Consider the following 48332-nt stretch of genomic DNA (forward strand, 5'->3'; position numbering starts at 1 on the left):
GGATCGTAGTAGCGGGTGATGACCGCGCCCGAATAGGCGGTGCCGCCATCGAGCCGGATGCCGAAGCCGGTTGCGCCGCGATAGGCAGTGATGCGGCCATAGTCCGGAATGAAGTTCTGCTCGGGATCTTCCGTGGTGATGCGGCACTGCAGCGCGTGGCCGTTGAGGCGGATATTTTCCTGCGACGGCACGCCGGATTCCGGCGTGCCGATGGCATAACCGTCGAGGATGTGGATCTGCGCCTTGACGATATCGATGCCGGTGACCACCTCGGTCACCGTGTGCTCGACCTGGATGCGCGGATTGACTTCGATGAAGTAGAATTTGCCGCTGTCGGCATCCATCAGATACTCGACAGTACCGGCGCCGATGTAGTTAGTCGCCTCGGCAATGCGCTTGGAATAGGCGGCAAGCTCTTCGCGCTGGCTGGCGTTGAGGTAAGGCGCCGGCGCGCGCTCGACGACCTTCTGGTTGCGCCGCTGGATGGAGCAGTCGCGCTCGAACAGATGCACGACGTTGCCGTGGGTATCGCCGAGAACCTGGCTTTCGACGTGGCGGGCACGCTCGACCAGCTTTTCGAGGTAGACCTCGTCCTTGCCGAAGGCGGCCTTGGCCTCGCGCTTGGCTTCCGTCACCTCGCGGGCGAGATCCTTCGGGTCGCGGATCGCGCGCATGCCGCGCCCGCCGCCGCCCCAGGAAGCCTTCAGCATCACCGGATAGCCGATCGCCTCGGCCATCTTCGCCACTTCAGCCATGTCTTCGGGAAGCGGTTCCGTCGCCGGCACGACCGGTACACCGATCGAGATCGCCAGGTTGCGGGCGGCAACCTTGTTGCCGAGCTGGCGCATGGTTTCCGGCTTCGGGCCGATGAAGGTGATGCCGGCCTCGGCGCAGGCCTCGGCGAATTCGGGGCTTTCCGACAACAGGCCGTAGCCCGGATGAATGGCATCGGCGCCGGAAAGCTTGGCGACGCGGATCACTTCCTCGATCGACAGGTAACTCTCGATCGGCCCGAGGTCCCGCGACAGATGCGGGCCGCGGCCGACCTGATAACTTTCGTCCGCCTTGAAGCGGTGCAGCGCCAGTTTGTCCTCTTCAGCCCATATCGCGACCGTTTTCAGACCTAGTTCATTGGCCGCGCGAAACACGCGGATTGCAATTTCGGAACGGTTGGCAACAAGGATCTTCGAAATGGGCAAGTCGGACTCCTCAAGACTTGAAACGCGGGAAATGCTGCACCCGCGAAGTAAAGTATTAGCGGGTCGCGGAATGAAGCGCAATTTCAGAGTCGAGCGGAAATCCGAGAGAAATGGATCAGGAAATGAGCCCCAGCCGGAAGGCGATCGCCACGACGTGGTGACGGTTCTTGCCCTTCAGTTTCTCCTGGATGCCGTTCATGTACCAATCGACTGTGTGACTGGAAATATCGAGCACCTTGCTGATATCGTTCGAGGTCATGCCGTCGGCGAGATAGTTGAGCGCTTCCATTTCGCGCCGCGTCATCTGCACTTCGACACGCGATGCGAGTTCGGCTGAAATCTCCGGATCGGTCAGTTCCAGCAGTTTCCAGAACAGACGCTTGGCAATCTGGTCGAACAGGCTGATTTCAATAGGGCTCAAATCGACGACGCGGCCGCCGACCGTGAGATTGCCCAACAGGCCGCGGCGGCCGTGCACCGGAAAGATGTAACCGTCATAGAGGCCGTGGTTGCGGGCCTCGATCATCATGCTTTCCATGCGCTTGCGATGCGGGTCGGAACGGAAGGCAAACAGTGTGTCGCGCCAGCGGAAGCCGCGCTGGGCGTGACCGAGGTAGCGGATGGTCGGATCGATCACGACAAACTTCTTGCGGATGTAGATCTGCGGCCAGCCTTCCGGCCAGCGACCGGCGAGCAGCAGCCTCAACGGGTTTTCGTGAGGCTTCGGCTGCCTGACGACCCCGTAGAAGTCGAAGCCGCAGCGGTCGAGCAACCGTTCGAACTCCGGTACGATTTCTTCGCGCGTCTTCATCTCTTCGATCAGCGCAAGAAATTGCACAAGCAGCGTGATATTCATGGATCACCTTCCAGGTAGAACACGTGTGCGAGGGCCGGAAACCGGACATGAATGAACCGTTCAGGGGCCATTCATGTTGCACCCGCGATAATTCGACATACCACGCCCGGTCTTGTGCGAAAATCGCGGGAAATCGGAATTGGACGGAAAAGATAGCAGACTATGAATACTCTCGCCAAGCCCAACGACGGGCGAACGGAGTTTCGCTATCAAAACCGCCTCAAGCTCCTGTTTTTCCTAAAATATCGCAAATGACCGTCCCAGAGCGGCCTTGGCGGCCGGCAAATCGCGGCCTCGTGCCCGACGGCCGGAGGTGTTGAGGCGTGACGCATTTGCCGCACGAATGTTTGGTGCGGCGCAAAATCCGGTACCCGGAAGGGGTGAGACAGTGTCATTGTTCCAAGTGTATGCAAGAGCGCTTCAGTATCTTGCGGTTCACAAGTTCCGTGTCTCGGCGATCGTGCTCGCCAACGTCGTGCTCGCCGTCATCACGATTGCGGAGCCGATCCTGTTTGGTCGCATCATCGACGCCATTTCCTCCAAAGGCGCAGTAACGCCGATGCTGCTGATGTGGGCAGGCCTGGGTGTGTTCAACACCGTCGCCTTCGTCCTCGTCGCCCGCGAAGCGGATCGGCTGGCCCATGGCCGTCGCGCCACGCTGCTGACGGAAGCCTTCGGCCGCATCGTCTCGATGCCGCTCTCCTGGCACAGCCAGCGCGGTACGTCGAACGCGCTGCATACGCTGCTTCGCGCCTGTGAAACGCTGTTCGGTCTCTGGCTCGAATTCATGCGCCAGCATCTGGCAACGGCGGTAGCGCTCGTCCTGCTCATCCCGACCGCGTTTGCGATGGATGTACGCCTGTCGCTGGTGCTCGTCGTCCTCGGTGTCTCCTATGTGCTGGTCAGCAAGGCTGTCATGAACCGCACCAAGGAAGGCCAGGCCTCGGTCGAGAACCACTATCACACGGTTTTCTCCCACGTTTCCGACGCCATCAGCAACGTTTCGGTCGTTCACAGCTACAACCGCATCGAAGCCGAAACGCGCGAACTCAAGAAGTTCACCGAACGCCTGATCTCCGCCCAGTTCCCCGTGCTTGACTGGTGGGCGCTGGCAAGCGCGCTCAACCGCGTCGCTTCGACCATCTCGATGATGACGATCCTCGTCATCGGCACCGTGCTCGTCCAGCGCGGCGAACTCGGCGTCGGCGAAGTCATCGCCTTCATCGGCTTTGCCAACCTGCTGATCGGCCGTCTCGACCAGATGAAGGCTTTCGTTACGCAGATCTTCGAAGCCCGCGCCAAGCTTGAAGACTTCTTCCAGCTCGAAGATTCGGTGCGCGAACGCGAAGAGCCGGCCGGTGCGATGGACCTGGGCGCGGTCAAGGGCGAAGTGGAATTCCGCGACGTGTCCTTCGACTTCGCCAACACCACGCAGGGCGTGCGCAACGTGTCCTTCACGGCCAAGGCCGGCCAGACGATCGCGATCGTCGGCCCGACCGGCGCCGGTAAGACCACGCTCGTCAACCTGCTGCAGCGCGTTCACGAACCGCGTGACGGCCAGATCCTGATCGACGGCGTCCATATCGCCAAGGTCACGCGCAAGTCGCTGCGCCGCTCGATCGCCACCGTCTTCCAGGACGCCGGCCTGATGAACCGCTCGATCTGCGAAAACATCCGGCTTGGCCGCGACGACGCGTCGCTCGACGAAGTGATGGCTGCCGCCGAAGCGGCTGCCGCCAGCGACTTCATCGAAAGCCGCAACAATGGCTACGACACCGTCGTCGGCGAACGCGGCAACCGCCTGTCTGGCGGCGAGCGCCAGCGCGTTGCGATTGCCCGCGCCATCCTCAAGAACGCACCGATCCTGGTGCTCGACGAGGCGACCAGCGCGCTCGACGTCGAGACCGAGGCTCGGGTGAAGGATGCGATCGATGCGCTTCGCAAGGACCGCACCACCTTCATCATCGCCCACCGCCTGTCGACGGTGCGCGAGGCCGATCTGGTGATCTTCATGGATCAAGGTCGGATCGTCGAGATGGGCGGCTTCAACGAGCTCAGCCAGAGCAACGGCCGCTTCGCCGCCCTGCTTCGCGCCAGCGGCATCCTGACGGACGAAGACGTCCGCATGAGCCACACGGCGGCCTGAGCCGACGCCTTATAGATCACGCAATGCAAAAGGCCCCGGACCCTCCGGGGCTTTTTTCGTTTATGCCGCTCGCATTGACTTGGCTCTTGCAATCCCGTTCAAGTACTGCGCCGTCGTTTGCTGGACGGCACTGCATGCAGCCGCCATTGGCGTCATGGGTTCTCGGTCAGAACGGCCAGCGAATTCGGCGTTAGCGAAGGCCAGCGAACATCCTTCGGAAGGTAGGTCACGATTGACCGTTTTATTCGATGGTCGGGTCATGGCTGATTATCATCAGTTCTAGCTCGCAGACGCTTCCAACAACCTACATCTCCCATCGAACTGGACAGACGAAGACTTCAAGATCCGAATGCTTGCAGGCAACGATGCGCTGGTCGTCGTGACTGCTCGGAACAGGGATGTTGCGGTTATCGTGGAACTGCACGAACAGATGCCGAAGATCGACATCGAAAATGCGGATCATGTCGTCATCGGACGGCTCCACACGTCAGGCCAAATCGTCATAGCCGGGCTAACTGACTATCTTCAAGAGGTTCATGTTCGCGTTCCTGCGGGGCATCTGGACGCCATGGTCGTGTCGACCGGACTTCGCACCCTGAGTGACGTCGGCCTACGCCGGGCGTCTTTATTAGACGCGCAAAGGTCGCTGTAGCCCTTTGAATGGCTGCAGTTTTTGTCCTTCAATCGAATAAGATTAAAGGAAACATGCAGTAGATGGCGATGATCGGTACCGCGTGTATCTCTGGGCCCTGCGAAGCAGGCGGAATTACTGTCCTGCGCGCCAATGGCAAGACGATCGAACTCGAGGGTAGGGGCCCCCAAGTTCCGCGGCCGGCTGCCTACACATTTGAACCGGCGGCCGAGCCTTGATGCAAACCCTTGGTCGTCCTTATCGTTTCATCATGTCGCTCGCATCGGTTTCGCGCTGACGACGCCCCGCAACCATTCCAGATAGTAGCCGTAAACGAAGTGCAGGCCGATGCCGACGATCACGAAGAGCGTGCCGGCGATCGGGTTCCGGCCGGTCACGAACAACAGCACCTGACCGACCATCGCCAGGATAGTGCCGAAAATGAAGATCGGCAGGGAATGGCGGCCGACCATCGCCAGCGGGTGGTCGGCATCGAGCCGGGCGAGGCGATTGACGGCGGGAATGACGGCGACGAGATAGGCGATCGCGAGAACATGGCTTAGCCGCGTCAGTGACAGGAAGGTCTTGTCGAAACCGGTCAGCACCGCCGGAAGACCGAAGGACAGGTCGATGTTCCACCAGGAGAAGAGAACCCACAGCGCCGAAACGACGAGATAGATCGCGGCGATCGCGATCAGCAGCGGCCTGCGCGGCAGGACTGCGCCCTGGCGGATCGCGGTCATCGAGACGATGCCGATGACGAAGAGGAACTGCCAGGACCACGGATTGAGAAACCAGTAGCCCTCGTCGAGGAAGTTGGAGGGCACCAGCTTGAACACCCCGGCCACAAGCCAGAGCAGCGCGGAAAACACGAGGAGCAGCCGGCTGCTGATGCCGTTCAGCCAGAGGATGCCGGGCAGCATCAGGAACAGCACCGCATACATCGACAGGATGTTGTTATAGCCGAGTTGGTGCCCGAGCAGGACCATCGCGACGATGCCTTGCTCGGTCTGCTCGACGAAGGGTCGGATGTTTATCTCGCTGATCAGGTCCTGCCGGCCGAAATAGAGGGCGCCGCCGGCAAAGATCGCCAGTGTGACGATACTGGTCATGATATGGGCGACGTAGAGCGCCAGCGCCCGCCGCCAGATCTTGAGCGTCAGCGCCAAGCATGCGCCGGACACGAACTTGCCGCCATAGGCAAGCCCGACGGAGAGGCCAGAGATGAGCACGAAGGCCTCGGCCGAATCCGAGAAGCCGAAGTTCTTGTGGGTCAGATATTCGAGATATTGCCCGGGCACGTGGTTGACGAAGATCGTCAGAAGGCAGAGCGCCCTCAACACGTCGAGGCGCGTGTCGCGCTCCTTGGGAACCATGCGGGCGGATATCGTCGGGTTCGAGCCGCCCCCAAATGTGTTTTGCAGCATGCGGTCTAGTATCCGGGATCTGGCGCCCCTGCCCCACCCCTGTTGAAACGGGCACCGGACATGCGCTTAGCCCCAGGGGCAAGCGCATGTTCGATGCCGTCGATCGATGCACGAGCCCGTCAGGGTTCGTGCCGCCGGCAAATCAGCAAGAAAAAACCGGCCTTGCCCGTTCGGGTGCAAAGCCGGTTCCAACGTTCATTCAATACCGGCAGTTACAGCAAAATGCCTTCATGCGCGTTTTTTGTGACACTATTATTGATGCTGACGATCGGCTCGCGACTTTTTGCATCGCGCTTGACCGAAATCTTGTGCTTCGTGCCGTTCAGCGTCACTTCCGCCGAGTAGCCGTCCCAGGCCTCCGGCAACACCGGTCGGATGACCAGCTTGTCGCCATGTCGGCGGATGCCGAGAATACCCTCGACGCCGGCGCGGTAGAGCCAGCCGGCCGACCCGGTATACCAGGTCCAGCCGCCGCGTCCGGCGAGCGCGCCTTCGCCATAGATATCGGCGGCGACCACATAGGGCTCGACCCGATAGTGGTCCGCGTCTTCGCGGCTGAGGGCATGCGAGACAGGGTTCAGCATCTGGAAGACACGCCAGGCTTCCTCGGCCCTTCCCTGCTCGGCAAAGGCCAGCGCCACCCAGGTCGCCGCATGGGTATATTGGCCGCCGTTCTCCCGTACGCCAGGCGGATAGGCCTTGATATAGCCCGGGTCCTGCCTGGTTCTTTCAAGCGGCGGCGTGAACAGCCGGACAATGCGGCGATCCGGATCGACGAGCTCGGCCATGACCGCATCCATCGCATTCTGCGATCGCTGCTCGTCACCCTCGCCTGAAAGCACGCTCCAAGACTGGCCGATCGAATCGATCCGGCATTCGTCGCTTTCGCTCGATCCGAGCGGCGCGCCATCGTCGTAGTAGCCGCGACGATAGTAGTCACCATCCCAGCCGGCTTCGTCGAGCACCTTTTTCAAGGTGGCGAGATGCGCTTCCCAATGGCTGACGCGCGCCTTGTCCTTGCGCTCGCGGGCAAAGGGCAGGAAGCCGCGCAGCGTGCCCGCCAGGAACCAGCCGAGCCAGACGCTGGTGCCGCGGCCGGCAATGCCGACGCGGTTCATGCCGTCGTTCCAGTCGCCGCCGAGAATGAGCGGCAGGCCATTTTCGCCGCTGCGCTTGATCGCGAGATCGAGTGCGCGGGCGCAATGCTCGTAGACGTCGGCGATCTCGTCCGAGATCTCCGGCTTGTAGAAGCTGTCGTGCTGCCCTTCCTCGAGCGCCGGTCCGGTGATGAAGGCGATCTTCTCACCGAGAATGTCGGCGTTCCCCGTCACTTCGCAGTAGTGCGTGACGGCATGGGCAAGCCAGACGACATCGTCCGAGATCATTGTTCGCACGCCGGCGCCGGTGCCCGGCAGCCACCAATGCTGCACGTCACCCTCGACGAACTGCCGCGCGGCCGCGTTGAGGATCTGTGCCCGTGCCAGTTCCGGCCGATGGATCAGGAACGCCAGCGTATCCTGCAGCTGGTCGCGGAAGCCGAAGGCGCCGCTCGCCTGGTAGAAGGCCGAGCGTGCCATGATCCGGCAACCAAGGCTCTGATAGGGCAGCCAGTTGTTGATCATGGTGTTGAAGGCCGCATCCGGCGTTTCCACCTTCACGATGTCGGTGAACTCGGTCCAGAAGGACTTGGCGGCGTCCATGACGGTGTCGAACGCAGTCTGGCGCAACTCGCCGAGAACCGAGCGCATCTGCTCGTCGTTGTCGGCGTCGCCGAGGATGAAGGTGAGCTGCTTTTCGGCACCGGGCTCGATCACCAGATCGGTCGCCAACGCCGCACAGGCGTCGCCATCCACATCGATCGAGCCGGAAAGCTCGGCGCCAGCGAAAACGGCCTGCGGCACCAGAATGCCGCCGACCCGCCCGAGGAACTCGCGACGGCTTGCCGTATGGCTCACACCTTCACCGCCATCGACAGCAAAGAAGGCCGAACGACCGGCATAGTCGATGCTGTAGGGGTTGGTTGCAACCAGCGCATCGGAGGCTTCGTCCCAGGTCGACAGAACGAAGGGCGCCATGCGGGCCCGGTTGTTGCCGAGCACCCATTCGGCAAAGCCGTAGACCTTCAGCTGGCGGGCAGCCGTGGAGCGGTTGCGGATCGAGATGCGGACCAGCTTGGCCGGCAAGGTCCGGTGCACCGTGTGGGCTGCCTCGATATCGAGATCGTCCTGTGTGCTGCGGAATGTCGAATAGCCAAGTCCGTGGCGCGTCTCGAAGACGACCGACCGGCTGCGCGACAGGGCAGCGTATGGCGTCAGCACTGCGCCGCTCGCCATGTCGCGGATGAAGACCGCTTCGCCCGGCCGGTTGACGACCACATCGTTGGCCCACGGCGTCAGCTGGTAGTCGCGCGAGTTGCGGCTCCAGGTGAAGGCGGCCCCTTCGGCCGAAACGTGGAAGCCGAACTGCTCGTTGGAGATGACGTTGATCCACGGCTGCGGTGTCGCCTCGCCGCCGCGCAGGCGCACGACATATTCGCGCCCACCTTCGGCAAAGCCGCCGTAGCCGTTCCAGAAATCGAGACCGTCACCGACAATCTCCGCATCGACGGCGTCGGCCGGCTGCTGCGGGGCGGCGAGCAGAGCGAAGTTGCTTTCGCTGCCCTTCACCGGTGGCGTCGAATAGAGCGAATTGGCGCGGGCGATCTGGTCGGAGATCGTGCCGTTGCGGGCATGGAAGACGGCGCGGGAAGCCGACAAGAGCGTCGACCAGGTCTCCGCCTCCATCAGGTCGCGGCGCACCGAGAAGATGTGCTGGCGCGGACCGTCGGAGAGGCCGCGAAGCCTCAGGTTCTCGCACATCGAATCGAGCGCGTGCTGCATGTCCTGGGCATAGGACGAGGCCCGCTCGTTGATGATCACCAGATCGGCGGTAATGCCGCGCGCGCGCAGATATTCCTGTGCCCTGAGGGCCTCACGAGCGATGCCGAGGTCACCGTCATCGTTGATGCGCAGGCAGAAGATCGGGAAGTCGCCCGAGATTGCCAGCGGCCAGAGCGTTGACTGCGACGCGAGCCCCGCCTGAACCGTTGCGGTATCGGCGCGCAGGTGCATGTCGGGGTAGACGAGGTAGCGTCCGAGCATCTGGAAGCTTGCGGCCTCCTGCGAGGTGACGCCGACATGGCGCATCTGCACCTGACTGCGCGTCCAGGCATGGATCAGCTCGTGATTGAAGGTTTCCGTGTGCCTGTAGCGATCGATGGCGCGGTCGACGGCCTCGCGGTTCGGGGCCGCGATCGTCCAGAAGACGACGCTGACCTTCTTGCCGGCCGGAACCCGAACGACACGTCGAAGCGACATGATCGGGTCGAGCGTAAAGCCATCGGTTCCCGAAAGCACCGCGTCGGTGTCGAAGGCGGCGGCCTCGGCAAGGGTGCGCCCCTGGCCGATGAAGCGGCGACGGTCGGTCTCCGCCTCGGTCGGACGGTCGCTGCCGGCATTATCGGTGACGAGATGCGCCACTTCCATATCCGGATCGCCTGAGCTGCGCTTGTTGCGGCTGACATGGATGACGTCGCCGCGCCGGCTGATCTCCGTGCGCAGGAACATCTTGGAGAAGGCGGGATGCGCGCTGTCGGCCTCGTCGGTCGACAGCACCGGTTCGGCATAGGACGTCACCTCGATGAAGCGGTCCTGCGTTCCGGTGTTGAGCAGGATGACGCGGCGGCCTTCGGCATCGTGCTCGGTGGCAACGATGCACTCGACTTCGCTGGTGAGGTCGCCGACGGTCTTGACGAATTCGGCCTTGTCGTCACCGAACCGCGTCAGGAGCTTTTCGCCGACGGCGCGCCGGGGCTCGGCGGTGGCCGACCACCAGTCGCCCGTCGTCGTGTCGCGCAGGAAAATGAAGGTGCCCGTGCGGTCCTCGACCGGGTCCGGCTTCCAGCGGGTGACCGACTGGCCGTTCCAGCGGGCATAACCGGCACCGGTTGCCGTCAGCATGACGGCGTAGTGGCCGTTGGACAGGAACACGGTTTCGCGGTCCTGGGCGAGCGGGTTTTCGATGACCCGAACCTCCGGACGCAACAGATCGTCCTGGCCCTTGCCGAGCGATTCCGGCTCGCGCTTGGCGTTCATGATCGGAATATCGCGCGGCGCCTTTTCCTGCAGCAGCAGTTCGGCCGCCTCGATTACCGGATCGGCGTGGAACCATTCGCGCAGCCTGCCGGTGAATACGACGTTGGCGACAGCGGCGATCGACATGCCATGGTGGTGGGCATAGTAGTTGCGCACGACGGCGCATTTCTGCCCCTCGGGCACGCGCGTCGGCGTGAAGTCGACGGCATCGTGGAAGCCGTAAACGCCGAGCGCCCCGACTTCGCGCAGTCGACCGAGATTGGCGAGCGCCGCCTTCGGATCGTACATGCAGGCGAGAATGGAGGCGTAGGGCGCGATGACGGCGTTCTGCCCGAGGCCACGCTTGAGGCCAAGCGTCGGCACACCGAAGTTGGTGTACTGGTAGGTCAGCTCGTGGTCGCGCGCATTGAAGGCCGCTTCGGAGATGCCCCACGGCGTGCCGAGACGGCGGCCGTGATTGATCTGCTCCTTGACCACCAGATTGTTGGTCTGGTTGAGGATACCGCCCTGCCGCTCCTGCATCACCAGCGGCGGCATCAGATATTCGAACATCGAACCGGACCAGGAGATCAGCGCGCCACGCGCGCCGATCGGCACGATCGGACGGCCGAGCTTGTACCAGTGCTCGGTCGGCAGGTCGCCCTTGGCGATCGCGAACAGGCTGGTCAGACGGGCCTCGGACGCCAGAAGATCGTAGCAGGCCTCGTCGAGCTCATTGGCGTTGACGCGGAAGCCGATTGACAGCAGGCGACGCTCGGGCCGGAACAGGAAGCCGAAATCCATCGAGAAGGCGATGTCGCGAGCACGATCCTTTAGAACCGCCAAGCGCTGGCGCAGCGCTTCGATGGCGCCAAGATCGAACACGCCGTCGGCAATATGCGCTTCGCAGGTGGTGACCAGCGCGTTCGCCCACTTCGTCACTTCGCTGCTCTGGGCCGTGCGAACCTCATGGTCGAGGTTGACGGTCAGCTTGTGCATGTCGCGCGCCAGAACGGCGAGATTGATCACGCGGATCGATGCGAATTCATGCTCGCGCTTGACGGCAGCCAGAGCATTCTGGAAGCCGACGATGCGCTCCTCGATCAGGCGGCGCAGCGGGCGAACGGTCTTGCGGTCGTCAGGCAGGTCGTTCAGCACCTCGGCAAGAATGGCGACGACGTCGCCAATGCCGTCAAGGCTGCCCTGGACATGCGCCGACGGCGCTTCCGCCCATTCCCGACACATGGACGACACGGCGATCAGGTGGCCGGCAAGATTGCCGCTGTCGACCGACGAGATGTAGCGCGGCTCCATCGTTTCGAGCGTGTTGGTGCGGTACCAGTTGAACAGGTGGCCGCGATATTTCGGCATCCGGTCGATGGTCGCAATCGTCTGCTCCAGGCGGTTGATCGTTTCTTCGAAGCCGATCCAGCCGAAGTCGCGTGCCGACATGACCGAGAGTAGGTAGACGCCGATATTGGTCGGCGAGGTGCGCTCGGCCAGCACCGGCTGCGGCGTTTCCTGGAAGTTGTCCGGCGGCAGAAAATTCTGCTCGGCGGTCACGAAGGTCTCGAAATAGCGCCAGGTGCGCCGCGCGATCAGGCGCATTTCCTCGATCGCCTCGTCGGAAACGACCAGCTGGTCCTCGGTTTCGGCCGATTGGCTGACGAACCACGCGACAGCGGGAGAAAGCGCCCAGAGCAGGGCAAAGGGAATGCCGATGAAGGGCAGGCCGGTATCGGAAATCGCCGCAAGCGCCAGCGACAGAACCGACAGCGCCGGTGCGATCCACATCGCCTTGTAATAATCACCGATGCTTCCATGCCCGGCACTTTGCACCTGGGCAGCGGTGCGCCATTCCAGCATCAGCTTGCGGCTGACGAAGGTGCGGTAGAGCGAACGCACGATCGCGTCGCCCATCATCGCCGCGCCATGGGCGATGAAGACGATGCGAAGGGCGACCTGGGCATTGGCGGCACGAACTTCGGTCAGCACAGCATGGAGGTGGGCACGGGCGACGATGTCGTTGCGGCGCGGCAGGAGGCCATTGATCAGCGACAGCGTCGGGGCGACGAACAAGCTGAAGATCAGCACGATCTGCCAGATCAGCGCCTCGGTCGGCTGCATGTAGTACCAGCCCATGACAGAGGCGACGAGCCAGGCGCAGGGGATCAGCGAACGGCGCAAATTGTCGTACATCTTCCACCGGCCGAGCATCGACAGGCCGTTCGACGGGTTGAAGATATAGGGCAGCAGCTGCCAGTCGCCGCGGGCCCAGCGATGCTGGCGCGACATCTCTACCTCGTAGCGGGTCGGGAAATCCTCGACGAGTTCGACGTCCGTCACCAGCGCGCAGCGCACAAACGAGCCTTCGAGCAGGTCGTGGCTGAGAACGGCATTTTCCTCGATCCGCCCCTTGAGCGCGGCCTCGAAAGCATCGACGTGATAGAGGCCCTTGCCGGTGAAGCTGCCTTCGCCAGCGATGTCCTGGTAGACGTCGGAAACGGTGAAGACATAGGGGTCGATGCCACGATTGGCCGAGAAGATGCGCTGGAAGGCCGAGGCTTCGCTTCCAGTCGTCAGCGACGGCGTCACGCGCGGCTGTAGCAGGCTGTAGCCGGCAATCACCTTCTGTGTTTCCGGGTCGACGATCGGGCGGTTGATCGGGTGGTACATCTTGCCGACGAGCTTCGTCACCGCGTCGCGCATCAGGCGCGTATCGGCGTCGAGCGTCATGACATATTGAACGTTCTCCGGCACGGTATTGGCGCCCTGGAGGAACGAGGTGTCGCGATCGCCGCGCAGCAGCATGTTCAGCTCATGCAGCTTGCCGCGCTTGCGCTCCCAACCCATCCATACGCCTTCCGCCTCGTTGAAGAGGCGGCGGCGGTGCAGCAGGAAGAAACGCGTCCTGCCGTCATAGGCATAACGCGCCGAAAGCTCGGCAACCTCGCGCCGGGCATAGTCGAGAACATCGGTATCGGCCGGGGTTTCCTCGAACTTGCTGTCGATCCAGTCGCTGAGCAGCGCGAAAGAGATCTCGCCGCGCGGATTGGCGAGGTAGTGAACCTCGAGATTGCGCACGAGTTCGTCGACATGGTCGCGCTTGGAGATCAGGCAGGGCACGACGACGAGCGTGCGGGCATATTCCGGAACGCCATCGAGGAACTCATAGCCGACCAGGCGCGACGGTTTGACGAACAGCGTGACGAGCGTGTTGAACAGACCCATCGCACCTTCGGACGCCGGCAGCGCAAACAGCAGAAGCATGATCAGCTTCGCGCCGTTCGGAATATCCATCGGGCTGACGAAGGCATAGACGGCGACCATCGCCAGGATCGTCAGGAGAATGTTCGGTCCGGCGATCGCAAACCAGTCGAGCTTGCGGCTGAGGCGAATGATGCTCTGCAGCACCGACGGCCGGTAGCCGATCTTCTGCTCGAGCGCCTTGCGCTGCTTGCCGACAAGGAAGGAGCCAACGTTCGGCTCATGAAGCTGCGGCTCGACTGCAGCCACCGCTTCCGCTTCCTTCACCATCTCGATGGCGATCTGGGTGACTTCGTATTCGCTGTGGCCGGAGCGGCGCGCCAGCTTTTCGATCGTATCGCGGTATTTGTTGCGCGAGCCGAATTCGAGCGCGGCGTAATCGGAACCATCGCGCAGCGCCGCATCGATCTTGCTGACGCTTTCGAACCAGACGGCCCAGTCGGTATCGTCGATCTCGCGCAGGCTGCGGATGATGTTGCTCATCGTCGCATTGCCTGACGACAGGCGGTTCTGCTCGGCGACCAGCGCGTCCTCGACGTCGCTGCCGCGCTTCTCGAGCTGTTCCTCGATCCAGGCGATCACCGAGCCGGAGGTCTGCGAGCCATCGCGCATGCGGTAGAGCAGCTGGGCGACGAAGGTATTGTCCGCCGCAAGCGCCTCGGATTCGGCCAGCAGCGCTCGCAACTTTTCCGGGTCGTTGTGACGGATGATCTGGTCGGCGATGTCGTTGGCCTTGCGCCGCATGCCGCGCGAACGCTCGACGCGGATGGCGATGCGCCGCAGGTTCTCGATGAGAACGAAGCGCAGGATCGAGGGCAAGGCCCACAATTCGCCGATCTTGAACGTGTCGTGCTTCTGGAAGCCCTCGACCATCGCGGTAATGCTTTCCCGCGAGACCGTGCTGTGCGTATGGGCGACATAGAGCCAGGCGAGCGCCATCGTGCGCGGAATGACTGTTCCGGAGACGGACAGCGTGGGCAGCTGGCGATAGAACTTGCGCGGGAAGTCGCGGCGGACTTCCTGGATCGCTTCCTCGACCACGTGGTGGTTGTCGAGCAGCCATTCGGCGGCCGGCGTGATCGACGCCCCCGCTTCGACATCAGCCGCTGTTGCCCGATACACCCTCAGGATTTCGTTTTCATTCTCGCGGTGGCGCGGGCGGAATTCGAACGGGAAGAAGCCCGGCAGGGACGGTGCGCCCTTGAGCGCAAGGGTCTCGCCGCTTTGCCGCAGATCCTCCATCGAGAAAAAGGTCGAGCGGATCGAATCGTTGTAATCGATCTGTTTCGCTTCCGGTTCGCGAGAAGAGGAGGTCGGCGTGTTGTGAAGGGGCATGGGTGCTGGTTCTGAATCCAACCGGGGTTGATCGGCCCGGCTCTCGTTGTTCTGCCGGGTTGGCTGCGGTCCTGAAGTTCCAGGCTTGGCCGGCACGTTGCTAGACACGGTCATGTGTCCTCCCATCCGCCGTCATTTTCCGGCAAACCGGAAACTGGCGGAAACTGGCGCCGCCCTTGAACTGGGCATCAGAGAAAGCAAAGCCGGCGGCGCATTGGTTTTCAAGGCCGCGTGATGCATGAAAGTGGCATTTTTTAGCCGTGGTGCCAACAGCTTGCAAGGATCGGCGGCGCAAGTTTGGACGAATTGCGCACACTCTCATCGGGCGAAAACGCAATAGTCCGCGCTCGCCTATGGCAACCTCAAATCTATGTATCAATTTTGCCCCTTCCCGGCGCATCTCTGGGTAGCAGTCCGTCGCGAAACGCCGACGGCGTCAGGAAGGTTCCGGCCATCGGTCGAAACATGTTCGAGGATGGGAAACCTACCCGACCTGTTCAGTGATCCATTCGCGGAAGGCGAGACTGATCGGGTTTTCGAGTTTGCCTTCCGGAACCGCGAGATAATAACTGTTCTCCGTCTGCATCGGCCGGTCGAGAACGATGCGCAATGTTCCCGCTGCCAGCTCCTGTTCGATCAGATAGCGGGGCAGCAAGGCGAAACCGAGACCGGCCGTGGCCGCCTCGATCACCATCGAGAACTGATCGAAGCGGTTACCGCGATAGGCACCCCTTCCATCCATGCCGTTGGCCTCGAACCATTGCGCCCAGAGTTTGGGTCGCGTCGCCAGGTGCAGCAGCGGACCGCCGACGATATCCTCCAGCGTCGCCACCGGATTGGCCGCAAGCAGGGTCGGGCTTGCCGCCGGCACGATGATCTCGCTGCAGAGATAGCTGCAGGTGGCATGCGCCCAAACCGGCTGGCCGTAGTGGATGGCGATGTCGAAGTTCTGCTCGTCGAAATCGAAGGGTGCCGACCGCGACGCGATATTGACCACGGTATCGGGGTGCTGGCGAAGAAAATCCGGCAGCCGCGGCACCAGCCAACGGCTGCCGAAGGTCGGCAGCGACGCGATCGACAATGTCGAGTCGGCGCGCGCCGAGGCCATTGCCCGCACCATCAGCTCTTCGGTCTGGTTGAGCAGGCGGCGAACCTCGGGCAGGAACTTCTGCCCGGCCTCGGAGAGAATGACGCGCTGGCGCACCCGCTCAAACAGGAGAACGCCGAGCTGGTTCTCCAGATCCTTGATCTGACGGCTGACGGCACTCTGGGTCAGATTGAGTTCGGCGGCTGCCTGCGTGAAGCTGCCGTGCCGTGCCGCGCATTCGAAAGCCTGCAGCGTCGTAACATCAGGAACCAGTCTGCGGCTTAACTTCATTCCAGCCTCGCATCAACATAGTCACAAGCAGCGCGATCAATGGCCGCTTCCTTTGGATATGATCCGAAATGAGAATGACCTTGTCCTTCACCCATAGCGCGAGGCGAGCCCCAGTGAAAGAGAATAGTTTCGTATCCGCCGATGATATCCGTTCGGCCTTTTCCGCAGCCATGTCGGTCATGTACCGCGAGGAAGTGCCTGCTTACGGCACGCTGATGGAACTGGTTGCCAAGGTCAACGACGATACGCTCAATGCCGACCCGGCGCTGAAAGAGCGCCTCGATGCGACGGATTCGCTTGATCGCATTTCCGAGGAGCGCCACGGCGCAATCCGTCTCGGCACGCCTGCTGAACTCTCGATGATGCGTCGCGTCTTTGCTGTCATGGGCATGTACCCGGTCGGCTACTACGATCTTTCGACCGCCGGCGTACCGGTGCACTCGACCGCCTTCCGCCCGGTTGGCGAAACCGCTCTGAAGCGCAATCCCTTCCGTGTCTTCACCTCGCTTCTTCGCCTTGACCTGATTGCGGACGAGAGTCTGCGCGCCGCATCCGAGGCGATCCTGGCCGAGCGTCGGATCTTTACGCCTGTTGCCATCGAACTCGCCGAAAAGGCCGAGCGTGATGGCGGCCTCGACAAGGCCGACGCCGAGCGTTTCGTCTCCGAAGTGCTGGAGACCTTCCGCTGGCACGACAGGGCCAATGTCAGCGCCGACATGTACAAGCGCCTGCATGACGCCCACCGGCTGATCGCCGACGTCGTGTCGTTCAAGGGCCCGCATATCAACCACCTGACGCCGCGCACGCTGGATATCGACCAGGTCCAGGCGCTGATGCCCGAATTCGGCATCGCGCCGAAGGCCGTCGTCGAAGGTCCGCCGACCCGCAAATGCCCAATCCTGCTTCGCCAGACCTCGTTCAAGGCGCTGGAAGAGGCCGTTTCCTTCCGTGATGGCGGCGGCGACTGGAAAGCCGGCTCGCACACCGCCCGCTTCGGCGAGATCGAGCAGCGCGGCATTGCGCTCACTCCCAAGGGCCGTGCGCTCTACGACGAGCTTCTGGAAGCCTCGCGCAAGATCGTGCGCCCGGCAGCCGACGGCTCCAACGCCCGCGACTATGAAGCCGCGCTTGCCAAAGCCTTCGAAAGCTTCCCCGACACCTGGGCAGGCATTCGCGAAGCCGGCCTTGGCTATTTCAGCTATTCACTGACCGAGAAGGGCTTGAAGACCCGGATTTCCGACCGCCGCGATATCAACACGCTGATCGCCGACGGCCTCGTGCAGTTCGACGCCATCGTCTACGAAGACTTCCTGCCGGTCAGCGCCGCAGGCATCTTCCAGTCCAATCTCGGCGACGGCGCGCAGCAGGCTTTTGTCGCAAGCCCGAACCAGAAGCGCTTCGAGATTGACCTCGGCGCCACAGTGCTCAACGAGTTCGATCACTATGCCGGCATCGAAGAGGCATCGATCGAAAGCTGCCTGCGGGCCTTGACCGCAGCCATGGCTGCGGAATGATGCGTTCACGATGATTGAACAGGTACACATAGACGCGCTGACCGGCATCCTTGGCGACAAGGGTGTGGTCACGCGTGCTGAAGACATGGAAGCCTACGAGACCGGCGCGCGCTACGATCGTGGCCGGGCTTCGGTCGTTCTGCGGCCGGCGACAACAGTGGAAACCTCGGCAACCGTTGCCTATTGCGTGCGTCATGGCATCGCCCTGATCCCGCAATCGGGCAATACCGGACTGGTCTCGGGCTCGACCCCTGATAGTTCCGGCAACGAAGCGATCCTCAGCCTCGACCGCCTCACCAAAGCGTTCGAACTCGATCTCGACAATCGTTCGGTGCGCGTCGATGCCGGGTTCAGGCTTTCCGATCTCAACCGCCGGCTGGAAGAACATGGCCTGTTTTTCCCGATCGATCTCGGCGCCGATCCGCGCATCGGCGGCATGATCGCCACCAACACCGGCGGCTCGCGTTTCCTGAAATACGGCGACGTGCGCCGCAACACGCTGGGCCTCACCGTGGTTCTCGCCGATGAAGACGGCACCGTGCTCGATCTTCAATGCGACCTGCGCAAGAACAACACCGGCGTCGACTGGAAGCAGGTCTTCGTCGGCACGTCGGGCGCCTTCGGCATCATCACGGAATGCGTGCTCAATCTGGAGCGCCTGCCGCAGCAGACGGCGACCGCATTGCTGGTGCCGGCAAGCGGCGCCCATGTGCTGCCGCTGCTGCGCGCCATGGAAGAGCGGCTCGGCGCCTACCTCTCGGCCTTCGAGGGCATGTCGAGCAACGCCGTCAAGGCGGCGTTCGCGCATGTGCCTTCGCTGAAGAACCCGTTCCAGGGCGGACACGTCCCTGAATACGTCATTCTCGCGGAAATCAGCCGCACCTGGGCCCCACGCGAAGGCGAGCAATCGCTCGACGCCGTGCTTGAAACGGTGCTGGCCGAGATCTGGGAGATGGAGACGGCACCGCTCGCCGACGCGTTCGTCGGCCCGCCGCATGAGGTCTGGGCGCTGCGCCACGCACTTTCGGAAGGTGTGAAACACCTGGGCAAGCTGATCGCCTTCGACGTCTCCTTCCGCAGGGGTGACATCATGGCCTTCTGCGACCATATGAAGGCCGAAATGCCGACGAGGTTTCCTGATGTCACCGTCTGCGACTTCGGCCATATCGGCGATGGTGGTGTACACTTCAATCTCGTGGTGCCGAAGGACAGCGCGCTGCTCAGCGATCCGACATTCGAGCAGCGTTTGAGAGAATGGGTTTTCGCCGTGGCGGTCGAGGAGTATCACGGCAGTTTCAGCGCGGAACATGCGATAGGCCGCCGCAACCAGGCCTACTACGACGTTTATACAACCGACAAACTCAAGGACATGGCCGCGGGCCTGAAGACGCTCACCTCGCCGGGGAAACTCGGCAGCGTGCGCTTCGGATAGGCCAGGGCAGGAAAACGGGAGTCAGACCAGATGAACATTGCAACGAAGAAGATCGACGTCACCAAGGAGGCAGCAGCCCTCCTCGAGAAGATGGGCGTCGCCAAGGAACTCTACACCGGCGGCGACATGCCGTCGTTCAGCCCGGTCACGGGCGAACAGATCGCCAGCCTGAAGACGGTTTCGGCCACGGAGGCTGCCGCCAAGATCGACAAGGCGCATGAAGCCTTCAAGGCCTGGCGCCTCGTTCCGGCACCGAAGCGCGGCGAATTGATCCGCCTGCTCGGCGAAGAGCTACGCGCCTTCAAGGCCGACCTCGGCCGCCTCGTTTCGATCGAAGCCGGCAAGATCACCTCCGAGGGCCTCGGCGAAGTTCAGGAAATGATCGACATCTGCGATTTCGCAGTCGGCCTTTCCCGCCAGCTCTACGGTCTGACGATCGCCACGGAGCGTCCCGGCCACCGCATGATGGAAACCTGGCATCCGCTCGGCGTCGTCGGCGTCATCTCCGCCTTCAACTTCCCGGTCGCCGTCTGGTCGTGGAACACGGCGCTGGCGCTCGTCTGCGGCAACTCCGTCGTCTGGAAGCCGTCGGAAAAGACCCCGCTCACGGCGCTTGCATCGCAGGCTATCTTCGAACGCGCGCTTGCCCGCTTCGGCGACGCCCCGGAAGGCCTGTCGCAGGTTCTGATCGGCGACCGCGCCGTCGGTGAAGTCCTCGTCGACAACCCGAAGGTTCCGTTGGTCTCGGCCACCGGCTCGACCCGCATGGGCCGCGACGTCGGCCCGCGTCTTGCCAAGCGCTTCGCCCGCGCCATCCTCGAACTCGGCGGCAACAATGCCGGTATCGTCTGCCCATCGGCCGATCTCGACATGGCGCTGCGCGCCATCGCCTTCGGCGCCATGGGCACCGCCGGCCAGCGCTGCACGACCATGCGCCGCCTGTTCGTGCATGAAAGCGTCTACGACCAGCTCGTTCCCCGCCTGAAGAAGGCCTATGGCTCGGTCTCGGTCGGCAATCCGCTGGAAACCACCGCACTCGTCGGCCCGCTGGTCGACAAGGCCGCTTTCGACGGCATGCAGAAGGCAATCGACGAAGCCAAGGCCCATGGCGGCGCCGTCACCGGCGGCGAACGCGTCGAGCTCGGTTATGCCAACGGCTACTACGCCAAGCCCGCCCTGGTCGAAATGCCTGAGCAGGCAGGCCCGGTCCTCGAAGAAACCTTCGCGCCGATCCTCTACGTCATGAAGTACAGCGACTTCGACGCAGTCGTTGCCGACCACAATGCGGTTGCAGCCGGCCTGTCCTCGTCGATCTTCACCCGCGACATGCAGGAATCCGAACGGTTCCTGGCCGTCGACGGCTCGGATTGCGGCATCGCCAACGTCAACATCGGCACCTCAGGTGCGGAAATCGGCGGCGCCTTCGGCGGTGAAAAGGAAACCGGCGGCGGCCGCGAATCGGGCTCCGATTCGTGGAAGGCCTACATGCGTCGCGCCACCAACACGGTGAACTACTCGAAGGCCCTGCCACTGGCACAGGGCGTCTCCTTCGATATCGAGTAGGACCAAGCGATGACCATCAACGCAACGGTCAAGGAGGCGGGCTTCAAGCCCGCCTCGCGGATCTCTTCGATCGGAGTATCCGAAATCCTCAAGATCGGCGCGCGCGCGCAAGCGATGAAGCGCGAGGGCAAGCCGGTCATTATTCTCGGCGCAGGCGAGCCGGATTTCGACACGCCTGACTACGTCAAGCAGGCCGCCTGCGAGGCGATCCAGCGCGGCGAAACCAAATACACCGCACTCGACGGCACGCCGGAACTGAAGAAGGCGATCCGTGAAAAGTTCCAGCGCGAGAACGGCCTCGCCTACGAACAGGACGAGATCACCATTGCCACCGGCGCCAAGCAGATCCTGTTCAACGCCATGATGGCGACGATCGACGCCGGCGACGAAGTTGTCATTCCGACGCCGTACTGGACCTCCTATTCGGATATCGTCCAGATCTGCGAAGGCAAGCCGGTGCTGATCCCCTGCGACGCGGCCTCCGGTTTCCGGCTCACCGCCGACAAGCTCGAAGCGGCGATCACGCCGAAGACGCGCTGGGTGCTTCTCAACTCACCCTCCAACCCTTCGGGTGCCGCCTACAGCGCTGACGACTACCGGCCGCTGCTCGACGTGCTCTTGAGGCATCCGCATGTGTGGCTGCTGGTCGACGACATGTACGAGCACATCGTCTATGACGGCTTCCGCTTCGTCACCCCGGCCCAACTGGAGCCTCGGCTCAAGGACCGCACCCTGACGGTCAACGGTGTCTCCAAGGCCTATGCCATGACCGGCTGGCGCATCGGCTATGCCGGTGGTCCGCGCGAGCTGATCAAGGCGATGGCTGTCGTCCAGAGCCAGGCGACCTCCTGCCCGTCTTCGGTCAGCCAGGCCGCTTCGGTGGCAGCCCTGACCGGCCCGCAGGATTTCCTGAAGGAACGCACGGCCAGCTTCCAGCACCGCCGCAATCTCGTCGTCAACGGCCTCAACGCCATCGACGGTCTCGACTGCCGCGTTCCGGAAGGCGCCTTCTACACCTTCTCCGGCTGCGCCGGCATGCTCGGCAAGGTGACGCCTTCGGGCAAGACGATCGAGACGGACACGGACTTCTGCGCCTACCTGCTCGACGACGCCCATGTCGCCGTTGTCCCCGGCTCGGCCTTCGGCCTGTCGCCGTTCTTCCGCATCTCCTATGCGACGTCGGAAGCGGAACTGAAGGAAGCGCTCATGCGCATCGCCGACGCCTGCGCTCGGCTTTCGTAACTCGGAAGTAGCCCCTCACCCTAGCCCTCTCCCCGCTTGCGGGGAGAGGGGACGGTCGCGCAAACAGCTGCCTCTCTACTCCTGTTCGCAAAGAGAGTATGAGGCGCTGGCGGCATATCCCTTCTCCCCGCAGGCGGGGAGAAGGTCGCGGCAGCGGGATGAGGGGCGCCCGCTCCCTTCCTTCAAAACGTCGGCGGCGTGCAGGCGCTGATCACCTCGCAAGGTACCGGCCCGACGCAACGAAATCGGTGCGGTCGCCGGCTTTCGAAATAGTACGCATCCCCAGGCCCGAGAATCCGCCGCTCGTCGTCGACGGTGACCTCAATGCGCCCCGACAGCACGATGCCGCCCTCCTCGCCTTCATGCACCAGCGGCACTTTTCCAGTGTCCGCGCCCGGCTGATAACATTCCTTCAGGATCTGCAGGCTGCGGCCAAAGAGATTGTCGCCGATCTGGCGATAGGAGATCGGCCCTTTGCCGATCTCGACCAGTTCCTCTGCGGCGTAGAATGCCTTGCGCGGCCGTTCAGGCTCGAACGAAAAGAACTCCGCAAGTCCGATCGGTATGCCGTCGAGGATGCGCTTCAGTGCGCCGACCGACGGATTGGACGCATTCGACTCGATCAGCGAGATCGTCGAGTTGGTCACGCCCGCTCGCTTGGCAAGTTCGCGCTGCGAAAGATTGTGCATCAGCCGGAGGTGGCGAAGCCGGTTTCCAATGTCGACGCTCATGGGTGTCCATCTCGGTGTTCAGGTTGTTCGAAATATCGCAATTTCGCAAACCTCGTTGTATAAAATTCAATGGCTTGAATGACAACAGAAAAGGACTTGTTTGGCAATTCAAATCATGGCGTCAATCCCCTGATCTTCAGGAGGATGCCATGAACCAGCACACCAAACCCAACGCCCCCGTACTCGACAGCTACTGGATGCCCTTTACCGCCAACCGGCAGTTCAAGGCGGCACCGCGCTTGCTCGCCTCCGCCGAGGGCATGCACTACACCAGCACCGATGGCCGCACGATCCTCGACGGCACCGCCGGTCTCTGGTGCGTCAACGCCGGCCACGGCCGCCGCCAGATCGCGTCAGCCGTCGAACGCCAGCTGTCGACGATGGATTTCGCCCCCTCCTTCCAGATGGGCCACCCGATCGCCTTCGATTTTGCCGAACGCCTTGCCGAAATCGCGCCGGGGCCGGAAGGCCAGAAGCTCGACCGCGTGTTCTTCACCGGCTCGGGCTCGGAATCGGTTGACACGGCGCTGAAGATGGCCATCGCCTATCAGCGCGCGATCGGCCAGGGCACTCGCACGCGGCTGATCGGGCGCGAGCGCGGCTACCACGGCGTCGGCTTCGGCGGCATTTCGGTGGGCGGCATCCTCAACAACCGCCGCGTCTTCCCGCAGCTTCCCGGTTCCGACCATCTGCGCCACACCCACGACCTTGCCAAGAATGCCTTCGTCAAGGGCCAGCCCGAGCACGGCGCCGAACTTGCCGACGATCTCGAACGGCTGGTGGCGCTACACGGCGCCGAAACCATCGCCGCCTGCATCGTCGAGCCGGTTGCCGGTTCGACGGGCGTGCTCATCCCGCCGAAGGGCTATCTCGAGCGGCTGCGCGCGATCTGCGACAAACACGGCATCCTGTTGATCTTCGACGAAGTCATCACCGGCTTCGGTCGCCTTGGCGCTGCGTTCGCCACCGACTTCTTCGGCGTCACCCCGGACCTGGTGACGGCGGCGAAGGGGCTCACCAACGGCGCCATCCCAATGGGCGCGGTCTTTGCCAGCCGCAAGGTGCACGACGCATTGATGCACGGCCCGGAAAACCAGATCGAGCTCTTCCACGGCTACACCTATTCCGGCCACCCGGCCGCCTGCGCCGCGGGTATCGCCACGCTCGACATCTATCGCGATGAGGGCCTGATGACCCGCGCCACCGAGCTGCAGGACGCCTGGCATGATGCCATGCATTCGCTGAACGGCCTGCCGCATGTCATCGACATCCGCACCATCGGCCTCATCGCCGGCATCGAGCTGCAGTCACGCGAGGGTGCTGTCGGCGCCCGCGCCTATGAGGTCTTCGTCGATTGCTTCGAAAAGGGGCTGCTGATCCGCGTGACCGGCGACATCATCGCCTTCTCGCCGCCGCTGATCACCGACGAAAATCACTTCGGCGAAATCGTCTCGATCCTCGGCGATGCCTTGAAGCGCGCCAAGTAAAAACAAGAGATCATGGTCGCCGCCGAAACGTTTGGCGGCGACCATGACACGCAGATTTTCTGTTCTGCCTTGAGCCGGAGAATCCGGCTAACGGATTAGCATCGCCCTGAAGTCATTGACATTGGTTCCAGTCGGACCGGGCGCGAAAAGATCGCCACTCACTGAGAATGCCGACCAGGCATCGTGGCGCGCCAGATGCGCCCGCGGATCAGCACCGGCAGTACGCATGCGACTGACGCTGCCGCCATCGGCAAAGGCGCCGGCATTGTCCTCAGACCCGTCGATGCCGTCCGTATCCGCCGCCAGGGCATCGATCCCGTCGAGCCCCTCGATGTCGAGCGCCAGCGACAGCAACAGCTCGCTGTTGCGGCCGCCTTTGCCGTAATCCTTGCCCGATATCGTCACAGTCGTTTCGCCGCCGGAAAGCAGCACGACCGGCTTTTCGAAAGGTTGATTGCGCTGGGCGACTTCACGCGCCAGCGCCGCATGCATGCGGCCGATATCGCGCGCCTCGCCTTCAATCGCATCAGAAAGAATGCGCGCCTCTACACCCAATTCCTGCGCCGTCCTTGCTGCAGCCTCCAGCGAGACACGCGCCGACGCAATCACGTGGCATTCGTGCCGACGGAAAACCGGTTCGGACGGATCAGGTGCCCGCGCGGCACCGGATCGCAAGTGGGCCACCACGCCATCGGGAAGAGCCATGCGATAGCGGCCGACGATCTCCAGCGCCTCCTCCACCGTCGACCCGTCAGGCACTGTCGGGCCCGAGGCAACGAAAGCGGGGTTGTCGCCGGGAACGTCGGAAACGACGAGGCTGACGACACGCGCCGGCCCAGCGGCCGCCGCAAGACGGCCTCCCTTGATGCGCGACACATGTTTGCGCACGACGTTCATCGCGGAAATCGGTGCGCCGGAGGCAAGCAGCGCCCGGTTGACGGCGATCTCGTCGGCAAGCATCAAACCCTCCGGCGGCGCCGGCAGCAAGGACGATCCACCACCCGAAATCAGAGCGACAACCAGATCGTCAGCGGTCAGGCCTTCCACCAGCTTCAGCAGCTCTTCCGACGCCCGAAGGCCAGCCTCATCCGGCACCGGATGGGCGGATTGCAACACGCGAATGCGCTCGCAGCGTTCAATCGGCCCGTGGCGCGCAACGACGGCGCCGGTCAGCGGGTGATCCCACAGCTTTTCGAAAGCTGCGGCCATCTGGCTTGCGGCCTTGCCCGCGCCGACAACGATCGTTCGTCCCTTCGGCTTTTCCGGCAGATGCGCGCGGATCGCCTCATAGGGATCGGCGGCGCGGACGGCCGCGTCGAAAAGGGCGGTGAGAAAGGGACGCGCTTCGAAGGCCGCCATCGTCTTCAGCCCGCGATTTCGAGATCGTAGACGAAAATGCCGTCGATGCCGCCTTGCGCCGCCGCGACGATCTTTGCACCGGTCTGCCGATGCTCCGGATCGTCGAGATAGGCGTCACGCGCGGCTGCGTCGGAGAAATCGACGATGAAACCCTCGGCATACCCTTTGTCCATGCCCACTTCCGGGCTGACATTGGCGCCGGCATAGGTCGCGAGAAGGCCGGGAAGCCGGCTTTTTAGCGCCGCGATCTCGGCGAAGATCGACGCTTTCTCATCCGCCGAAACGTCTGGACGAAAGCGAATGAAGACACAGTGGCGGATCATGGTTTTCCTCAACGGATATCGGCGCGGGCACGTGGCCGGGCATCGTTTCGTTCATGGGCGAAGATCTCCGGCGGCAAGGGCTGGCGCTCGCGAATGATGTCGGCGCCCTTTTCGCCCATCATGATCGTCGGCCCGTTGGTGTTGCAAGAGGGAACGCGCGGCATGACCGAACTGTCGCAGACGCGAAGGCCCTCCAGCCCACGCACTTTCAGATCGAGTCCGACCACGGCCATGGCGTCGGTGCCCATCTTGCAGGTGCCGACCGGGTGGTGGTCGGTCTTGGCATTGGCGCAGCCATAGTCGAAGAACTGCTCGTCGGAGACGACAGTGTTGCCCGGCAAACGTTCCGCCAGCACGAAAGGCTTGAGGGCGGCCTGCTGCATGATCTCGCGGGCTATCTTCAGCCCCTCGATCGACATCTTGCGGTCGTGCGGATCTTCCCAGTAATTCGGATCGATCAGCGGCGCTGCGGCCGGATCAGCGTCGGAAAGCCTGACGGTGCCGCGTGAGCGCGGATGCAGATAGGCGGAATTGAGCGTCACGCCGGCGTTCTTCAGTCGCGCGACGCCAGCCTCGATGCCGGAGCCGAGGCCGAGATGGAACTGGATATCCGGCGAGCGGGCATCCGGGTCGGCGTACCAGAAGCCGCCGGTCTCAAACAGGCTCGATGCCACCGGGCCGGAGCGGAAAAGCACGTATTGCAGGCCGGCCCAGAGCGTCCGGTGCAGCTTCGCGACGTTGTCGTAGGTGTGATCGCCGGTGCATTCGGAAATGACGAACAGATCGAGGTGGTCCTGCAGATTGCCACCGACGCCGGGTAGGTCGTGCTTTACCGGCACGCCCACCGACTTCAGGTGATCCGCCGGGCCGATACCGGATTGAAGGAGCAGCTTCGGCGAACCGATGGCGCCCGACGTGACCAGAACTTCCCGCTCCGCCCGGATCGTCTCGCTTCCCTTCGCCGTCACCACCTCGACGCCGACGGCGCGCGTACCCTCGAGCACGATCCGGGCGACGCGCGTTCCGGTGCGAACGGTAAGGTTCCGGCGGTCCTTGATCGGTGAGAGATAGGCAAGCGACGCGCTCGAACGCCGGCGATTGCGCTGCGTCAGTTGGTAGAAGCCGACGCCGGCCTGCTGACGGCCGTTGAAATCGTGATTGTAGGGAATGCCGAGTTCCTGGCCGGCGCGGATGTAGGCATCGCAGATCGGCAAGGTAGAAACCGGCATCGAGACGCCGAGCGGACCGCCATAGGCATGATAGTCGTCGGCGAAGCGCTGGTTGTCTTCGGCGCGCTTGAAATAGGGAAGAACGCTGCGATAGTCCCAGCCGGCACAGCCGTCCTCGGACGCCCAGAGGTCATAGTCGGCCGCATTGCCGCGGGTGTAGAGCTGGGCATTGATCGACGAACCGCCGCCGATGACCTTGGCCTGGGTGTAGCGCAGCACCCTGCCCTTCATGTGTTTCTGTGGCACGGTCTCCCAGCCCCAACTTGCAACTCCCTTGGTCATCTTGGCAAAACCGGCCGGCATGTGAAACAGCGGGTTCCAGTCGCCGCCACCCGCCTCCAGCAACAGGACGCGGACCGACGGATCCTCAGAGAGACGGTTGGCGAGAACGCAGCCGGCAGGGCCGGCACCGGTGATGATATAGTCGTATGTCATTGCCTGTCTTCCTCCACGGCACGGCATTTGGAACGTTCCAAATTTCCGACGTGTTAAACTCGAAACCTGCTCGCCGTTGCGAGCCCCGGACTGCCCTGCACTATTTTCTAGAGTCGACCGATCGACAGGCCGCCATCGGCCTGGATGACTGAGCCGGTCGCAAAGCCGAATTTGCCGCTGGCAAGCCCTGCGGCGATGTTGCCGATGTCTTCTGGCTCGCCCCAGCGTTTCATCGGCACCAGTCCGCCGTCGATCAGGGCGTCGTATTTCGCCGAGACGCCAGCGGTCATGTCAGACCGGATGACCCCGGGCCGGATTTCGAAGACGGAGATGCCTGTGTCGGCCAGCCGCAAGGCGAGCCCCTGGCTGAAGGCGGCAAGGCCGGCCTTGGTCATGCAATAGTCGAGCCGCTCGGGCGAACTCATGGTCGCGGAAACCGATGTGATGTTGATGATTGAACGTGGTGCCGCACCTGGCGGCTCGGTGAGCATCGAGAGCAACACGGCCTGGGTGAAGAACACTGTGCCGCGCAAGTTGGTGGCGACGATCGTGTCGAAATTCTCCGGCAGAAGGTCGAGAAAGTCGCCGCGCACGACGGAGGCGATGCCGGCGTTGTTGACGAGGCAGCGGATCGGGCCCAGTTCCTGGCGGATGCAGGCGACGGTGGCGGCATGCGCGCCGATATCGGCGAGATTGGCCTCGAGGTAGATGGCGCGACCGCCTTGCGCCGATAGCTCGGAGAGCGTGGCTTGCGTCGCTTGATCCGCCGCACCGAGCCCCGTCAGCGCTATGTCGAAGCCGTCGCGCGCCAGTGCCCGGGCCACGCCGAGTCCGATTCCGCGCCGGCCACCGGTGACAACAGCCACGGGACGCGTCGATGTCGTCATGCTCTCAGCTCCTTCGCAACGATATGGTCGGCAACGCGCAGCGCCTGTGCCGCCACCGTCAGCGCCGGGTTGACCGCAGCGGACGTTGGCAGGAAGCCGGCATCGACGACAAAGAGGTTCGGATGATCGAAGGCGCGGCAATAAACGTCGAGCGGCGCCTGACCGGGATCGGTGCCCATCCGGATCGTGCCGCACTGGTGCGACGGCGTGCGCTTGTCGAAGGCCTGGGAGAGCACGATCGGATAGCCTGCAGCTTTGAAGTGGGCGCGCATCTTCGCTTCGAGCCCGGAAAGCGCCTCCATGTTCGAGCGCCGCCACTGCATGATGATGCCCTTGCCGTCGACCATGATGCGGCTTTCCGGGTTCGGCAGGTCCTCCGTCATCATGTACCAGTCGACCGCATGACCGGCCATGAAATCCAATGCGAAGCGCGGCGCCCAGACCGGCGCATTGGCCTTGAGGATGTCACCGTTGATCTTGCCGAGCAGCTGGACATTGCCGAGTGGCAAACCGTCCCTGCCGCCGGTCAGGTAATAATCGTTCAGCATCAGCGTCTTCTGGTAGATGCTGTCATTGCGCCTGAACGGATTGATCGCCAGCATGGCGCTGCAATTGTGGTTCATGAAGTTGCGGCCGACCTGGCCGGAGGCGTTGGCGAGCCCCTTGCCATCGCCGGAGCGCAGCAAGATGGCGGCCGAGTTGATCGCGCCCGCCGACAGGATCACCAACTTGGGCGACAGGCGCTTCTTCTCGCCCCTATGGGTGTAATGGACCGCCTCGATCCGGCCGCCCCGACCTTTCTCCAGCGTGTCGACATGCGCGGAGGTGATCAGCTCGATGTTGGGGTCATTCAGCGCGGAGGCGAGCGATGCGGTCTCGGCATCCTTCTTGCCCTTGCCGGTGTTGGGAAACCCGTCCCATGGCGTGCGCCCGCCTGCCAGCCACGTCTCGATGTCGACGCCAAGCGGCAGCGTCGCCGGATTGAGCCCCTGCGCCTTCAACTCGGCGCGCGCGCGAGCAATTGCCGGCTCGTCCGGTACCGGGCCATAAGGGTAGGGCGAGGCGTGGAACGGCTCCGTAGGGTCCTGACCCAATTCGCCACGCACCTCGAACAGTTGCTCGGCTTTGCCGTACCACGGCTCCAGCTCTTCATAGAGAAAGGGCCATGCCGGCGAAACGCCGCCAAGATGCTGCATCTCGGTGAAATCCTCTGCACGGTAGCGCAAGAGCACCGCACCGAAGAGTTTGGAATTGCCGCCAACGAAATAGAAATTGCCCGGATTGAACTCCGTGCCGTCGGCTTCGCGCCACATCTCCTTGGGCCGGAAATGGCCCTTGACGAAGATCGAACTATAGCTGCGCGCTTCCGGTGTGTCGGGCAGGCGCTCGCCGCGCTCGAGTATGGCTATGCGCGCCCCGGAGCCGGCGAGCCCCGCCGCAACGGTGGAGCCGCCGATGCCCGACCCGATGATGACGATATCCGGCTGCTGCTCCATCGGCCGTTACGCGATCCGTTGCTGCGTCTGAGGATCGAAGAACACCGCCTTGTCGAGATTGAAGGCGAGCTGCGACGTCTGGCCGGGTGCGATGCGCGCATCGGCACGCAGGCGGGCGACGACCTCCTTGCCGCCAAGGCGGGTCACCGCAAAGGTGTCCGAACCGGCGGGCTCGACCACCTCGATCAGGCATTCGCCTTCGACGATCGCCTTGGCATTGCGGTCGGCACCGTCAGGGTCGGTCAGTGCTTCCGGGCGGATGCCGAAGACGACGTCCTTGCCGGCATAGGTAGAGAGTGCGCCGCTGGCATGCGGAACGGTGAGCTTCATCGGCTCGGCGTTCGGGCGCGCGAGCGTGACGGCAACATCGGCGCCGTTCCTTTCGATCCGGGCCGTCAGCAGGTTCATGGCCGGCGAACCCATGAAGTCGGCGACGAACATGTTGGCCGGATTGTTGTAGATTTCGGCCGGCGTCCCGAATTGCTGCAGCACGCCATCCTTCAATACCGCGATCTTGGTCGCCAGCGTCATCGCCTCGATCTGGTCGTGGGTGACGTAGACGATGGTTGTCTTCATCCGGTGGTGGAGACGCTTGATCTCGGTGCGCATGTCGACGCGCAGCTTGGCGTCCAGGTTCGACAGCGGTTCGTCGAAGAGAAAGACCTGCGGCTTGCGCACAAGGGCGCGGCCCATGGCGACACGCTGGCGCTGGCCGCCGGAAAGCTGGCTCGGCTTGCGATCGAGCAGATGGCCGATCTGCAGCATGTCGGCGACCTGCTTGATCGCCTTCTCGCGTTCGTCCTTCGGCACGCCGCGGATTTCCATGCCGAAGGCGATGTTGCCCGCAACCGTCATGTTCGGATAGAGCGCGTAGGACTGGAACACCATGGCGATGTCGCGCTTGGACGGGTGCAGATCGGCGACCGACCGGCCGTTGATGGCGATCTCGCCCGAGGTGATTGGCTCCAGCCCGGCAATGGTGTTGAGCAGGGTGGACTTGCCGCAGCCGGACGGGCCGACGAGCACGAGGAAGCCGCCTTCGTCGATCTCCAGATTGATGTCCTTCAGGATCTCGAGCGAGCCGTAGGATTTGCGCAGGTTGCTGATTTTGAGGAACGACATGAGCTTATCCTTTCACGGCGCCGGACATCAGCCCGCGCACGAAGTAGCGGCCGGACACGATGTAGACGATGAGCGTTGGCAGGGCGGCGAGGATCGCGCCCGCGAAATGAACGTTGTATTCCTTGACCCCGGTCGACGAGCTGACGAGGTTGTTGAGCGCCACCGTCATCGGCGTCGAAGAGGCGCCGGAGAAGGATGCCCCGAACAGGAAGTCGTTCCAGATATTGGTGAACTGCCAGATGACCGAGACGACGATGATCGGACCGGACGACGGCAGCAGGATCCGCCAGAAGATCTGGAAGAAGCTGGCGCCATCGATCTGCGCCGCACGCACGAGTTCCGTCGGGAAGGCTTCGTAGTAGTTGCGGAAATAGAGCGTGGTGAAGCCGAGGCCGTAGATCACGTGGACGAAGATCAGGCCCCAGATCGATCCGGCAAGGCCGATGATGCCAAGCACGCGCGCCATCGGGATCAGCACGATCTGGAACGGGATGAAGCACGACAGGAGCAGCATGCCGAAGAAGATGTTGGCACCGGGAAAGCGCCACTTGGTCAGGACGTAGCCATTGAGCGCGCCGATCATCGTCGAGATCGCGACGGCCGGCACCACCATCAGGATCGAGTTGATGAAGAACGGCTTCAGGCCTGTCGGCTGAACTCCGATCTGCGCCGTCGACCAGGCCGAAAGCCAGGGTTCCAGTGTCAGGGTCTGCGGTAGGTTGAGCATGCCGCCCTGGCGGATCTCGTCGAGCGGTTTCAGCGAGTTGACCAGCATGACATAGAGCGGCAGCAGCGAATAGAGCGCAAAGACGATGAGTACCGTGTAGATCAGGGCACGTGTCAGGCGGTTGTGCGAGATGACATTGTCTGGGCTGGGGGCGCTCATGGGCGTTTTCCTCCGCGGATTTCGGAGTAGAGATAGGGAACGATGATCGAGAAGATCATCACCAGCATGATGATGGCCGACGAGGCGCCGATGCCCATCTGGTTGCGGGTGAAGGTGTAGGAATACATGAAAGTCGCCGGCAATTCGGTCGCCTGGCCCGGCCCGCCGCCGGTGAGCGCGATGATCAGGTCGTAGGCCTTGATCGCCAGATGGGCGAGAACGACGAAGGCGGAGAGGAAGACCGGCCGCATCAAGGGAATGATGATCCGCCGGTAGATCGTCGATGTCGGTGCGCCATCGATCTGCGCCGCCTTGATGATCTCGTTGTCGACGCCGCGCAGACCGGCAAGGAACATCGCCATGATGAAGCCGGTCGATTGCCAGACGGCGGCGATCACCACGCAATAGATCGCGTAGTTGCGGTCCTTGATCCAGTTGAACGAAAAGCTCTCCCAGCCCCAGAGGTGCATGGTGTTTTCAAGCCCGATGCCGGGATCGAGGAACCACTTCCAGGCCGTGCCGGTCACGATGAACGACAGCGCCATCGGATAGAGGTAGATCGGCCGTAGGAAGCCTTCCGCCCGGATCTTCTGGTCGAGCAGGATCGCAAGTCCAAGCCCCAGCACCGAGCAGATGGCGATATAGAGCGAAGCGAAGATCGCCAGATTGCTCACCGCCCGCCACCAGTGCGGCAGGGCCCAGAGCTTCTGATAATTGCTGAAACCGACGAAATTGTAGGACGGCAGCATCTTGCTGTCCGTCATCGACAGGAAGCCGGTATAGGCGATGAAGCCATAAACAAAGATCAGGACGATAACGAAGCTCGGGGCAAGGACCAGCTTCGGTATCAGGTCCTGCAGTCGACTGCGGTTATCCATGAACGTTCACCACTTCTGGCGCTCTGCCGTCGGGAAACTCCCTGGTATCGGCATCCGCGCAGGTTCTTTGTATCAAACCGCTCCCCTGCGTCCGCGATGGACGCGACGCTTCGAAGACGCTTGCATGTCAGAATGAGTGTCCGGGACGCTTGCTCGCGTCCCGGACCGGGCCTCGCCCGTTACTTCGCAGCCGCGACGGCGGCGACGAGTTCCTTGACCGCCTCATCGGAGGTCAATTCACCGTTGAACTCGCGCGTCACGACGTCGTAGATCGCGTTCTTGACGGCAGCTGGGTTGGCATGGCCATGGGCCATGGAACCGAACAGCGTGCCGTTGGTGTTGGCTTCGGCGAGATCCTTGATGCCCTTCTTGCCGCAAGCGTCGAAGTCCGTATCCGGAACGTCGGTGCGTGCAGGAACCGAACCCTTGACGACGTTGAAGGCCGACTGGAAGGTCGGGCTTTCGATCGCCGAGGCCATCTGCAGCTGTGCCGGGATCTTGTCGTCAGCAACCTTGAACATCGCGAACTGGTCGGAGTTGAAGGTGACGGACCCTTGCGTACCCGGGAAGCGCATGCAGACGAAATCGGTGCCTGGCACCTTCTTCGCCTTCAGGAACTCGCCCTTGGCCCAGTCGCCCATGAACTGCAGGCCGGCCTTGTTCTCGATCACCATTGCCGAAGCGAGGTTCCAGTCGCGGCCGGAGAAGTTGTCGTCGACATAGGAGCGCAGCTTCGTCATGCGGTCGAAGGCTTCCTTCATCTTGTCGCCACCGAGCGCTGCCGGATCGAGATCGATGAAGGCCTGCTTGTAGAAATCATTGCCGAGCGAGAGCACGACGGCGTCGAAGATCGTCGCGTCCTGCCACGGCTGGCCGCCATGGGCGATCGGCGTGATGCCCTGAGCCTTGAAGTTGTCGAGAAGGACGATGAGCTCGTCCCAGTTCGCCGGCTCCTTGCCGCCGGCCTTGTCGAGGGCAGCCTTGTTGATCCAGACCCAGTTGGTCGAGTGGACGTTGACCGGAGCGGCGATCCAGTGGCCGTCATACTTCGAGAACTGCTGCAGGGCCGTCGGGATGACCTTGTCCCAGCCTTCCTTGGAAGCGGTATCGTCAAGGTTGCCGAGTGCGCCTTCCTTGGCCCAGTCGAGAATATCGAAACCGAGCATCTGCACTGCGGTCGGAGCGTTGCCCGAGGTGACGCGGGCGCGAAGCACGGTCATGGCTTCCGTGCCGCCGCCGCCGGCGACCGGCATATCGGTCCAGGAAATACCCTTGCTTTCGAGGTCCTTCTTCAGAACGTCGAGCGCAGCAGCCTCACCGCCGGAAGTCCACCAGTGCAGCACTTCCACGTTTTCTGCTGCGCGCGCGGCGGTGGCCGCCATCATCAGCGCCACAACAGCCGTCGTCGTCATCAACTTGCGCATCGTTATCCTCCCGTTTGCAAGTTATCGAAGCGGAACCTCCTCCCGCCTCGGATATCGCACCGCCTAAGGCAGCGGCTGGCCAATTTAAAACGTTATAAATTCAGCAAGTCAAGCATTCCGCACGCGTGCACTTCCTCACCTCACGAAGCAATTGAATTTGCTGAATTATATACAACAGTTTGCGTTTCGCAGTGCAGCAATTCATGCCGCGTCGCGAGATTTAAAACGTTTTCATGATTCGATTGCCTAAGCGTTCGTGCCACGTTACAAAAGCCGCTCTTGACCGCCTTGAGGATGACTAGCATTGGCCGATTCCCCCAAGCCCGCCCGTTCCGAAGACATTGGTTCGCCCGCCAGACGGGGCAAGCCGACCCTTCGCACGATCGCCGAGATCACCGGGCTTGCGGTCACCACCGTTTCGCGCGCCCTCGCCGAAGCGCCGCAAATCTCCGCCGACACCCGCAAGCGGGTTCGCGAGGTGGCGATCGAAATCGGCTATTCGCCCGATCGCGCCGCCCAGCGCCTGAAGACCGGCCGCACCAACGTCATCGCCGTCCTGCTCGACCCACACGAGGAAATCCTCGGCTATGGCACCTCGATCATGAGCGGCATCGCCAAGGCGCTGCAGGGCACGTCCTATCACCTGATCGTCATGCCGAACTTCCTCAACACGACCAATGTCGAGGCGGTGAACTACATCACCCGCAACAGCATGGCTGATGGTCTGATCTTCTCGCGCACCGAACCGCTCGATCCGCGCGTCATGTTGCTTTCGGAGATCGGCTTTCCGTTCGTCACCCACGGACGCACCGAGCTTTCGACCCCGCACGCCTATGTCGACTACGACAACTTCACCTTCTCCTACCAGGCCACCCGCCGGCTGATCGCCAAGGGGCGCCGCAAGCCGGCACTGATCAGCGGCCCAACCGACTTCACCTTCGGCGGCCACCTGCAGCACGGCTTCATGACCGCCGTGCGCGAGGCGGGCTGCGCCTACGAAATTCTCTCCGGTATCGATCTCGACAGCCCGGCCGGCGACATCCGCGACCGTGTTCGCCAGCGTTACGCCGAGCCCGACCCGCCTGATAGTTTCATGTGCGGTGGCGAAGTCTGTGCTCTCGCCACCATTACCGGCATGAGCGATTGCGGCCTGACGCTCGGCAACGAATACGACATTGTCGCCAAGCAGACGTCGCACCTCCTGGGCGCGATCCAGCCCCAGGTGGAAACGATCTATGAGGATCTGACGGCTACGGGCGAGGACATGGGCCGCGTGCTGCTCCAGCGCATCGGCGGCGAAACCGACGTCAACAAACTGCAGCTTCTGCTCTCTCCGCAGATCCCCGCCAACTGGTCGGCATCGAACTGAACCGCGCGACAACGACAGGCCGGCGGCGTGCCATGACGCCCCTGCCCGTTTCGTTGCTGCGATCCCTGCCGACATCATCCGTCTCCCCTTGTCCCCTAGAGCGTTTCCGGTTTAAACGGAGTCACGGCGACGCTCTATCTCTTTGTTTTTACGTATTTCCTGACGGAAAACCGCTTCGCACTTTTCCTGGAAATGCTCTAAGTTAGCGCGGCATCCACCAGCCGGTGCGGGCGCCGATATGCATGTTGAGCGTTTTGGTTTCGGTATAATCCTCGACCGCATGCCGACCGAGTTCGCGGCCGAGGCCGGACTGGCGATAACCGCCGAACGGCAGCTCGGAAGCCCCATCCATGAAGGTGTTCATCCAGACCGTGCCGGCGCGCACGCGGCGGCCGATCGTCAGGCAGGTGTCGAAATCGCGGCTCCAGACACCGGCCGACAGACCGTAGTCGATGGAGTTGGCGATGCGGATTGCCTCGTCGGTGGTCTCGAAGGTCAGCACCGACAGCACCGGCCCGAAAACCTCCTCGCGGGCAACAGCCATGTCGGGTCGCACCTGTGAAAGAATGGTTGGCGCCATGAACTGTCCCATGCCGAGATCGAGTGCAGCGCCGCCATGAGCGACAGCGGCACCATCCTTCGATGCGGCAGAAACATAGCCGGCAATCTTTTCCAGATGCTGCGGCGTGATGATCGCGCCGACCTGGGTTTCGGGATCGAGCGGATCGCCGACCTTGACCTTGGCCGCGAGTGCGGCGATGCGCGCCGTCACCTCCTCGGCAATGTCGCGGTGAAGGATCAGCCGCGAGCCGGCATTGCAGCATTCGCCGGCGTTGAAGTAGGCGCCGAACACGGCCGCATCGATGAACTCGTCGAGGTTGGCGTCGGGGAAGACAATCTGCGGGTTCTTGCCGCCGAGTTCGAGCGATACCTTCTTCAACGTCTGCGCCGCATTGGCCATCGTCAGACGGCCGACGCCGGTGGAGCCGGTGAAGGAGATCATGTCGACATCCGCGTGCGTCGTCATCGGCGCGCCGACCTCGGGACCCGTGCCGGTGAGAATGTTGACGACACCGGCCGGTACGCCGGCCGCTTCGAGAATTTCGCCAAGCACGAGCGTCGAGGCTGAGGTCAGTTCGGAAGGCTTGACCACTGTCGTGCAGCCGGCGGCAAGCGCAAAAGGCAGCTTCTGGCTGACGATCAGGAACGGGAAGTTCCACGGCGTGATGATCGAAACGACGCCGATCGCTTCGCGCAGAACCACACCGAGCGTGCCGTCTCCCAGCGTATTGTAGCTTTCGCCGTGAAGATCACGGGCAAGAGCAGCAGCATAACGCCAGATATCGGCAGCGCCACCCAGTTCGCCCTTGGCCTGGCTGATCGGCTTTCCCGATTCGATGGCGTCGAGGAAAGCAAGCTCGTCGGCGCGCGCGGCAATCATGTCGGCCGCCTTGAGCAGGATCAGAGACCGCTCGGACGCCGTCATGCGCGGCCAGGGGCCATCGTCGAAGGCGCGACGGGCAGCAGAGATCGCCCGCTCGGCATCGCCGCTCGCTGCTGCCTGATAGCGGCTGACGACGACGCCGTGGCCGGGGGCGACGCGCTCGATCGTGCGTCCGTCGGCGCTGTCGACCCATTTGCCGTCGATCAGCATCTGGAACGTGCGCACCTTGTGATCGCTAAGTGCCTTGGGCCTCACCAGAACCGTCATTACCATTCTCCCTTGAACTGGGCTTCGCGCTTTTCGGAAAAGGCAGCGACCCCTTCCCTGAGGTCGCCTGTCTTGGCGACGAGGATGGACCCCAGCGCTTCGACCGCGGCACCATTGTCCTCGCCGTTCGCCGAGGCGATCATCAGTTTTGAAATCTCGAGCGCGGCCGGGCCGCGCTTTGCCACGCGGGCTGCGTAGTCGCGCGCCGCCTGCATCACTGTTCCGGTCTCGACGACCCCATCGACAAGGCCTTCGGCCTTCGCCGTCTCTGCCGTAAACATCTCACCGCCGAGTACCATGCGCCGCACGATCTGTGCGCCGAAACGGACGACGAGACGTTGCGTGCCCGACCAGCCGGGAACCATGCCGAGGCTCGTTTCCGGCAGGCCGATCTTGATCTGGCTTTCGGCGATCCGGATGTCAGCCGCCGCGGCTAGTTCCAGGCCGCCGCCGAGGGCATGGCCGTTGAGCGCTGCGATGACGGGCATTCTCAACGTCGCCAGCCGCTCGAAGACGCGATGGCCAAAGCGCACCCAATCATGACCGAAGGCTGCGGCATCCATGCCGCCCCAGGCCTTGATGTCGCCACCGGCGGAGAAGGCCTTGCCCTCACCCGTCAGGATCAGCACGCGCACGTCGCGCATCACTTCCACCGTATCGCAGGCGGCAGCGAGCGCCTTCAGCATGTCGATGTCGAAGGCATTGAGCTTGTCCGGACGCGCGACAGTCATCGTCGCGATCGGGCCGTCGACTGCGATCTGGATGCGCTCCTCAGACACGGGCGCCTCCCGCAAGCGTACGGGCAGCCTTGACCGGCAGTTTCAGGCCGATCGGCGCCTCGTGGAAAAGTGCCGCATCCATGGTCTTCAATCGATCGGATACAAGGAGCGGAAATTCGGACTGGTCGAGAATATGTGCCTGCAGGTCGACACCCGGCGCGATCTCGGTCAGCATCACGCCTTCGGGCGTCAGCTTCATCACGCAGCGCTCGGTGACATAGGTGATGTCCTGCCCCTGCTCGACGCCGCGGCGGCCCGAGAAGGTGACGTGTTCGACCTCGTTGACGAGCTTCTTCAGCTTGCCTTCCTTCTCGATCACCAGCTTGCCATCGGCGACGGCAAGCTTCGCGCCGGCGTTGAACATGCCGGAAAAGACGATCTTCTTGGCTCGAGCAGTAATGTCGACGAAGCCGCCGGCGCCGGCCGTCACATGCGGCCGGAAGGAGAGCTTCGAGACATTAACCGAACCGTTGCGGTCGATTTCGAGGAAGGAGAGCAGCGAGGCATCGAAGCCCGCGCCCTGGAAATAGGTGAACTGGTAGGGCGAAGGCATGAAGGCGTCAGCGTTCGACGCGCAGCCGAAGGCGAAATCCAGGAGCGGTACGCCGCCGACAGCCCCCTGTTCGATCACCCAGGTGACGGCGCCATGCAGGCCCTCCTCGAGCAGGATGCGCGGCACGTTGGCCGAAATGCCGAAGCCGAGGTTGACGGCGCTGCCCGTTTGCAACTCCTGCGCCACCCGGCGGGCAATCACCTTCTGGATGTTGAATTCCGGCACGCGGAAACTGTCGAGCGGACGGAAGATCTCGCCGGAGATGGCCGGATCGTAGAGCGTCTGCGTCGTCTGCTTCTGGTCGGGATCGACGACGACATAGTCGACGAGCACGCCCGGCACACGCACGTCGTGCGGCTTCAACGAGCCTTCCTTGGTGATGCGCTTGACCTGGGCAATGACGATGCCGCCATTGTTGCGGGCGGCCAGCGCCTGATCGAGACCACCGAGATAGGCACCCTCGTGCTCATAGGTAAGATTGCCGCGCTCGTCCGCAGTCGTCGCGCGAATAATCGCCACCTGCGGTGCGATCGCCTTGAAATAGAGCCAGTCCTCGCCCTCAAAGGCGACCTTTTTGACCACCGGCTCGACTGACGCCGAGGCATTCATGGCGCAGCCTTCGCGCGACGGATCGACGAAGGTGTCGAGCCCGACCTTGGTCATAACGCCAGGGCGCTTGGCGGCGGCCTCGCGGTGCATGTCGAAGAGAACGCCGGAGGGGATATTGTAGGCTGCAACCTCGTCGGCGCCGATCATCTGCCAGATCAGGGGCGGTTCGGCACTCGACGGACCCGAGGGATAGGAGCCGCCGATGATCCTCTTCAAAAGTCCCTTCTTGGCGATGTAATCGACACCCTTGATGCCGCTCATGTCGCCGGCGGCGATCGGGTGCAGCGTCGTCAGGTCGCGAGGATGGCCGGTTGCGTCAAAACGCTCGCCGATCGCCTTTAGCATCAGATCGGGGCAGCCAAGACCACTCGACGACGAGACCGAAACGACGGCACCATCCGGGATCAGCGCGGCGGCCTCAGTGGGTGAAATATGCTTGTTCATCGACATCAACTCAAAGTCCCGTTTCGATCGCAGCCGCCTGACCGGTCGCTGCCGCCTTGACGACCGCAAGGCCGGTTGCCAGCGACCAGACACCGTCCTCGCCGGTTGCCGAGGGCTGGCCATGGCCTTCGATAGCTGAATGAAACGCCGCAAGGGCGGTTTCATAGAGATTGGCCGGATCGAGCGGCAGTTGGCTTTCGCCCTCGGCATTACGCAAGGTGACGGTGCCGACCGGCTTCTGCGTCATGACGTTGCGGCCAATCAGCGACCCCTCCGTGCCGTGGACTTCGAACCCGGTCTCGGCAAACTTGGTGGTGAAAGCATCGTGGAACTGGGCGATGACGCCCGACTGGAAGCGCAGCACCCCCATGACGCCGTCCTCCACCCCCTCCTTGCCCATGCCGGCGCTATGGCTGATGGCAACGGCTTCGGCCGGATCGTCGTTAAGGACGAAGCGCAAGGTGTCGGCATCGTGCACGGTAATGTCGAGAATGACGCCGCCACCGGCTTCCGGCCGCTCCAGCCGCCAGCCCTGCAGATGCGGCGGCAGATAGACCGCATGGAAGACCCGTGCCGCGATCGGCCGGCCGATCCGCCCTTCGGCGATGGCATCCCGCATCGCCCGGTGGGCAGCGGCGTTGCGCAGGTGATGGTTGGTGCCAAGCACCACGCCGGCTTCGCGTGCGGCGACAACCATTTCGCGCGCATCCTCCAGCGTCATCGCCAAGGGCTTTTCACATAGCACGTGCTTGCCGGCCCGAATTGCCGCCAGCGTCTGCTCGCGGTGCAGCTCGTTGGTGGTCGAGACGTAGACGGCATCAACATCGGGATCACCGACCAGTTCCTCGACCGACGTCACCGACTTGCCGATGCCATTTTCCGTGGCATAGGCAGCACCGCGCTCAGCGCTGGTGCTCATCACCGAAACCACTTCGCCACCGGTGGCGCGAATTGCGCCAATGACCCATTCGCGCGCGATCGTGCTCGCGCCGATCAGACCCCATCTGTTCATGACAATGCCTCCCTCGTTCTGCGCTCGATCGCAGCACCGCAGCTCTGGCGAACGACGAGACGCACCGAACCGATAATCGCTTCGGCCTCCGCCTTGCCCGCATTGATCTGCTTCAGCAGCAATTCCGCCGCCCTCTGCCCCATGCCTTGCGGATCGACGGACACGGTCGTCAGTGCCGGCACCGCCGTCTTCGCCTCGATCACATCGTCGAAGCCGATCACAGCAAAGTCGGCGCCCGGCTCCAGCCGCCGCGCCCGCAGGCCGTCGCAGACACCGAATGCGACCGCGTCGTTGAAGCAGAGCGCGGCCGTTGGCCGGTCGGAAAGCATCATCGCCTGCTCGATGGCCGTGACACCGCCGGCGCGCGATGGCGCCGAGCCGATGACAAGCGCCTCGGCCGCATCAAGTCCCGCCTCGAGCAAAGCTTCGCGGTAGCCGCGCATGCGCGCCTCGAATACGGCGGTGTCGTGGAAACCACCGAGGAACGCGATGCGCCGATGACCCCGCTCGATCAGGTGGCGCACCGCCGCCATGGCGCCGGCATGATTGTCAGACGTCAGCGATGAAACGCCCGCGTCGGCGATATCGCGAACGACGAGCACGACGGGGATGCCGCTATCGACCAGAGGCGCCAGATCGGCAGCCTCGGTGCCGCGCGCCGGGGAGATGATCAGCCCGGAGACCCCATGCTCGCGCATGGACGCCACGACCTCGCGTTGCCGCTCGATCTTTTCATTCGTGTTGGCGAGAAACTGGACGAAGCCGGCTGACTGCACCACGGTATCGACGCCAACCGCCAGTTCGGCAAAGAAGCTGTTGGTCAGGTCGTTGACGACGATGCCGATGATCTTCGACTTCGATTGGCGCAGGTTGGCAGCGCTGCGATTGTAGACGTAACCAAGCTCGCGAATGGTCGCGTTGACCTTGGCGCGCGTCACCTCGTTGACCAGCGAGCTGCCCTGAAGGACGAGCGACACGGTCGACTTCGACACGCCGGCTGCGTGTGCGATATCCACCACCGTTACCCGTTCCTTGACCAAAGCACCCTCCCAAACCCGCCTTATTTTTCACATTCATAATTGGAACGTTCCAAATTCGTCAAGAGGTGGAGGATCACTTTTTTGGTTTCCGTACTATTCTATGGCCATCTCAGTCCCAGCGATACAGGTAATAGATCCACGGCATCACCGTTGTAATTGTTTATAAATATCCTTGTTTACAATGGCTTATGCCATATTTTTCTTTTCATTCCGGAGCCTTGGCACCTCGATTGGCATCGGATGCCAGATTTCCCACTTGAAATTTGGAACGATCTAAATTATTCGAATGCAACGATCCGAGGAGGAGAAGAAAGCCGATGACAAGCCTGACGCTGCCACGCCATGACGGTTCACTTGAGCGATACAGTCTGGCGGGCATCCCGATCGAGCGGCCAAGCGCCGCCCCAACCTTCAATCGCATTGCCTATGCCGCCGCTCATGTTGTGTCGGATCCGTTTCGCGATGCCGATCCCTGGGGCAATGCCGCCATCGACTGGGAGCGGACGATGGCCTTCCGCCATCATCTCTGGGGCCTGGGCTTCAAGATCGCCGAGGCGATGGACACCGCCCAGCGCGGCATGGGCCTCGCCTGGCCGGGCGCGCAGGAACTGATCCGCCGCTCCCTCACCGAGGCGCGAAGCGTGCCGGGCGCTGACCTTGCCTGCGGTGCGGGCACCGATCACCTGGCGCCCACTGAGGCACGCTCGCTCGACGACGTGATTGCCGCCTACGAGGAACAAATCGGATTCGTCGAGGGTGAGGGCGGCCGCGCCATCATGATGGCAAGCCGCGCGCTTGCCCGCGTCGCCCGCTCGCCCGACGATTATCGCCACGTCTACGGTCACATTCTGCGCCAGACAAAAAACAAGGTCGTGCTGCATTGGCTCGGCGACATGTTCGATCCGCAGCTCAAGGGTTACTGGGGCTCTGACGATTTCAATGAGGCACTCGACGCGGTGCTGTCGATCATCCAGGCCAACCGCGACAAGGTTGAAGGCATCAAGATCTCCCTGCTCGACAACGCCAAAGAAGTCGCCTTGCGCAACCGACTGCCGGAGGGCGTACTTTGCTTCACCGGCGATGACTTCAACTATGCGGAGCTCATCGAGGGCGACGGCGCGAAATACAGTCACGCACTTCTCGGCATTTTCGATGCGGTGGCACCTTCCGCCTCCAAGGCGCTTGCGGCATTGGCCAAGGGCGATGTGGCCACTTTCCGTGGCGTCATCGAGCCGACCGTGCCGCTGTCGCGCAAGATCTTCGAGACGCCGACACAGTACTACAAGGCCGGCGTCGTTTTCCTCGCCTGGCTGAACGGCCACCAGGGCCATTTCACCATGCCGGCAGGCATGCAGTCGGCGCGTGGCCTGCTGCACTACTCCGACATCTTCCGGCTTGCCGACAAGGCCAACGTGCTTGATCGACCCGAGTTGGCGGCAAAGCGGATGCAGAGCTTTGTTACGACCCTCGGCGTCGAACAGGCCGGCTGACAACGAAAAACGGCGCCCGCAACGGGCGCCGTCGATGACCGGGGCAGCGACCCCGGCGGATGGCCTCAGAACGTTGTCGTCAGGCTCATCCAGAAACGGCGGCCCTCCATCACCGTGTTGAAATCCGTCTGCTCGACCTTCTTGTCCAGGAGATTGTAGACGGCGGCACTGAGGGTCAGGCCTTCGCCGAGCAGTCTCGGCAACGCCTCCGACTTCGAGGCGGCGCGCAACACGGCGCGCGCACTGTGGTCGGGCCGATCGCGCCAGATGGCGCGGTAGGACCGACAATCATGCCTCAGGCCGCCAGGCCCTTCTTGGCCAACATGGCATCGGGGCTCGGCAGCTTGCCGCGGAACCCCTTGTAGGCGTCTTCCGGATCGATGGAGCCGCCGACCGAATAGACGTTGTCCCTGAGCTTGCGCGCCATGACGGGATCGAAAGGATTGCCCGTCTCTTCGAAGGCGGCAAACGCATCCGCATCGAGCACTTCCGACCACATGTAGGAATAGTACCCCGCAGAGTAGCCGTCCCCGGAGAAGACATGCAGGAAATGCGGGCTGCGATGCCGCATGACGATCGACTTCGGCATGCCGATCTTTTCCAGTGTCGCCGTTTCGAGCGCCATCGGCTCACCCTGCGTTTCCGCCGTGTGATAGGCCATGTCGACCAAGGCGGACGAGGTGAACTCGACCGTGGCGAAGCCGGAGTTGAAGGTGCGTGCGGCCAGCACCTTGTCGAGCAGCGCCTCGGGCATCGGCTCGCCGGTCTGGTAGTGCACCGCATAGCGCTTGAGGATATCCGGCACCGTCAGCCAGTGTTCGTAGAGCTGCGAAGGCAGTTCGACGAAATCTCGCGACACGCCCGTACCGGATACGGAGGGGTAGGTGACGTTGGATAGCATGCCATGCAACGCATGCCCGAACTCGTGGAAGAGGGTGCGCGCGTCGTCGAGCGACAGGAGCGCCGGCTTGCCTTCAGCGGGTTTGGCAAAGTTGCAGACGTTGTAGATGATCGGCAGTTCGCCGACGGTGCCGTTCTTGAGCGTCAGCTTGTGCTGAGATTGGAACGAACTCATCCAGGCGCCGGAGCGCTTCGACGAACGCGCGAAGTAATCGCCGAGGAACAGCGCCACAAGCTTGCCGGCGGCGTCGCGGATCTCGAAGACGCGCACATCCGGATGATAGCCGGCCATGCCCTTCTTTTCCGTCGCGGTGATGCCGAACAGGCGCTGGGCGACATCGAAGCAGGCGTAGATGATCTTTTCGAGCTGCAGATAGGGCTTCAGCTCGCCTTCCGAGAAATTGAACTTTTCGGCACGCAGCTTTTCCGCATAGTGGCGCCAGTCCCACGGCATGACGTCGTGATTGCGGCCTTCGGCTGCGATCAGCTTGGCAAGATCGGCCTCTTCCTCGCGGGCACGGGAGACCGCCTTTTCCCAGACCTGCATCAACAGGCCGTTCACGGCTGCCGGTGTCTTGGCCATGGTGTTGTCGAGCTTCAGCGCCGCGTAATTGGCATAGCCGAGCAGCCTGGCCTTCTCGGCCCGCAGAGCCAGCGTTTCGGCGATGAGGCCGCGATTGTCGGTCTCGCCGCCATTCTCACCGCGGGCGATCCAGGCCCGGAAGGCCTGCTCCCTCAGCTCGCGATTGTCGGAGAAGGTCAGAAACGGCTCGATGATCGAACGCGACAGCGTCACCGCATATTTGCTCTTTTCGCCGCGGTCGCTGGCGGCAGCCGCCATGGCGTCGCGCAGGAAGTCCGGCACCCCGGCCAGATCCTCGTCGCTCTCAAGGAAGAGGGCCCAGTTCTTTTCGTCGGCAAGCACGTTCTGACCGAACTTGGCGCCGAGGCCGGCAAGCGTCTCGTTGATCGCCGCCAGCCGCTCCTGCTCATCCTTCGCCAGCTTCGCGCCGGATTTGACGAAACCCTTCCAGTGCCGCTCCAGGACCCGCGTCGCCTCAAGGTCGAGACCGAGGGTTTCGCGGTTTTCCCACAGCGTGTCGATCCGCTTGAACAGCGCTGCATTCGTGCCGATCCTGGAATAGTGCCGGGACATTTTCGGCGCGATGTCGCGTTCCAGCGCCTGGATGGTTTCGTTGGTGTCGGCGCCGGCCTTGTTCCAGAAGAGCGAGGAGATGCGCGACAGCTCATCGCCGGCAATCTCAAGCGCGATCACGGTGTTGTCGAAGGTCGGCGCATCAGTGCTTCCGGCGATTTCGTCGATCTCCGCTTCATGCACCTTGAAGGCCGCCTCGAAGGCGGGCGCGAAATCCGTGTCCTTCACCAGGTCGAAGCGGGGCAAGCCCTCATGTCCGGTCCAGGTCGTCAGGGCAGGATTGAGCGGGGTGCTGGCGGTCATGAAGGATCCTTTCGCATGCGGATGCCGGCTAATGGCCGGGGAGGGGAGCGCCCACGCAGCTGGAGACAACGTCGGGCGGAAGAGCTTGAGGTGGTTGCTGGCGGCCCCAGCGTCAAGACTTGGGCTTGGGTTTCAGGGCTTGCGCAGACCGAGAAGGCCGGGGGCGGCGTGCCACACGGCCTGGACGGCAAAGCCGATGAACAGCAGCCCTGAGAGCCGAACGATCGCCAGCTCATGGTGGCGATAGAAACGCCGAACGACCGACGCGCCGATGATTACGATCAGGATCAGGTCGGCAACGAGAAAGCCGATAAGCGAGACGCCGAGCAGCATCGGCAGGGCGTCGAATTCAAGCGCGTTGGCGGAGCCGGCGAGCAGGGCGGTGAAGGTCGCGAGCGCCACCGGATACCCCTTCGGGTTTGTCAGGCCGAAGATAAGCCCGCGCCGGAGCGGTCGCTCCACCGTGATCAGCGCCCTGTTTTCGCCCGTCGGCCGGGCGCGCAGCGCGGTCCAGCCGATCCAGCCGAGATAGAGGCCACAGAAGAGGCCGAGAATGTCGAAGATCGTCGTGCCGACCGAACGCGCGCCGACGATCGCAACCAGCGCCAAGCCCGACCAGAGGATATCGCCGGCGAGATGGCCGCCCATGAACAGGGCGCCTGCCTTGCGGCCCTGGCCGGCACCGATGCCGAGCAAGGCCAGAAAAGCCGGCCCGGGAATGAGCGTATAGGAAAGGGCGGCGAGAAAGGCACCGATCAGCAGCGTCTCGGACATGGCGGGTCCCCGGTTGTGTCAGCGACCATTCGATCCCCAGCCAACGATTCCGTCAAGCGGAAAGGCTGCTCCGAGAGAATGTCGAAACGGGAACTGCAAAAACGCTCCAGGATTTCCAGGCGCACGGTCGCTTCGCGAAAATCGGTAGGCGCGAACGGCAAGACAGACCTCCACCGAAGAGTGGCGGCATGCAGTGACACGAAGAACTGTGTTCTAGCGACGGGAACCGCTGGCTCGACGGTTGCCGAAGACAAGGGCATTGACGCTGGCGCCGAGAAGCGTCGTGATCTCGTGAGTGAAATTGCGCATGATCTCGATCCTTTTCCGTGTGTGTGCGGGCGTTGCGGCTTCGGGCCGCGGATGTGAGAATTCCACCCTTTCGGCGTGCACGCTGTTTCTCCGGTAACCGGCGCGGGGCCGGGATGTTGGCGCACAATTCTTTCGTCGCGATCATTTCCCTCGATACGAAGTTGCGCTAAGACGCGCGCGAGTTTTCCCCGCGAGAAGGACTTTCCATGACAGTGCGCAATCTCTTCCTTCTGCCCGGCGACGGCATCGGCCCGGAAGCCATGGCGGAAGTCCGCAAAATCATCGCCTACATGAATGCCGAGCTTGGCGCCGGCTTCGTGACGGACGAAGGNTTCAGGGTCAGCGTCTTCTTGTAGGACTTTCCATGACAGTGCGCAATCTCTTCCTTCTGCCCGGCGACGGCATCGGCCCGGAAGCCATGGCGGAAGTCCGCAAAATCATCGCCTACATGAATGCCGAGCTTGGCGCCGGCTTCGTGACGGACGAAGGCCTCGTCGGCGGTTCTGCCTATGACGCCCACGGCCAGGCGATTTCGGAAGGGGACATGGCCAAGGCGCTTGCAGCCGACGCCGTGCTGTTTGGTGCCGTCGGCGGTCCGAAGTGGGATGCCGTGCCTTACGAGGTCCGTCCCGAAGCCGGTCTCTTACGCCTGCGCAAGGACCTGCAGCTGTTTGCCAACCTGCGCCCGGCCATCTGCTATCCGGCGCTTTCCGCCGCATCGTCGCTGAAGCCGGAACTGGTCGAAGGCCTCGACATCCTGATCGTGCGCGAGTTGACCGGCGGTGTCTATTTCGGCGAGCCGAAGGAAATCATCGATCTCGGCAAYGGCCAGAAGCGCGGCATCGACACCCAGGTCTACGACACCTACGAGATCGAGCGCATCGCCGGCGTTGCCTTCGAACTGGCCCGCACCCGCAACAACCGYGTCTGCTCGATGGAAAAGCGCAACGTCATGAAGTCGGGCGTGTTGTGGAACCAGGTGGTGACCGAAACCCACAAGGCGAAATATTCCGATGTCCAGCTCGAGCATATGCTGGCCGATGCCGGCGGCATGCAGCTGGTGCGCCAGCCCAAGCAGTTCGACGTCATCGTCACCGACAACCTGTTCGGCGACATGCTGTCGGACGTGGCGGCGATGCTGACCGGCTCGCTCGGCATGCTGCCTTCGGCCTCGCTCGGTGCACCGGATGGTGTCACCGGCAAGCGCAAGGCGCTCTACGAGCCGGTGCACGGTTCGGCCCCTGACATTGCCGGCAAGGGCATCGCCAACCCGATCGCCATGATCGCCTCGTTTGCCATGTGCCTGCGCTACTCCTTCAACCTGGTGACGGAAGCCGACAACCTGGAAAAGGCGATCGCCACCGTGCTCGACAAGGGCATCCGCACCGGCGACATCATGGCCGAAGGCGCACGCCAGGTCGGAACCGTCGAGATGGGCGAAGCCATCCTCTCCGAGTTCAAGGCACTGTCTGCCTGATACGAGCATTTCCAGGAAAAGTGCGAAGCGGTTTTCCGCCAGGAAAT

The 48332-nt window shown here is 62.8% G+C and carries 33 protein-coding genes; 10 read left to right on the top strand and 23 right to left on the bottom strand.

Annotation, left to right across the window (positions count from 1 at the left end; genetic code table 11):
- A partial coding sequence (locus ASD02_RS25490; RefSeq protein WP_156408075.1) for a biotin carboxylase N-terminal domain-containing protein occupies window positions 1-1199 on the bottom strand: 1199 nt, incomplete at its 3' end.
- A 115-nt stretch (window positions 1200-1314) separates the two neighbouring features.
- On the bottom strand, window positions 1315-2055 hold the full coding sequence (locus ASD02_RS25495; protein WP_057210879.1) for an autoinducer binding domain-containing protein: 741 nt from the start codon (window positions 2053-2055) through the stop codon (window positions 1315-1317).
- 388 nt (window positions 2056-2443) lie between these two features.
- Between ASD02_RS25495 and ASD02_RS25500 the strand changes: the two genes are divergently transcribed.
- Together ASD02_RS25500 and ASD02_RS25505 are read left to right on the top strand one after the other, a co-directional pair.
- Window positions 2444-4201, top strand: coding sequence for a glucan ABC transporter ATP-binding protein/ permease (locus ASD02_RS25500; protein WP_025425240.1), 1758 nt, complete (start codon window positions 2444-2446; stop codon window positions 4199-4201).
- Between the two features lie 349 nt (window positions 4202-4550).
- Window positions 4551-4853 (top strand): hypothetical protein, encoded by a 303-nt coding sequence (locus ASD02_RS25505; RefSeq protein WP_025425241.1) that lies wholly within the window; start codon window positions 4551-4553, stop codon window positions 4851-4853.
- 248 nt (window positions 4854-5101) lie between these two features.
- On the opposite strand, the gene opgC is transcribed toward ASD02_RS25505, so the two are convergent.
- The 3 genes from opgC to ASD02_RS25520 all read right to left on the bottom strand — a co-directional run bounded on the left by opgC (window position 5102) and on the right by ASD02_RS25520 (window position 16351).
- Complete coding sequence (gene opgC / locus ASD02_RS25510) at window positions 5102-6259, bottom strand: OpgC domain-containing protein (protein ID WP_025425242.1); 1158 nt, start codon at window positions 6257-6259, stop codon at window positions 5102-5104.
- 212 nt (window positions 6260-6471) lie between these two features.
- Complete coding sequence (gene ndvB / locus ASD02_RS25515; RefSeq protein WP_025425243.1) at window positions 6472-15087, bottom strand: cyclic beta-(1,2)-glucan synthase; 8616 nt, start codon at window positions 15085-15087, stop codon at window positions 6472-6474.
- A gap of 370 nt (window positions 15088-15457) precedes the next feature.
- Window positions 15458-16351, bottom strand: a complete 894-nt coding sequence (locus ASD02_RS25520; RefSeq protein ID WP_025425244.1) for a LysR family transcriptional regulator — start codon at window positions 16349-16351, stop codon at window positions 15458-15460.
- Window positions 16352-16464: 113 nt separating this feature from the next.
- On the opposite strand from ASD02_RS25520, the gene ASD02_RS25525 reads away from it, so the two are divergent.
- Genes ASD02_RS25525 through ASD02_RS25540 form a run of 4 tightly spaced genes read left to right on the top strand, consistent with a single transcriptional unit; the run spans window position 16465 to window position 22102 of the window.
- Window positions 16465-17865, top strand: a complete 1401-nt coding sequence (locus ASD02_RS25525; protein WP_025425245.1) for a VOC family protein — start codon at window positions 16465-16467, stop codon at window positions 17863-17865.
- A gap of 10 nt (window positions 17866-17875) precedes the next feature.
- Window positions 17876-19297: an FAD-binding oxidoreductase gene (locus ASD02_RS25530; protein ID WP_025425246.1), complete on the top strand. Its 1422-nt coding sequence runs from the start codon at window positions 17876-17878 to the stop codon at window positions 19295-19297.
- 30 nt (window positions 19298-19327) lie between these two features.
- Window positions 19328-20860, top strand: a complete 1533-nt coding sequence (locus ASD02_RS25535) for an aldehyde dehydrogenase family protein (RefSeq protein ID WP_025425247.1) — start codon at window positions 19328-19330, stop codon at window positions 20858-20860.
- Window positions 20861-20869: 9 nt separating this feature from the next.
- On the top strand, window positions 20870-22102 hold the full coding sequence (locus ASD02_RS25540) for a pyridoxal phosphate-dependent aminotransferase (protein ID WP_057210881.1): 1233 nt from the start codon (window positions 20870-20872) through the stop codon (window positions 22100-22102).
- Between the two features lie 182 nt (window positions 22103-22284).
- Here the strand turns inward: ASD02_RS25540 and ASD02_RS25545 are convergent, their stop codons facing one another.
- Window positions 22285-22833: a cupin domain-containing protein gene (locus ASD02_RS25545; RefSeq protein ID WP_025425249.1), complete on the bottom strand. Its 549-nt coding sequence runs from the start codon at window positions 22831-22833 to the stop codon at window positions 22285-22287.
- 149 nt (window positions 22834-22982) lie between these two features.
- Here ASD02_RS25545 and ASD02_RS25550 point away from each other — a divergent pair, with 149 nt between their 5' ends.
- On the top strand, window positions 22983-24320 hold the full coding sequence (locus ASD02_RS25550) for an aspartate aminotransferase family protein (RefSeq protein WP_057220842.1): 1338 nt from the start codon (window positions 22983-22985) through the stop codon (window positions 24318-24320).
- An 87-nt stretch (window positions 24321-24407) separates the two neighbouring features.
- Here the strand turns inward: ASD02_RS25550 and ASD02_RS25555 are convergent, their stop codons facing one another.
- The 9 genes from ASD02_RS25555 to ASD02_RS25595 all read right to left on the bottom strand — a co-directional run bounded on the left by ASD02_RS25555 (window position 24408) and on the right by ASD02_RS25595 (window position 34359).
- Window positions 24408-25679 (bottom strand): glycerate kinase, encoded by a 1272-nt coding sequence (locus tag ASD02_RS25555; RefSeq protein ID WP_025425251.1) that lies wholly within the window; start codon window positions 25677-25679, stop codon window positions 24408-24410.
- Window positions 25680-25684: 5 nt separating this feature from the next.
- Window positions 25685-26002 (bottom strand): Dabb family protein, encoded by a 318-nt coding sequence (locus ASD02_RS25560; RefSeq protein WP_025425252.1) that lies wholly within the window; start codon window positions 26000-26002, stop codon window positions 25685-25687.
- 8 nt (window positions 26003-26010) lie between these two features.
- Entirely contained in the window at window positions 26011-27666 is a 1656-nt protein-coding gene (locus ASD02_RS25565) for a GMC family oxidoreductase N-terminal domain-containing protein (RefSeq protein ID WP_025425253.1), read from the bottom strand.
- A 107-nt stretch (window positions 27667-27773) separates the two neighbouring features.
- Window positions 27774-28553, bottom strand: a complete 780-nt coding sequence (locus ASD02_RS25570; protein ID WP_025425254.1) for a 3-ketoacyl-ACP reductase — start codon at window positions 28551-28553, stop codon at window positions 27774-27776.
- Entirely contained in the window at window positions 28550-30049 is a 1500-nt protein-coding gene (locus tag ASD02_RS25575) for a GMC family oxidoreductase (RefSeq protein ID WP_025425255.1), read from the bottom strand. The genes ASD02_RS25570 and ASD02_RS25575 overlap by 4 nt, the downstream gene beginning before the upstream one ends.
- A 6-nt stretch (window positions 30050-30055) precedes the next feature.
- Window positions 30056-31171, bottom strand: a complete 1116-nt coding sequence (gene ugpC, locus ASD02_RS25580) for a sn-glycerol-3-phosphate ABC transporter ATP-binding protein UgpC (protein WP_025425256.1) — start codon at window positions 31169-31171, stop codon at window positions 30056-30058.
- A gap of 4 nt (window positions 31172-31175) precedes the next feature.
- Window positions 31176-32057, bottom strand: a complete 882-nt coding sequence (locus ASD02_RS25585) for a carbohydrate ABC transporter permease (protein WP_025425257.1) — start codon at window positions 32055-32057, stop codon at window positions 31176-31178.
- Window positions 32054-32935, bottom strand: a complete 882-nt coding sequence (locus ASD02_RS25590; RefSeq protein WP_025425258.1) for a sugar ABC transporter permease — start codon at window positions 32933-32935, stop codon at window positions 32054-32056. The genes ASD02_RS25585 and ASD02_RS25590 overlap by 4 nt, the downstream gene beginning before the upstream one ends.
- Before the next feature lie 179 nt (window positions 32936-33114).
- The gene (locus ASD02_RS25595) at window positions 33115-34359 is read right to left on the bottom strand and encodes an ABC transporter substrate-binding protein (RefSeq protein ID WP_025425259.1); all 1245 of its coding nucleotides are present in this window, start codon (window positions 34357-34359) and stop codon (window positions 33115-33117) included.
- Between the two features lie 304 nt (window positions 34360-34663).
- On the opposite strand from ASD02_RS25595, the gene ASD02_RS25600 reads away from it, so the two are divergent.
- A complete protein-coding gene (locus tag ASD02_RS25600) occupies window positions 34664-35728 on the top strand; it encodes a LacI family transcriptional regulator (RefSeq protein WP_025425260.1) in 1065 nt (354 codons plus the stop codon).
- 202 nt (window positions 35729-35930) lie between these two features.
- On the opposite strand, the gene ASD02_RS25605 is transcribed toward ASD02_RS25600, so the two are convergent.
- From ASD02_RS25605 to ASD02_RS25625, 5 genes are read right to left on the bottom strand one after another with little or no spacing between them, the layout of a single operon-like run.
- Window positions 35931-37439 carry an aldehyde dehydrogenase family protein gene (locus ASD02_RS25605; RefSeq protein ID WP_025425261.1) on the bottom strand — a complete coding sequence of 503 codons (1509 nt, stop codon included), beginning with the start codon at window positions 37437-37439 and terminating at the stop codon, window positions 35931-35933.
- Window positions 37439-38218 (bottom strand): enoyl-CoA hydratase/isomerase family protein, encoded by a 780-nt coding sequence (locus ASD02_RS25610; protein ID WP_025425262.1) that lies wholly within the window; start codon window positions 38216-38218, stop codon window positions 37439-37441. The genes ASD02_RS25605 and ASD02_RS25610 overlap by 1 nt, the downstream gene beginning before the upstream one ends.
- The gene (locus ASD02_RS25615; RefSeq protein WP_025425263.1) at window positions 38211-39830 is read right to left on the bottom strand and encodes an acyl CoA:acetate/3-ketoacid CoA transferase; all 1620 of its coding nucleotides are present in this window, start codon (window positions 39828-39830) and stop codon (window positions 38211-38213) included. The genes ASD02_RS25610 and ASD02_RS25615 overlap by 8 nt, the downstream gene beginning before the upstream one ends.
- A 4-nt stretch (window positions 39831-39834) precedes the next feature.
- Window positions 39835-40836 (bottom strand): Gfo/Idh/MocA family oxidoreductase, encoded by a 1002-nt coding sequence (locus ASD02_RS25620; RefSeq protein WP_025425264.1) that lies wholly within the window; start codon window positions 40834-40836, stop codon window positions 39835-39837.
- Window positions 40833-41876 carry a LacI family DNA-binding transcriptional regulator gene (locus tag ASD02_RS25625; protein ID WP_025425265.1) on the bottom strand — a complete coding sequence of 348 codons (1044 nt, stop codon included), beginning with the start codon at window positions 41874-41876 and terminating at the stop codon, window positions 40833-40835. The genes ASD02_RS25620 and ASD02_RS25625 overlap by 4 nt, the downstream gene beginning before the upstream one ends.
- A gap of 317 nt (window positions 41877-42193) precedes the next feature.
- On the opposite strand from ASD02_RS25625, the gene ASD02_RS25630 reads away from it, so the two are divergent.
- The gene (locus tag ASD02_RS25630) at window positions 42194-43366 is read left to right on the top strand and encodes a dihydrodipicolinate synthase family protein (protein WP_025425266.1); all 1173 of its coding nucleotides are present in this window, start codon (window positions 42194-42196) and stop codon (window positions 43364-43366) included.
- Window positions 43367-43431: 65 nt separating this feature from the next.
- Here ASD02_RS25630 and ASD02_RS38530 read toward each other — a convergent pair whose 3' ends face one another.
- The 3 genes from ASD02_RS38530 to ASD02_RS25640 form a co-directional block, all read right to left on the bottom strand.
- Entirely contained in the window at window positions 43432-43569 is a 138-nt protein-coding gene (locus ASD02_RS38530; protein WP_156408076.1) for a hypothetical protein, read from the bottom strand.
- Window positions 43570-43661: 92 nt separating this feature from the next.
- The gene (locus ASD02_RS25635; RefSeq protein ID WP_025425267.1) at window positions 43662-45725 is read right to left on the bottom strand and encodes a M3 family metallopeptidase; all 2064 of its coding nucleotides are present in this window, start codon (window positions 45723-45725) and stop codon (window positions 43662-43664) included.
- A gap of 132 nt (window positions 45726-45857) precedes the next feature.
- Window positions 45858-46499, bottom strand: coding sequence for a LysE family translocator (locus ASD02_RS25640; protein WP_025425268.1), 642 nt, complete (start codon window positions 46497-46499; stop codon window positions 45858-45860).
- Between the two features lie 673 nt (window positions 46500-47172).
- Here ASD02_RS25640 and leuB point away from each other — a divergent pair.
- Window positions 47173-48285, top strand: coding sequence for a 3-isopropylmalate dehydrogenase (leuB, locus tag ASD02_RS25645; protein WP_057258488.1), 1113 nt, complete (start codon window positions 47173-47175; stop codon window positions 48283-48285).
- The last annotated feature ends 47 nt before the right edge of the window (window positions 48286-48332 follow it).

It is taken from the genome of Ensifer sp. Root1252, assembly GCF_001425885.1.
Lineage (GTDB): Bacteria > Pseudomonadota > Alphaproteobacteria > Rhizobiales > Rhizobiaceae > Ensifer > Ensifer canadensis.

Coding starts and splice junctions, on each gene's coding strand:
- ASD02_RS25630 (WP_025425266.1), top strand. CDS start 42,194: ATGACAAGCCTGACGCTGCCACGCCATGACGGTTCACTTGAGCGATAC.
- ASD02_RS25565 (WP_025425253.1), bottom strand. CDS start 27,666: ATGACATACGACTATATCATCACCGGTGCCGGCCCTGCCGGCTGCGTT.
- ndvB (WP_025425243.1), bottom strand. CDS start 15,087: ATGACCGTGTCTAGCAACGTGCCGGCCAAGCCTGGAACTTCAGGACCG.
- ASD02_RS25555 (WP_025425251.1), bottom strand. CDS start 25,679: ATGGCGGCCTTCGAAGCGCGTCCCTTTCTCACCGCCCTTTTCGACGCG.
- ASD02_RS25520 (WP_025425244.1), bottom strand. CDS start 16,351: ATGAAGTTAAGCCGCAGACTGGTTCCTGATGTTACGACGCTGCAGGCT.
- ASD02_RS25585 (WP_025425257.1), bottom strand. CDS start 32,057: ATGAGCGCCCCCAGCCCAGACAATGTCATCTCGCACAACCGCCTGACA.
- ASD02_RS25505 (WP_025425241.1), top strand. CDS start 4,551: ATGCTTGCAGGCAACGATGCGCTGGTCGTCGTGACTGCTCGGAACAGG.
- ASD02_RS25605 (WP_025425261.1), bottom strand. CDS start 37,439: ATGACGGTTCTGGTGAGGCCCAAGGCACTTAGCGATCACAAGGTGCGC.
- ASD02_RS25575 (WP_025425255.1), bottom strand. CDS start 30,049: ATGGAGCAGCAGCCGGATATCGTCATCATCGGGTCGGGCATCGGCGGC.
- ASD02_RS25550 (WP_057220842.1), top strand. CDS start 22,983: ATGAACCAGCACACCAAACCCAACGCCCCCGTACTCGACAGCTACTGG.
- opgC (WP_025425242.1), bottom strand. CDS start 6,259: ATGCTGCAAAACACATTTGGGGGCGGCTCGAACCCGACGATATCCGCC.
- ASD02_RS25560 (WP_025425252.1), bottom strand. CDS start 26,002: ATGATCCGCCACTGTGTCTTCATTCGCTTTCGTCCAGACGTTTCGGCG.
- ASD02_RS25640 (WP_025425268.1), bottom strand. CDS start 46,499: ATGTCCGAGACGCTGCTGATCGGTGCCTTTCTCGCCGCCCTTTCCTAT.
- ASD02_RS25590 (WP_025425258.1), bottom strand. CDS start 32,935: ATGGATAACCGCAGTCGACTGCAGGACCTGATACCGAAGCTGGTCCTT.
- ASD02_RS25545 (WP_025425249.1), bottom strand. CDS start 22,833: ATGAGCGTCGACATTGGAAACCGGCTTCGCCACCTCCGGCTGATGCAC.
- ASD02_RS25540 (WP_057210881.1), top strand. CDS start 20,870: ATGACCATCAACGCAACGGTCAAGGAGGCGGGCTTCAAGCCCGCCTCG.
- ugpC (WP_025425256.1), bottom strand. CDS start 31,171: ATGTCGTTCCTCAAAATCAGCAACCTGCGCAAATCCTACGGCTCGCTC.
- ASD02_RS25595 (WP_025425259.1), bottom strand. CDS start 34,359: ATGCGCAAGTTGATGACGACGACGGCTGTTGTGGCGCTGATGATGGCG.
- ASD02_RS25615 (WP_025425263.1), bottom strand. CDS start 39,830: ATGTCGATGAACAAGCATATTTCACCCACTGAGGCCGCCGCGCTGATC.
- ASD02_RS25495 (WP_057210879.1), bottom strand. CDS start 2,055: ATGAATATCACGCTGCTTGTGCAATTTCTTGCGCTGATCGAAGAGATG.
- ASD02_RS25620 (WP_025425264.1), bottom strand. CDS start 40,836: ATGAACAGATGGGGTCTGATCGGCGCGAGCACGATCGCGCGCGAATGG.
- ASD02_RS25635 (WP_025425267.1), bottom strand. CDS start 45,725: ATGACCGCCAGCACCCCGCTCAATCCTGCCCTGACGACCTGGACCGGA.
- ASD02_RS25535 (WP_025425247.1), top strand. CDS start 19,328: ATGAACATTGCAACGAAGAAGATCGACGTCACCAAGGAGGCAGCAGCC.
- ASD02_RS25570 (WP_025425254.1), bottom strand. CDS start 28,553: ATGACGACATCGACGCGTCCCGTGGCTGTTGTCACCGGTGGCCGGCGC.
- ASD02_RS25530 (WP_025425246.1), top strand. CDS start 17,876: ATGATTGAACAGGTACACATAGACGCGCTGACCGGCATCCTTGGCGAC.